Source organism: Micromonospora sp. II (genome assembly GCF_001709195.1).
Lineage (GTDB): Bacteria > Actinomycetota > Actinomycetes > Mycobacteriales > Micromonosporaceae > Micromonospora > Micromonospora chalcea.
This window is the reverse complement of sequence record NZ_LYXF01000014.1, coordinates 57,481-113,939: the sequence shown is the minus strand read 5'-3', so window position 1 is coordinate 113,939 and position 56,459 is coordinate 57,481. Positions and strand designations below refer to the sequence as shown.

The following is a 56,459-nucleotide window of genomic DNA, read 5'->3' as shown; positions in this document are numbered from 1 at the left end:
CTTACAACGCTATGTGTCCCAGCTGTTGACCCTGCGCACATTGCGTCCTAAGTTGCTCGTGGGGCTACCCAGCTTGGCGGCCGGGTCGTCCTGCCGTGGGTGCCCTGTCTCCGGGCACGGCTGATCGGGTGCCCACGGGACCGCAAGCGTCGGCGGGAGGCGTAGTGACCAGACCGAACGATGCAACTGGCGCGATCCCAGGTGTCGTGCAGGACGCCGGGTATCAGCAGAGGCGGGACGACGGTCGGCGGCGCGTTTCCTACGACGAGTACGTCCTGGCGGTGGCGCTCACCCTCGCCCGCCGTCATCGGCCCGTCTGGTCGTGGCGGCACTGGCGACACATCTGCCGCTGCGGAAGCAACCTGCCCTGCCGAAGCCGCCACCGCATCCCGATCAACCGCGGCCACTGGCCCAGTCAGGACGGCCCGCGATGACCACCCACCACCCGATCAAACCGGCCTGGTCCTGCGGCGGCTGTGCCGGGGAGTGGCCATGCCAGACCCGGCGGCGGGAACTGCGAGCGGAGTACGATCGCGCCCCGGTGTCGCTTGCCCTGTATCTGGCCGCCCAGCTCGTCGACGCCGCCCAGAACCTGGCCCACGTTCCCGCCGGCCACCTGCACCACCGATTCCTCGGCTGGACCCGATGAGCATCCTTCGACGCGGCGACGAGAAGTTCCACTACAGCGACGGCTCCCACAGGTGGACCCCGCCGGACCTGGACTACGACCAGGAGGTCTGGGAGGAGCAGGTCCGCCAGCACAAGCAAGGCCACCTCAGAAATGAGCGCCCGAAGGTCCGCATCCAGCGCCTGATCTGATGCCAGCAGTACAGCAGCGAAGTACAGCAACCGTGCCAGCCGAACCAGGCCGAGCCGCGCACCAGCAGGGCGCTTGACCTCGCATCGAGCCTGATCCGACCGGCTCGCCGACACTTCACACCGAAGTGCTCACGGCAGGCCGAACGTTGAGCCGACCGTCTTAGTCCTACTCCTGATCCGTCGGTCGGCGCCAGCACGAGGGGCGTCGGACAACGTGCCGCCGTGTTCGGGGTTATGAGGCCGAATGCAGGTCGGTAGCGTTGACGCCACGGCGGCCCAGTTGGCCGGTGGCGCATCCCGCGCTATGAGGAGGTTCGGGATGGATTCCTTGCCGGAGCTGACCTTCGGGCAGCGGTTGAAGGTCTACCGGGAGCGGTCCGGGAAGACTCGCGCGGTGCTGGGTGGACTGGTGGGGCGCAGCGCCGAGTGGGTCAAGGCGGTGGAGACCGATCGGATCCTGCCGCCGCGCATCCACATGCTGGATCGCATCGCGCGTGCGTTGAAGGTCGATGTGTCTGCTCTGGCCGGCGACCTGAGCGATCGGTCCGCTGTGGTGAACGGGCCTGAGCATCCGGCGCTGGCGTCGGTGCGGGACGCCGTGAACCGTGTCGTGCTCTCCGACGAGGTTGCGGTGGAGTCGCTGGCCGGCTTGAGGGAGCGGCTCGCGATGGCGTGGCGAGCGCGCCACCAGGCGTCCGATCACCGGACGGTGCTGGGTGGGCTGCTGCCGAGACTTCTGCACGACGTGCAGCGGGCCGCGCTTGTGTACGAGGGCGTCGAGCGTCGGCAGGCGCAGTCGCTGCTGGCGGAGACGTTCGGGTTGACGCAGATGTTCCTTGCGTACCAGCCTGCTGCCGAGTTGTTGTGGCGGGTAGCGGACCGGGCGATGGTGGCAGCGCAGGACTCCGGTGACCCGGAGGCGGTGGCCCTCGCGGCATGGTTCCTGTGCCAGGTGCATCGTGACGCCGGGGACTGGGACACCGCCCTGGCGGTGACCCAGGATGTCCTGTCGGCTCTGGAGCCGAGGGCGGCCGACGCGGGCGCGAATCTGCTGGCGTTGTGGGGTGCGCTCAACTTCGAGGCCGCGTACACCGCCGCTCGTGCCGGCGAGGAAGGCCGGGCCTGGCGGTACTGGGATCGGGCGGACCGGGTGGCGCAGCGTCTGCCGGAGGGCTTCTATCAGCCGCAGACGTCGTTCTCCCGGGTCATCATGGGCGCCCACGCGGTGACAGTGGCGGTGGAGTTGCAGAAGGCCGGTGAGGCGGTACGGCAGGCGCGCCGCCACGACTCGGCGGCCATTCCGTCGAGGCCGCGCCGGGCACGCCATCTCATCGAGGTGGCGCGGGCGCACTACGGCAAGGACGACAAGGAAGCGGCCGTGACGACGCTGCGGAAGGCGTACGAGTCGGCCCCGGAGACGATCCGCTTCAACGGGTACGCCCGCCAGATCACGTTGGACCTGCTCGACGGCCCGCGCTCCACCCGTGACGACGCCCGTGACCTCGCGGTCAAGGTCGGGCTGCTCTCGTGATCCAGGGGTAGGAACCCTACCCATTCCGCTCCGCAACCGACCGTAGCGTCCTGCTCACGGGATGCGGCGGGCGGTGCGGGTATCGCCTGGTCGCCGCGTCCCCCTCATAGTCGAGGGAGGGTCCGTGCGGCGCGTCTCGTATGACGAATACCTTTCTGCCACCGCGCTGACTCTTGCTCGCAGGCACCGGCCGGTGTGGTCGTGGCGGCTCTGGCGGCGCATCTGCCGCTGTGGGTCCGACCTTCCATGCCGCGCCCGGCACCGGATACCGATCAATCGTGGCCACTGGCCACAGGAGGGCGAGCAGTGACCGGCGGGCAGGAACAGGCGATCCTCGCGGTACACGTTCGAGGGCTCGACGGCATGTGTGCGGGCTGCCGACTGTGGTGGGCGCGGCTGACTCCGTACCCCTGTTGGCAGGTGGAATGGGCGACCAGCCGGCAGGCGCGGGCGGTCACCGCGCGGTTCCTGGAGGGTGTGCGGTGACCGCCCACGGCCCGGTCATGCCGGTCTGGAGCTGCGGCGGCTGCGACCTGCCCTGGCCGTGCCCCACCCGGAAGCGGGAGTTGCGGGCGGAGTTCATGGATGCGCCGGTGTCGCTGGCCCTCTACCTCGGTGCCTACCTCGTTCAGGCCACCGAGGACATGCCCTGGACGCCGGCCGGCGTGCTGCACCGCCGCTTCCTCGGCTGGACCAGGGAAACCGGCCACCTCATGCCGGTAGCGCAGCAGCGAAGTACCGCAACCGTGCCAGCCGAGCCCGGTCGGGACGAGTCGCACCAGGCCCTCTGACCTCGCATCGAGCCTGCCCCGGCCATCTCGCCGACGGCTCACACCGAAGCGGTCGGCGTTGGTTCTCCGCGACCCGAGCCTGCGGGCGCCGATCAGGTGCCGACGCGGCGTGTCTCGTAGGCCCACATCACGATCTCGACGCGGTTGCGGGCGTTGAGCTTGCGCATCAGGGCGGCGATGTGGGTCTTGACGGTGCTGAGGCTGATGGACAGCTCATCGCCGATCTCGCTGTTGGTCCGCCCGCGAGCGGCAGCAAGCAGAACCTGTTCTTCGCGAGGGGTCAGCGGCTCGACAGGCTCAGGTGGCACCGAGCGCGGGCGGCTGTTCGCGAAGGAGGACAGGAGCCTCGCGGTGATGTTCGGTGCGATCAGGGCGTCGCCCCGGGCCGCGGCATGGACGGCCTGGGTGAGCATCTCGGCGCCGGCGTCCTTGAGGAGGAAGCCGCGGGCGCCTGCCTTGAGCGCGCCGTAGACGTACTCATCGAGGTCGAAGGTGGTGATGACGACGACGGCCAGAGGATCGGCGACGTCGGCCCCGGCGAGCCGGCGGGTGGCTTCGATCCCGTCGACCTCGGGCATGCGGATGTCCAGCAGGCACACATCGGGACGCAGCGAACGGGCCATGGAGATCGCCCGGCGGCCGTCGGCGGCGTCGCCGACGACGGCGATGCCCGGTTGGGCGTTCAGGATCATGCAGAGCCCTGCCCTGACGATGTCCTGGTCGTCAGCGACCAGCACGCGGATGGTCATGACGCGCGCGCTGTCCGAGGCAGCGAGGCGTCGACGCTCCAGCCGCCGTCCGCGGCAGGTCCCGCCCGGAGGGTGCCGCCGAGGAGGCTCGCCCGCTCGGCCATGCCGCGCAGCCCGTAGCCGGCGTGCGAAGAGCTGGTCGTGGTCGCCTCGCCGTCATCGCGTACCCGCAGGTGCACCTGGTCGCGGGATGCGGTGACGTCGACGGTGACTCCGGTGGCGCCGCGGGCGTGGCGGGTCGCGTTGGTGACCGCCTCGGCGGCGATCAGGTAGAGCGCGGTGCCGACTGCCGGCTCAACGGCCTCGGCGTCACCGGAGACCTGCACGCGGACGCCCAGCACCTCGCCGCCGGGACGAGCGAGTCGCTCGATGTCCGCCACTCCTCGCCGAGGGGTGAGATCGGCGTCCGTACCGTCGCGCAGCACGCCCACGAGGGCTCGCATCTCCCTGAGCGTCCGGGACGCCTCTTCCTCGATGGTGACCAGGGTGGCCAGCGCGCGCTCCGGATCTGCGGCGGCCAGCGCGCGACCTGCCTGTGCCTGGACGGCGATGGCCGAGACGTGATGGCCGACCGTGTCGTGCAGCTCGCGGGCGAGTTCGTTGCGCTGGTGGAGCCGGACCTGCTCGACGTCGCGCTCGTGGCTTCTGGTGCGGTAGCGCACTGCCGCTCCGAGCGCGGCAGAGCACAGGAAGAAGCCGTAACCGGCGACCTTCTCCGCGGGCGAGGTCGACTCCGCGACGAGGGTGACGGGTAGCCAGATGAGGATGATGCCGAGTCCGAGGGCAGCCTCACGACCTGCTCCCCAGCGCAGCAGGGCGTAGGGCAACACGAGCAGCCCTGCGATGCCCAGCAGACCGGTGGCGTCGATGACCGCGATCCTCGCGATGTCGAAGAGGAGAACGGCTCCGAAGGCAACGCTTACCGCGGCCAGCGGTCGCGTGCGTCGATACAGCAGGCACGCCGCGACCACGACGCTGACACCGACCAGCAGCGGCGCCCATGCCCTGTCGTCGCGCAGCAGCATCTCGACGACCGAGATCACGACAAGAGCCGAGGACAGCGCCCAGTCCCGCCACAGACGCACCGGCGCACCTGTGGGGCGAGGCTCAGCCCAGATCCCAGCAAGCATGCTTCCCCCTTTTCCGAGAACGTAAGGGGGCCGCCCCTCGGGCGGATCAGCCGAAAGTACGGCGAGTTTCCCGCGCCCGGGGCCAGGACAGCCCGAGCCCGCAAGCGGATGTGACGCCCGCCGACGCTGGTCAGTGTGGAGACATCGAGTGAGCCGACCCGGCTGACGCCAGCAGACAGGAGACGTGATGACCAGAACCGACAGACGGGCCGGTGCGCTCCAGGAAGCGCACCTCCCGGTCCAGGCGAAGCTTGCCGCGGCCTGGGCCAGCTTCATGTTCCTCTACATCTACGTCGACTACCTCGCCCTGTACAAGCCCGGCTTCATCGACGACATCCTGGCCGGCGCCGTGCACGAGTTCGACACGGGCCCGACCTTCGTCGCCCTCGCGCTCACACTCATGGCCGTCCCGATCCTCATGATCCTGCTCTCCACGACGCTCCCCGCCCGTGTCAACCGCGCCACCAACCTCGTCGTGGCAACGCTCTACATCCCCGTCACGGCGTACAACGCGGACGGCGAGTCCTGGGCCTACCTCTACTTCTACGGCTTCTCCATCGGGCTCGAACTGCTGCTCCTGGCCTTCATCCTGCGCGCCGCATGGACCTGGCCCCGGGCCATTCGAGCCACCGCCGGCCGCGACCTCGCCGACGTGGCGGGGAATTCTGCCGTCACCGCCGGTTAGGCAGGGGGAACCAACGGGCAGGTCCAGGTCCCTTAATGAGGTATGGGCTTGCTTCGCAGAGCGGAACCCGCCGGCTACGAGGACTTCGTCGCCAGCCGGTACCGCGAGATCGTCCGCTTCGGCGCGCTGCTGACCGGTGACGGCCGGCTGGGCGAGGACCTCGCCCAGGAGGGTCTGATCGCGGCCTACCGGTCGTGGCACCGGTTGGGCGTGCCGGAGGGGCGGCCGGAGGCGTACGTCCGGCAGTGATGGTCCGGGCCACGATGCGGGCCAGGCGCCGGCGCTGGCGCGACGAGGCGCCGACCGGGGAGCTGCCGGACGCGTCCCGTGGTGGGTTCGCGGATCAGTCGGATCTCAGCGTGCAGGTGCTCGCCAGTCTGCGCCGGTTGCCTGCCGACCAGCGGGTGGTGCTGGTGCTGCGGTTCTGGGCCGACGCCTCCGAGGCCGAGGTGGCGCAGACCCTCGGCGTTGCGGTGGGAACGGTCAAGAGCCGCACGTCCCGTGCCCTGGCGGCGTTGCGCGCCAGCGGCCTGTTCGTCGAATCTGCCAAGGAGACGCCGTGAATACCACCCACGTCAGCGAGCTGCTCGACCGCGCGGCCGCCTCCGTGACGCCGGCCGAGACTGATCCCGCCACCCGGCTGGTCCGCCTCGGACGGCGTAGCGTGCAGCGCCGCCGCCGTGCCTGGGGATCCGCTGGGTCCGTCGCCGTCGCCGTCGCCGTCGCGGCCGCGGCCGTCGTGGCCCTGCCCCAGCTAGGTGCGCCCCCGAAGGGGGTCCGAGGCCGCCGGGGCCACGGTGAGCCTGGGTGGCCTGTCGGTCGCCGTCCCGGAGGGCTGGCGCACGAGCGAGGTCCGACCTTTGACCCCTGCACCGCCGAGCCGCGCATCGTCTACCTCGTGGCGGGGTGGGGTCCCCAGGCCACGAGACCGACGGCTGGCCCGCCCGGGGCCTGCAACTCTGAAGGCCAGGCGTGGATAGCTGTCGTGCACCAGGGCGTCGCTCCGCTCGTCAACCCGAACCGGCTGGTGGTCAAGGATGGGCAGCTGCTCCAAGTCGAGCAGTCCGACCAGCACGTGCTCCCGTCCGTCTGGACCTACCGTGCTTTCAGCAACGAGATTCAGGCGACGACGGCCTTCATCTCCGGGGACGACAAGAGCCGCGAGCAGCTGCTCAAGCGCGTCACCTGGCCCGCCGGCCCGCCGGCCCCGGCCTCCGGCGGGAGACCTCGCCCACGTCGCGGATCGCGCGACCGGAATCGAGCACCAGCGCTGCGGCCGGGCGGCACAACTCCTCGGGGTACGTGCGAGAGGCGTAGTGATTCGTGCGCCGACCATTCCTCGACGGTCGATGGTCAGCGGGTCCGTCCCAGTTTGACGCGCGCCTCGGTTGGGAAGTTTCGCGGACACCTCGATGAAGGAGGGTGTATGGAGACGTCCGCTAGCGTCGGACGCAGTTGTCAACAGCCGACAAGGCCATGCGTGGCGGCGCCTGCTGCAGCGCCGACGCCGAGGGGGCGAGCCTGATGGCCCGCGTCGGTCGCTACGGGATCCCAAGGTTCGTGTGGACCCTGATCTGGATCGTCGTCTGCATCTTGATCGTCATACTTCTGGCCCTGCTCATTCACAACTTCGGAGGCGCCTCTCTGTCGCTCAAGCTCGGCCACTTCTACCTGAACGTCGGCGTCAACTGACCTGACACCGCGTCGACACTCCGTCGTCGGTATCGCCCGGGCAGTGCTGGCCATCGCCTTCGGTGACGGCTAGCACTGCCTGACGTGCCACGCGGCATCGGCGCGGCCGATCGTTGTTTGTCGTCTACCGTGCTCGCTGGGGTCGGTTGCTGTGGCCGGCTGGATCTGTTCGGTTGTATCGATCATCTGTATATTGCTGGCGTGACCATGCGGGAACCCACCTTCCTGACCCTCGCCGCGTTGGCCGGTCCGCCGTTGCACGGATACGGCGTGATGCGCCAGGTGGCGATCCTGTCCAAGGGACGCGTGAAGCTGAGCGCCGGCACGCTGTACGCGGCGTTGGACCGCTTGACCGCCGAAGGGCTGATCGCCATCGACCGCGAGGAGACGGTCGATGGTCGGGCGCGGCGCTACTACCGGCTGACCGAACAGGGCGGTGCCGCACTGCGGCAGGAGACTGCCCGGCTACGCAGCAATGCAGAGATCGCCGTCAACCGTCTCGCCGGGTGGACATCGCGGCCCGGTCTCCTTCCGTCCTGATCCCTCTGATCAGCAGTGCTCACGTATCGGCAAGGAGTGCAGATGCCAGAACCAGGCGCTCGGGCGAGGCTCACCTGCCGCTACCGACGGTTGCTGCTGACGTACCCGCGGTCCTACCGACGCCGACGCGGCGCCGAGATCGTGACGACACTGCTGGACGCCGCTCCAGTCGACAGGACCTGGCCGACCCGCGCCGAGGTCGTCGACCTGCTCACCGGTGGTCTCCGATTCCGATTCCGGGTGTGGGGTGCAGCCGGAATAGTCGGCGTGATCTGCGCTGCCACAGTCACGGCCGTGGCGCTCGGCGCGCTCGGCGGCTATCTGGGTTGGCAGACCGCGCAACCCTTGCCGAGCAACTCCGACGCGCTGCGAATGGTTGAGCCGGCGTTACCGCCGGGGATGTCGGCTGTGCCGCAACGGTGGGACTTCATCTACGACGACAACCCCGACTACACCGATCCGCGATGGGTGTACCTGATAGGCGGAACCGACGAGTACCGGGCGGGGAAGGTCTTCTTCCAGTTCACCTACCCCAACGACAGGCCGGTGCGCCAGTTGGTTGACGGGGCAGAGCAACGCATGCGGGCGGCCGGTTGGCGGCCAGCCAAAACGGATCTGTCCGGTTGCTGCCCGGAGTCAGCGGTCTATCGGGATGGGTGGCTGGTGGAGGTTTTCTCTGAGGGCGCCCTCGACGAATCCCACTATGGGTTGCAAGTAGCCGTCAGCCGTACGACGCCCGTCGCCGTGCTCCCACTGACCACGGCTGGGCTACTCGCCGGCGCTGCCGCCGGTTGGTTGATGGCGGCCTGGGCGTTCCGGCGGATCAAGGAAGCCACTCCAACGCGGCGGGCCCTCACGGTAGTCGTAGCCGGCGCAGGACTGCTCGCCCTTCTCCCCGCTACTGCGCTGAGCGCCCTGGCGCTGGTCGCCAGCTACTTTGCCCCGCACCAGCCAGCAGGACCGGCCTGGATCGGGTATACGTTCATGCTCTTCCGGCCGCTGGCCTACCTCGGCGCGGCTGCCGTCGTCGGCGGGCTGCTGATCACCGCAGTGCCTGGCCACAGGCGCCGGCGAGGGCTGGCCGGCTGAGCGAAGCCGCGGCCACCCGCCAGGCACTGCCGTGATGCTCGCCCTCGCCCGGTCCGCCCCACCAGAAGGCCCGGCAGTCCAGACCCATGCGCGTTGCCCTCGGTGACCTGGTCCCGGGCGTCGGGAGCGAAGTGGGAGAGGAACGTGTCGATCTCGTCGCGGCCAGGGTGCTGGAAGGGGTAGTCGGTGGAGAAGATCCGACGGTCGACCCGGTCACGGTCAGCGCGTGCTGCAGGAGCGCCGGGTTCAGCATCCCCGACGTCGTGATCCAGATGTTCGTCCGGATGTAGTCGGAGACCGGCTGTCCCAGCCCCTCGGCCGCGGCGAAGAAGTCCTCGTACACCGGGTCGTCCAGCAACAGGTCGCCGGACCGTCCGTAGACCATCGTGCCGACGTGCCCCTCCGCCGCCGCGCGCTCCGGCTCGGGCACGACCCGGTCCGGAGCCGACATCGGCAGCTCGACATCGCGCGCAGCCGACGTGGGTGACGGCTCACGGCCTCGGCGGCCGTCTCGTTCGCTATCCGGCTGAGCCGTACCGCGTCGTCGGGTGCCAGCGACTGGGTGCCGGGCGGTGTCAGCGCGAGCACGAACGGGAGACTGTCGTCGCTGCCCTGAACAGCGGCGGTCAGCGCGGGCGTGATCCAGTGCTCTTCGATCGCGATCAAGTTGCCTATCACCACCCATCCTCCCTCTGCCCGGTACTGGTGCGTCGGCCTCCTCACCCGGCCGAGAAGGCATGACGTCGATGAACGTGATGACGAAGGCCTCCCGGTTGTGGAGTGGAGCTGTCCAGCAACCGCTCCGGCAACCGGGAGGCCTTCTCTCAGCTCGTGGGGCCGGACGCCGCCCCGCCGAGGGTCACCTTGAGGACTCTCTCGTTGCTGTTGTTCGGGGTGCTGTCCTTGTCCCCGCCGGTGCTCGTGGTCAGCCACAGATTGCCGTCGAGGGTCGGTTCGACGGTGCGCAGCCGGAAGTACGTCCCGACGAAGTACTGCTGGACGTTGGTGAGCGTGTCGCCGCTGATCTCCGCACGGTACATCCGGTTGCCACGCAGGCAGGCGATGTAGAGCACGTCCCGGACGATCGCGATGCCGCTGCACGAGGCCTCGGCCACCGGGTACGTCCGGATCGGGGCCCTGAAGCTCGGGTTGGCGCAGTCGCCGGAGGTGCCTTCGCAGGCGGGCCAGCCGTAGTTGCCGCCCTTGACGATGATGTTGGTCTCGTCCATGACGTTGTTGCCGAACTCCTGCTCGAAGAGCCGGCCCTGGGAGTCGAAGGCGAGGCCCTGCGGGTTGCGGTGGCCGTAGCTCCACACGTGGTTGCCGAAGGGGTTGTCCGCCGGCACCGTGCCGTCGGGGTTGAGCCGCAGCACCTTGCCGCCGAGATTGTTGGTGTCCTGGGCCACGTCGGGGTTCTGTCCGTCGCCGGTGGCGGCGTAGAGCTTGCCGTCGGGGCCGAAGCGCAGCCGGCCGCCGTTGTGGTACTTGTTGCGCGGGATCCCGGTGACGAGCACCTGCCTGGTGCCGGTCTGCAGCGTGCCGTCGTAGCGGATGCGCACGATCCGGTTGTCGGTCGTGGTGGTGTGGTAGATGTACAGCCAGCGGTCGGTGGTGAAGGTGGCCGAGACGGCCAGCCCGAGCACGCCGCCCTCGCCGCTGGTGCCGGCCACGTTCGGCACGGTGCCGATGCTGCGCTTGTCGGTGCCGTCCGGGTTCATGGCGACGATGTCGAACAGGTCGCGCCGGCCGTAGAGGACAGTGCCGTCGGGCAGTTGCACAAGGCCCCAGGGCAGGTCCTTCTCGGTGGTGACCACCGTGGCGCCGCACACCGGGTTCGTGCAGCCCGAGCCGGTGTGCGCGGTGACCGCGGCGCTCGTCCCCGAGACATTGCCCTGGGCGTCGCGGGCGGTCACCGTGTACCGGTAGTCGGTGTCGGGCGTCAGCCCGGTGTCGGTGAACGTGGTCGCCGGTGGGTTGCCGCCGGTGCCGGTGGTGGAGCCGACGGCCGTACCGTTGCGCAGGATCGTGTAGCCGGTGACCGCGACGTTGTCGGTGGAGGCCGACCAGGTGAGGGTCACGGCCGTGCCGTTCACCGTCGCGGCCAGGTTGGTCGGCGTGCTGGGCGGAGTCGTGTCCTGCTGGCAGAACGGCGGGGTGACCGAGAGCGTGGAGCTGGCCTGCGAGACGTTGCCGGCGGCGTCGCGGGCGTTGACGTACCAGCCCCAGGTGACACCCTGCACGACGCTGAGCGTGGCGGTCAGCGTCCGTCCCGAGACCGAGGTGACGAGCTGGCCGTCGTGGTAGATGTCGTAGAAGGCGACGCCGACGTTGTCCCGGGACGCGTACCAGGAAAGCGTGACGGACTGGCAGGTCAGCCGGCTGCTGCGCAGGCCGGTCGGCCGGGTGGGCGGGCTGGTGTCGGCGGCGAGCCGGGCCGCCGGCCGGCTGCCGGCCGCCGGCGCGGCCGCCGCGGCGTTTGCGGGTACGCCGGCCAGGACGGTGCCGGCGCAGATCAGCAGGGCGAGCGGTACGCGGTGTCGGAGCTGGTGAGGATGGGTCCGCACGGGTGCTTTCCTTCCCGGGGTTCTTGGTCAGTACGGGTAGCCGGGGACGTTGAGCCGGATGCTGTACAGGCCGGAGTCGTTCGTCCGGCCGGAGGTGATGTAGAGGGTCTGCCGGTCGGGTCCGCCGAACGCCACGTTCGTGGTGCCGGCGCCGCCGGAGCGGATCGTGCCGAGCTGCGCGCCTGAGGGCGAGTAGACGTGGATCAGCCCGTCCGAGCCGGAGGCCCAGTACACGTTGCCGGCGCAGTCGACGGTGACGCCGTCGGGACCGCCGAGGTAGTTGACGAAGACGCTGCGGGCGCCGGTGCTGCCGTCGGGCTGGACGACGTACTTGTAGATCTTGTTCTCGGAGTAGGCACCCACGTAGAGGGTGCCGCCGTCCGGGGAGAGCGCGATGCCGTTGGGTTGCCGCAGCCGGTCGTCCACCAGCGAGACCTGGCCGCCGGAGACGCGGAAGACACTGGTACGTCCGCTCATCTGGTCGGGTCGGTTGCCGCGCTGGAAGTTGGGGTCGGTGAAGTAGACGACGCCGTCGGAGCGGACCGTGACGTCGTTCGGTGAGTTGAACGCCCGGCCCTGGTAGTCGGCGGCGACGGTGCTGCGGGTCCGGTCGCTCAGCCGGTACGCGGAGACGTTCCGCTGGTCGTGGGTGGCGGCGATGATCTGCTGGGCGTCGGGGCTGAGTGCCAGGCCGTTGCTGCCGGAGTCGGCGATGAAGGTGTCGAAGGTTGAAGGCGGGGTGAATCGGCGGATCGTGGAGGGCTGCACGTTGTACGGCCCGGTGCCCGCGGCCATGTCGGACATCAGCAGGTAGCCGCCCTCGGCGATCCAGACCGGTCCTTCGAGGAACGAGAACCCGCCCTGGATCTTCGTCGCGAACACGGAGCCGGCCGGCAGCGGCGGGCCGTACCCGGTGCCGCCCGGGCAGACCCCGGGGGGCGCGCCGGGCGGCCCGGCGAGCGGGTAGGTGTGAACGTTCACATGAGCGGCGCGCCGAGGTGCCGGGGGCGCGGCGCCGGCGGGGCCTGGTGCGGTGGTGAGCGCGAGGCACAGGCCGGTGAGTGCGGCGATGGTTGGACGCCAGGTCATCGGGTACTCCAATCGGGGTCGGTGAATGCGAGGCCCGTGGCTGCCTGGACCGGCCCCGGCCGCCGACACCTGCTATCGATTAGTATCGATGTATTCGGATGCAGCTTAGGCGAGGAAGCGGCGCCCCGCATCAGTTCCCCACGATCGCCTTCGGCGCATGCCCCGAAAGGTGCCCGATGACGTGACCGGGTTGAGCGCGGACACCCCGTACACCTTCTGCCGATGTTCGACATGACCCGCGCGTCTACTCACGATTCCGTCCCGGTGTCGTACTGCTCCCGCCGCCGGGCTCCTACCCGAGCTTGCTGTCCGCGCGGGCGGCGGCGAGAGCGGCTGCCATCCGGGTCAGGCGTGCGCCCTGGAAGCAGGCCGTCTCGAGGACAGCTCTGGCGTACTCGGGATCCCGGCTGGCGCGGCTCTCCACCTGGCTGACGCCGTACGGGTTTCCGCCGGCGACGTGAGCGGTGTCGTAGTTCAGGTAGCCCGTAGGCAGGATGATCGACCCCCAGTGGTGGAAGGTCTGGTAGAGGCTGAGCAGAGTCGCCTCCTGGCCGCCGTGCTCCTCGTAGCTGGCGGTGAAACCGGTCGCCGGCTTGTCGGCCAGTTCCTCCGCCTGCCATGGTCCGGTCGTGGTGTCGAGAAACTGGCGCAGCTGAGAGCAGATGTTCCCGAAACGGGTCGGCGTGCCAAAGGCGTACCCGTTGGCCCACCGGAGGTCGTCCAGGGTGGCGACCGGAATGTCGCCAGTGGCGTCGAGGTGGGCTCGCCACTGCGGCTTGGCATCAATGACGTGCTCCGGCGCCAACTCTGCCACCCGGCGCAGGCGGACCTCCGCGCCGGCGTCCGCGGCTCCGTCGACAAATGCCTGCGCGAGCCGGTGCACGGTGCCGGTGGCGGAGTAGTAGATGACGGCGATCCTGGCATCGGTATGCATGCTGCCTCCTGGGTCGGCTCGGTACTCGGTCAACCGTGCCGAGCAGGCTTACCGTTCGCTGACCACCCCCTTACCGACGCCGCTGAACGGCTGTTCGTCGAGGTCGAGCTGTGCGCCGCGGCTCATCTCGGCAGCGAGTTCGTCGCTGCCGAGCGCCTCCCGGAGGCGGGCGGTGATGCGCTGGACGTCGTGTTGCTCGCTGGGAGGCAGCGGCGCGCCGGCGGCCTCGCGCAGCGTCCGTGCCGCGGCGAGCAGCCGCGCGGCGGGCCGACTGTCACCGCCGAGGCTGATGGCCCCGGCCAGGCCCTCGAGAGCCAGGGCGACCGCCCGTTGATCACCGGTGGCGCGCGCCGCGTCGAGCGACTCACGGTGGTGGCGCTCGGCGAGGACAGCATCACCGCGGTGCTCCGCGATGAACCCCAACTCGGCCAGCGCGAGCGCGCAGCCCGGCAGGAAGCCGGCACGGCGGTTCCAGTCGAGCAGGTCCCGCTGCCGGGTCTCGGCGGCGTCGAGGTCGCCCCGCCGTCGCGCGATCATTGCCAGGCCCGTGCCGGCGAAGGCGACGGCGGAGGAGCTCGACTGTTCCTGGGCCACCTGTAGCGCGCGGTCGTGACTGACGACGGCCTCGTCGAGGTCGCCTCTCAAAATGGCGAGCCGGCCGATGCATGCCAGCTGCCGGGACACCGACGTCCACAGCCGCAGGTGTTCGGCGATGCGCAACGCCTCCCGGTAGCGCGTGGCGGCGCGATCGTAGTCGCCGTGGATCTCGGCCAGGGTTCCCAACAGGCTCGTCGGATGTACTTGGCCCCAGCGGTCGCCCAGTTGCTCGAACAGCGCCCGGCTGGTCTCGCAGTCACGCTGCGCCGCGGGCAGGTCGCTGCGGAGTACGAGCGCGAGGTCCGCTCGGATGGCGCAGGCGGCAGCGATGCCCCACCGGTCCCCGCCGGCGCGGAACGCCGCCAGCGCCGCGTCGACCAGGACGGCCGCCGCGCCCGGATCTCCGGAGCCGAGCATCATGGAAGCGAACAACCACTGCGCGAACGCCTTCTCCGGCCCCTCGTGGTCCTGGTAGCTCTCCAGGATCCGCTGCCGGGGAGCGGTCGGATCGCCGTCCCGGGTGGCGAGAGCGGTCAGCCACATCTCCGCATGCCGCCGCAGGCCGTCCGGTGCGACGTCGACCTCGCTCCTCGGGACGATGTCCAGCGCCGTTCGCAGTGACCGGCTCACCTCTCCGAACCGACCCCGGAGCAGCCGGTACCAGGACAACGAGGTGGCGAGCGCCAGGCCCACGCGGGCCTGACCGTCAGTGGCGGCGACGTCGAGCGCCGCCCGGAGGTTCGCGTTCTCGGCGTCCAGCTCGCGTAGCGCGCGGCTCTGATCGTGACCACGTAGCCGCCCGGCGGCCTGCTCGGCGAGACGGGCGAAACACGTGACGTAACGGCGACGAGTTGCGGGCAGCTCGGCGGCGCTGTCGAGCTGTTCCAGACCGTAGGCAGCCACCGTCTCCGGCAGCCGAAAGCGTCGCGGACTCTCACCGTGCCGCACCATGACCAGCGACCGGTCGATCAGGCGTGCCAGCACATCGAGGACCTCGTCCGCTGCCACCTGGCCGCCAGCGCACACCTGCTCGGCGGCGGCCAGGGTGGCGCCGTCGGCGAAGACCGCGAGCCGGCGCAGCACCGCGCGTTCGGGAGGCGCCAGCAACTCCCAACTCCAGTCGATCACGGCGCGAAGTCCCTGCTGACGCGGGGGCGCGGTGCGCCGGCCGGATGACAGCAGCCGGAAGCGATCGTCGAGCCGTGCCGCCAGCTCGTCCGGGTCGAGAACGGCCAGACGGGACGCGGCCAGTTCCAGCGCCAGCGGTACGCCGTCGAGCCGCCGGCAGATGACGGCGACCGCGTCCGTGTTCCGCTGATCGACGGTGAACCCCGGCTCCGTGGCGCGGGCGCGGGCTACGAAGAGCCGAACCGCCGGAGCCTCGGCGACCTGCCGCGCGCCGGCTCCGGGCTCCGGCAGGGCCAGCGGCGGCACCGGAATGACGACTTCGCCGGGGATCCCGAGCGGTTCGCGGCTCGTCGCCAGGATGCGCAGGTCGGCCGCGGCGCCGAGAAGTTCCTCGGTCAGTTGAGCGACTGACGCCACCACGTGTTCGCAGTTGTCGAGCAGCAACAGCATCCGCCGACCTCGCAGCGCGGCGACCAGCCGGTCCATCGGCTCGCGGGGTGGTCGATCACCGGGCAGGCCGGGCGGACTGTCGTCTCGGATCTCGAGCGTCGCCGCCACCATGTCGACGATCTCGGTGCGGGTCGCGTGGTCGCCGCTGTACGGCCGGCCGGCCAGCTCGACGAGCCACACTCCAGCGGGGAACGTGTCACCCAGCACCCGAGCGGCCTCGATCGCCAACCTGCTCTTTCCCACCCCACCCAGACCGGTCAGGGTCACCAGCCGCTCGTTCGTCAGCCGCTCCCGTACCGCCTCGACAGCCGCGTCGCGCCCGATCAGTCCGCCGTACGGACCCGGCGACAGAGGCGCCGGCAGGTTGGTTCGGGCCGGAGCCGACGCCGGTGCCGGCGGCTGGAGGGCGGGATCCTGGCGCAGGATCGCCCCGTGCAGCTCGACCAACTCTCTGCCGGGATCGACACCGAGTTCGTCGCGCGCCTGCCGACGGAACTGCTCGTAGGCGAACAGCGCCTCATGCTGCCGTCCCGAGCCGTACAGGGCGCGCAGGTGCGCGGCCCGTAGTCGCTCACGCCACGGGTGGCCTGCGACCAGGTCGGTCAGTTCCCCGGCGAGCAGGTGGTGCTGCCCAAGATCGAGCCGGGCCTCGGCCAGTTCCTCCAGCGCGGTCAGGCGCTGGTCGTTGAGCCGATCGACCGCCTGGCGGACGAATCGCTCGTCACTGAAGTCGGCGTACGGGGAACCGCGCCACAGCGACAGAGCCTCCGTCAGCGTCGCCGCCCGCACAGCGGGCTCCCGCTGCGCGCCCGAACGTAGCAACAGAGCGGCGAAGCGACCGGCGTCGACCGATTCCGACGACGTCCGCAGCCGGTAGCCGGCCTCACCGGACTCGACCAGCGCACGGCCACCCGCCTCGCCCGCCTCCAGGGCACGCCGCAACTGCGACACCTTGGTCTGGAGCGCCCCGAGCGCGTTGCCCGGCGCCTCGTCACCCCAGAGATCCTCGATCAGCCGGTCGGCGGTCACCGGGCGCCCCTCGTGAACCAGCAGGTCAGCCAGCAGACCACGCACTTTGAGGCCGGGCACGGCGACAGGTGTGCCGTCCGACGTCCACACCGCAACGTCGCCCAGCACTCCGAACCTCATCGCTTCACACTAGCCAGCCGGCTGTCCCGCCCCGCGAAGGTCCGCCGGCCGTCGGTCTGCTGGGCGGGAAGCGACGCGGGGTCACCGACGCGTACGTCAGCCGGCCATCAGCCGACGGTAAGGAGTCCCGGGAAGGCTGAACCGAGCCGACACCGGAGGAACGACATGGATCAGCTACAGCGGCGCCGAGCCGCTCACCGCGACAGGCAACTCGCACCGGGGCGGGTGGCCACACCCTGGCTCGCCCTGCTGGCCGGTCCGCTGTCGTTCGGGATTGCCGCACCGGCACTGCTGCTCGACGACCTGGCGCGCGCGACGGGTGGTGGGGAACAGGCCGCGGCCGCCGGTGTGACCGCCTTCGGCTGGGGGATCGCGTTGGGGACGCCGCTGTTGGCGGCGCTGCTCGCCCGTCGCGGCGTACGAGCGGCCCTGACCGTCGCGTCCGCGCTGGTGGCAGCGGGGACGCTCATCCTCGTGCTGATCCCGAGCGTGTCGGCGATGGTGGCCGGTGCGGCGGTGCAGGGACTGGGGTCTGCCGGCCTCACCGTGACCGCGATGAAACTGGCCGACTCGGCCCGGCAGATGGGCGTGGTCGCCGCGTCGCTGGCGGTCGTCGGGGCCACCGGTCCGCTGACCGGCGCACTGATCGCCGACCTCTCCTCGTGGCAGGCGGCGCTGGCGTTGCCGCTGCTGGCGGTGCTCGCCGTGCCCGCGACTCGCCGCGGCACCACCGCACCGGACGCGGCGCCGGCGCCGTTCGACTTCTTCGGGATGACCATCCTGGCCATGCTGGTCACCGCAGCCGTCCTCATTCCGCACCGGCCGCTGGTGGCCGGCCCGGCCACCGTCGTGCTGCTGCCTCTGCTGGTGGCCTGGACCAAGGTCCGCCCGGACGGCTTCCTGCCTGCTGCGGTGGCACGGAACGGCCGGTTCCTCGCGGCGTGCGCGCTGGCCTTCGCGCTGGGAGCGGGGAACTTCGCCCTGCTCTACGCCGCGCCGGACCTGCTGCGACAGCACGCGGGATGGGCAGGCACCCAGAGCGGGCTCGTGCTGCTGGCGCCGTACCTGATCGGCGGCATCTGCTCCGGGTTCCTGGTCGCGGCATCCGTGCGAGTGCCACGCCGCGTCGCGGTCGCCGTGTTGCTCCTCACCGGCGCCGCCGCGCTGCTGCTGGCGACGGTCACCACCGCTGTACCGCTGCTGCTTGCGGCGATGACGCTCGGCTCCTTGGCCGCCGCGACCGGCCAAGGCGTACTCGCCCTGCACGCGGCCGGCGTCGTATCCGGCTCCCACCGGGCCGAAGCACTGGGTCTGTTCAACCTCGCCTACCTGCTCAGCGTCGCGATCGGACCAGCCATCGCCGTGGCGCTCTCCCATCCGACCGCCTGATCACCCCACGTCACGTCGCGGTCGGCACTATCGTGACATTCAGGTCCGGCGGGCCGCGCCGTACGATCCGGTCCTCCACGGAGGGAAGTCCACGTGCCTTCAGACGTACATCCGGCCCGGGATGTGTTGATGCCCGCGGCGTTCCTGGGCCACGGCAACCCGATGAACGCCCTCGAGGTCAACCGGTACACCTCCGCGTGGAGAGCCTTCGGCGCCGCGGTGCCGCGTCCCCGCGCGATCCTGGTGGTCAGCGCCCATTGGTACATCAACGCCACGGCCGTCACCGCGATGCCCCGGCCGAGGACCATCCACGACTTCTACGGGTTTCCGCAGGAGCTGTTCGAGGTGCAGTACCCGGCGCCGGGGCTGCCCGAGTTGGCTGAGGAGGTCAGTGACGTCGTCCATCCGACCTGGGTCGGGGCGGACGTCGACAGCTGGGGCATCGACCATGGCACCTGGTCGGTGCTGATGCACGCCTTTCCGGACGCGACGATTCCCGTCGTCCAGCTCAGCATCAACGCCGACAAGCCGATGGAGTACCACCTTCAACTCGGCGCCCGGCTCGCTCCACTGCGTCGGCGTGGCGTGCTGATCGTGGCGAGCGGCAACGTCGTGCACAACCTGCGCGGCATGGACTGGGCGCTGACCGACGACGGCTTCGACTGGGCGCGACGCTTCGACGAGGACGCCAAGGCCCGGATGTTGACCGATCCGGGCGAGTACGCKACCCTCGACGCCCACGGGGACTTCCGCCGTGCGGTACCGACACCGGATCACTTCATCCCGGCGTTGTATCTCGCCGGTCTGGCCGCCGCCATGGACACCCCCGACACCGAGGTCCTCGTCGACGGCTACGCCTACGGCTCGTTGTCCATGACGGCCTACACCCTGGGCATGTCCTGTCCACCGGCTGCCGGCCGGGGCGGATCCCCGCAGCCACCGCCCGGGCTGCCGCCGGACGGCTCCAACATCTGAGCACCGGCTGTGTTCGATGGTTCCCCATGTTTGTGCCCGGGTGACCTGGGGCGCGGTCGCCCGGGCACCGCGGGCTACACCGTCGGCCTGGCTTCGTGCAGGATCCGGGCCAGCTCGGCCGGTCGGCTGAGCATCGGCCAGTGCCATGTCGGCAGTTCCTCGTACCGCCACGAATCGCCGGCCATGTGCCGGCACAGCGGCACGGTGGCGGCCATCTCGCGTGCCTGCTCGGCGGTGAAGCTCGACAGCACGCCGAGGCGGGGCAGCTTCTCCCACGCGCCGGTGAGCCGCACCGGGGTGGTGGCAGTCGCCCACGGCTGGGCCACCGACCGCTCATCGAGCAACGCGACGACCGATTCATCCACGTCTGCTGCGCTCGCCGCCAGCCCGGCCCACGGCGGGGGTGGCAGCCGCCAGCCGTCGCCGTGTTCGGCCACCATCGCCGCGTTGCGGTCACGCTCCGGGGGCGGGCTGAAGTCCTCGTTCGCCGCCCCGTCGGGCAGCGGGCCGGTGTCGACGAAGACCAGTTGGGCGATGCGGTCGGTCATGCGGTCGGCAACGGCGGTCGTCACGACCGCGCCGGCGTAGCTGTGCCCGACGAGCACCACGTCGTGCAGGTCCTCGTAGCGCAGCAGGTTGACCACGTCGGTGACGTGGACGTCGAGGTCGGTGTCCGGGCGGGCCAGGTGGGCGCGCTCGCCCAGGCCGGTCAGGCTCAGCGGGTACACCTCGTGGCCGTGCCCGCGCAGGGCGGCGGTGACCGGGCGCCAGGCCCATGCGCCGAGCCAGAACCCGGGAACCAGTACGAAGGTCGTCATGCCTGACACGCTACGATCAATACCGGACAGGTTCCGCCCGGATTGGAAGTGGGGATTCGTGACCCGGCCGACCGCGCGCGTACTGGCGTTGCTGGAGATCCTCCAGGCCGGCGGCGGCTTCACCGTCGCCGAACTGGCCGGTCGGCTGGGCGTCGACGAGCGCACGGTCCGCCGCTACGCCGCGCACCTCGCCGACCTGGGCATCCCGGTCGAGGCCCGGCGCGGCCGCTACGGCGGATACCGGCTCGCGCCCGGATACAAGCTGCCGCCACTCATGCTCACCGACGAGGAGGCGGTCGCCGTCATGCTCGGGCTCGTCGCCGCCCGCCGGGCCGGGCTGGTCACCGCCGAAGGCGCGGCCGCCGAGAGCGCGACCGCGAAGATCCGCCGGGTGCTGCCAGCGGTTCTCGCCCGGCGGATCGATTCGCTGCTGGAGACCGTGGACTTCACCGCACGGGTCCGGAAGTCCGCCCCGCCCGGCATCGAGGTGCTGCTGGTGCTCGCGGAAGCGGCCCGGCATCAGCAACCGGTGGACATCACCTACACCACCTGGCGTGGCGAGGCCGGCGAGCGCCGACTCGACCCGTACGGGCTGGTCTTCCACGCCGGCCGGTGGTACGTCACCGGCCACGACCACAACCGCCGGGCCGTACGGACGTTCCGGCTCGACCGCATCGCGACCGCCCGCCCCACCCCGGGCAGGTTCGACATCCCGGCCGGCTTCGATCCCACCACACAGGTACTCACCGGGCTGGCAGCAGTGCCGTACGCGCACGACATCTCCGTGGTGCTGCACACCAGCCCGGAGCAGGCGCAGCGACGGATCCCGCCCTCGGTCGGCACGCTCACCGAGGTTCCCGGCGGAGTGCGCCTCACCGCCCGAGCGGAACGGCTCGACGGCGCGGCACAGATGCTCGCCGGGCTCGGCTGGTCGTTCACGATCGAGCGCCCGGACGAACTCAAGGACGAGATACGCGCCCTGGCCGCCCGGCTGCTCACCGACACCGACGCCTGATCGGGCACTCACCCCGCGTACCGGCCGGATCGCTTCGGGCGCGCTGTCCCTGGCGGCGAGGCAATCGGCGGGGAATGATCGGGGTACACCGCGGGCTGCCCGCAGCAGTCCACGGCGCAGCAGAAGGGCGGGTCGACGCCGATGACCCCGACGCAGCTACGGGCCTACGTCGCTGTCGTCCGGCTGGGATCCGTCAAGCAGGCCGCCGCGCAACTGGAGGTCTCCGAGTCGGCGGTCTCGCTGCTCATCGGCCAGCTCCGGCGGGAGTTCGGAGACCAGTTGTTCACCCGGACGGCGGCGGGGCTGGCCTTCACCCCCGGCGGGCTGCGGCTCGCCAGCCGCGCGGCCGAGATGCTGGGCCTGCAGGACCGTACGGTCCTGGAGGTCAGTTCGGCGGCACACGGCCGCCGGATGCTGCGGGTCGCCGCCTCCAGCGAGTTCGCCGAGTTCGCCGCGCCGAGACTGATCGAGCTGTTCGCCAGACGCGCCGCCGACCTCGACATCGAGCTGAGCGTCTGCGACCCCGGCTCCTTCGAGTCGCTGCTGCTGACCCGGGCCGCGGACGTCGCGATGGGGCCGCTGCCGCCGGTGGCTGATCCGGCGATCTCCGGCCGGCCGATGATGAACTACCGGCTGGTGACTGTCCTCGGCCCGGATCATCCGCTGGCCGGTGTGCCGGCCTCGCCGGGGCAGCTGCGTGACCAGACCTGGCTGCTCGGCCCTTCGGCCACCGACACCGTGGGCGCTGTCCCGGCGATGCTGCGCCGGCTCGGCGTACCCGAGGAGCGGCAGCAGATCTTCCAGAGCCACGCGGCGGCGCTGGGTGAGGCGCAGCGCGGCCGGGGGATCGCGCCCGCGCTGTCGTTCACCGTCGCGCCGGATCTCCGCAGCGGCCAGCTCGTGGCGTTGTCCGGGCCGCACGCCAAGGCCGAGGCGGTGTGGCACTCGCTGGTGCTCGTCACACCCGGCACACCGTCCGTGGCAGCGGAACTGTGCCGCTTCGCGTCGACGCCCCGGGCGATTCAGGCGATGATGCGCGGCGTGGGCGTCGCGGTGAACCGCTTCCGGCCCTCGGTGCACGTGACGCTCTGGAGCTGACCGGCGGCGTCCAGCAGGTCCCGGAACGTCGCGGCCGGCAGCAGCCGGTCACAGTAGGGCAGGGCCGCGGCCATGCCCGCCACCAGGGGAGCGAAGCCGGGGGCGCCGGCCCGTGGGTTCAGCCAGACGATCCGGTGGGCGCGGCGGCTCAGCCGTGCCATCACGGCGGCGAGTTCGTCCGAGGGGTCGCTGTCCCAGCCGTCCGAGCCGATCAGCACCACCGCCCCGCGAACCGCGTCGCCGTGCGGGGACGCGAGCAGTGCCCGCAGGTTCGTCGCGATGCGCGTACCCCCGAACCGGTCGGTCACGGCGGCGCCGGCGTGCGCGATCGCCGCGGACGCCGACGTGTGCCGCAGCACGACGGTGAGCCGGGTGAGCGTCGTGGCGAAGGCGAACACCTCCGCGTCGGTGGTCACCGCGAAGGCCCGCAGCAGGTGCAGGTACGCGTGGGCCTGGGCCCGCATCGACTCGCTGAGGTCGCACAGCAGCACCACCCGGCGCGGTCGGCGTACCTGTCGCTCGCGGACGACCTCGACGGGCTCCCACGCGGTGCGACGGGCCCGGGCGATAGTCGGACGCAGCGCGACCCGCCGCCCGGCCGGACCGACGGCGTGCCGCCTGGTGCGCCGGGACGGCCAGCGGGCGACGGCCTCGCGCAAGGCGTCGCCGAGCAGCGCGAGCTGGGCGGCGTCGAGGTCCTCGAACGGCCGGTCGGCGAGCCCGGCGAGGGCGCTGGGCCGTCGCTCGGGCAGCCGCACCCCGGCGTCGGAGGGCTCCGCCTCGGCGACGGGCGCCGGCAACGTCGCCCACGGCAGCCCACCACCGTCGCCGGTGGCGTCGGTGTCGGCGGGCACCGGCAGGTGCACGTCGTCCCGGGTCCCCGGCGGGGCCGCGGACCGGGTGAGCGGCAGCGGCGGCGCGTCGGCGAAGACAGCGGCGAAGACGCGGTCGAAGGCGGCGAGGTCGGCGTGCCGCCGCACGAAGCTGATCCGGGCGGCCCAGTAGAGCGCGGTCGTCTCACCGGGCGTCCACACGCCGAGCGCCCGGACGAAATCACCGGCCTCGGTGAGCCCGGCGGGTACGCCGGCCCGCCGCAACCGGTCGGCGAACGCCGTCGCGAACGCCGCGCGGTCGACGCCGCGCAGCACACCGCCGCTCACCGGCGGGCGACCCACCAGGCGATCATCCCACCGACGACGACGATCCCGACGAGCACCGGCACGAGGCGCTTGACGACGGCCCCACCGGCGATGTCGAGCAGGTCCAGCGTCTCCGGTTCGGCGTCGGCGTCGGCATCCGGTCGACCGGTGGGCGCCGAGACGGCCACGGGGGTGCCGGCCACGATGGTCCCGGACGGGGTGGCGTCCGCGTCGGCCGCGAGGGTACGGGGCAGGGCCGTGGAGGCGTCGGGCCCGGTCGCGGCGGACGTGGCGCGGTCGGGCGTGGCGGCGACGGCCGGCGCGGGCTCGGACGCGTCAGGCGCGGTGGCCGCGTGCGGGTCGCCGGTCTCCTCTGCCGCCAGCCTCGCTTCGAGGTTGGCGACGAACTGGGCGAGCAGCTTGCCGGACACCTCCTTGATCATGCCGCTGCCGAACTGGGCCAGCCGCCCCGAGATCTTCAGATCGGTGTCCACGTTGACGACTGTGCGCTGACCGTCCGGCCGCAGCTCGGCGGTGACCAGGGCGGACGCGTTCGCCGCCGACCGCCGGTCGCGGCCCTTCGCCTCGATCACCCCCCGGTACCGCTCCTCGTCCTTCTCGACGAAACGTGCGGTGCCGGCGAACTCGGAGACGACCGGGCCGACCTTGACCTTCACCGTGCCCTGGTGGACGTCGCCGTCGACGCCGGTCAACTGGGCGCCCGGCAGGCACGGCGCGACGCCCTCCAGGTCGGTGAGGATCGCCCACGCCTGCGCGATCGGAATGTCGACGGTGAACTCGTTGGTGATCTTCATGCCGGCCTCTCCTGGTGTGCGCCGAGCGCGGCGGCGACGGCGGCGCGGTCGTCGGGGGTCTTGGCGATGGTGCCGATGGTCCGGACGACGTCGTCGGCGGAGAGGTCGGCGGCGCCGAGCACTGACAGCGCGGCGACCCAGTCGATGGCCTCGGCCATGCCGGGCGCCTTGTCCAGGCCGAGGGCACGTACGTCGCCGACGAAGGCGGTCGCCGTGCGGATCAGCCCTTCGGTGGCGCCCGGCACGGCCCGCCGGACGATCTCGGTGGCCCGGTCCATCTGCGGAAAGTCGATCCAGTGGTACAGGCAGCGGCGGCGCAGCGCGTCGTGCAGGTCGCGGCTGCGGTTGGAGGTGAGCACCACGATCGGCGGCGTGGTCGCGGTGAACGTGCCCAGCTCGGGGATGGTGATCCCGGACTCGCCGAGGAACTCGAACAGCAGCGCCTCGAACTCGTCGTCGGCCCGGTCGATCTCGTCGATCAGCAGCACCGGCGGGACCGGCCCCGGGTGGCGTACCGCCCGCAGGATCGGCCGTTCCTGCAGGAACTCCGCGGCGAACAGGTCGGCGTCGGTGAGCGAGGCGTGCCGGGCCTCGGCCAGCCGGATGGCGAGCAACTGCCGCTGGTAGTTCCATTCGTACAGCGCCTCGCCGGGCGTCAGGCCCTCGTAGCACTGCAGCCGGATCAGTGTCGTGTCCAGCGCCCGCGCCAGCGCCTTGGCCGCCGCGGTCTTGCCGACGCCGGGCTCACCCTCGAGCAGCAGCGGCTTGCCCAGCTCCAGCGCGAGGAAGACGGCCATCGCCATGCCGTCGTCGGCCAGGTAGTCGACGGCGTCGAGCCGGCGCCGCACGGCCAGGGGGTCCTTCACCGCGCCTCGCCCGAGAGCAACCGCCGGTAGTCCGCGCGGGTGTCCACGTCGATCGGCACCGGCCCGTCCACAGGTATCTCCGTGACCGGGTGCCGGCCGGAGTGCAGCAGCTTCCACACCGCCTTGTCGCCGTGCAGGACACGCAGCTCCGGCAGGACGTCACGGGCGAACCAGAACGGGTGCCCCAGGCCGTCGGCGTACCGGCACACCGCGAGCGGGGTGGTCGCCGCCGCGACCCGGCGTACGTCGGCGGCCCGTACGCCTGGTTGGTCGCCGAGCAGGAGCACGAGCCCGTCGGCGCGCGGGTCCACCGCCTGCGCCGCGGCGCGGACCGACGATCCGCAACCAGTGCTGAACTCGGCGTTCTCGACGACCCGGACCCCGGTCAGGTCCACCCGTTCGCGGACCAGGTCGGCGGCGCCACCGAGGGTCACCAGCAACTGGTCGAAGGCGCACGAACGGGCCAGGTCGAGGGTGGCGTCGAGCAGCGTCCGCCCGCGGTACGGCAGCAGCTGCTTGGCCTCGCCGAGGCGTACCGAGGCCCCGGCGGCCAGAACCAGGCCGGTCACGAACACGGCTACGCCGCCACGTGCCGGTCGAGGCAGCCGGGGCAGCAGAACCAGTGGTCGGTGCCGTCGATCCGCACGTGCGGGGTGTCCGGTCCGATCAGGACCGTCATCCCGCACACCGGGTCGACTGCTTGCTGGGGGAGCGCCGCGGGTGGTGCGGGGGAGGAAGCGAGGCCGTCCACCCGCAGCGCCCGCACCACCTCGGCCATGATCGACAGTGCGATCTCCTGTGGTGAGCGCGCCCCGATCTCCAGCCCGGCCGGGGTCCGGACCCGGGCGCGCTCCGCGTCGGACAGCGCCAGTTCGTCGAGCACCGCCGCCCCGCGCCTTCGGCTGGCGACCAGCGCGATGTGCCCCACGCCGGCGTCCAGGGCGGCGCGGATGGCGTCCTGCTCGCCCTTGCCGAGGCCGGCCACCACGACCGCTGTCGCGCCGGCGTAGTCGCCGGACGTGGCCACCTCGAAGTCGAGGAAGGCCGCCAGGGTGGCCACCGCCGCGCTGATCGGCGTGTCGCCCACCAGACCCAGCACGGGTACCGGTAGCACCGGGCGCAGGAAGATCTCCAGCGCCCCGCCCGAGTGGCACGGGTTGACCACGACCCGTGCCCCCGGCGTGTCGGGAAATGCGGGCGTGCCGTCCGGCAGGACCCGCAGCAGCAGCGCCTTGCCGTCGCGGAGGGTGTCCAGGGCGGCCGCCCGCACCGAGTTCTCGGCGCACACCCCGCCGACGAAACCCTCGATGGTGCCGTCGGGCAGGATCACCGCGTCGTCGCCGGGCCGGGCCGACGTCGGGTCCTGCGCCCGGACCACCGTGGCGTGCACGAACGGCGCGCGCGAGACGGTCAGATCCTGCGTACGGCGGGCGATAGTCGTCATGGCCACCTCCCCTAGATCGGCGGGCGGGCGTTGCCGCGCATCGCGTCCCAGACGCGCGACGGCGTCAACGGCATGTCGGCATGCCGTACGCCGAAGGGTTCGAGCGCGTCGACGATCGCGTTGACGATCGCGGGCGGGGAGCCGACGGTGGCGGACTCGCCCACACCCTTCGCGCCGATCGGGTGGTGCGGGGACGGGGTGACGGTGAAGCCGGTCTCCCAGTCGGGCACCTCCAGCGCGGTGGGCAGCAGGTAGTCCATCAGCGACGCGCCGAGGCAGTTGCCGTCCTCGTCGAACGCGATCATCTCCATCAGGGCCATGCCGACCCCGTCGGCCAGCCCGCCGTGCACCTGCCCCTCGATGATCATGGGGTTGATCCGGGTGCCGCAGTCGTCGACGGCGATGAACCGCCGCACCTTGACCTGCGCGGTGCCGGGGTCGATGTCCACCACGCAGATGTACGCCCCGTGCGGATACGTCAGGTTCGACGGGTTGTAGCAGATCTGCGCCTCCAACCCGCCCTCGACGCCCTCGGGCAGGTCACCGGCGCCGTGGGCCCGCATCGCGATGTCCTGGATCGTCACGCTCTTACCCGGATCGCCCTTGACCCGGAAGGAACCCTTGTCCCACTCCAGGTCGGCGACCGAGACCTCCAGCATGCCGGAGGCGATGATCCGGGCCTTGTCGCGGACCTTGCGGGCGACCAGGGCCGCCGCGGCGCCGGAGACCGGGGTGGATCGGCTGCCGTACGTGCCGAGGCCGAACGGCGTGTTGTCGGTGTCGCCGTGCAGCACGTCGATGTCGTCCGGCGGAATGCCGATCTCCTCCGCGACGATCTGCGCGAACGTCGTCTCGTGCCCCTGACCCTGGGACTGCACGCTGAGCCGGACCACCGCCTTGCCGGTCGGGTGCACGCGCAACTCGCAACCGTCGGCCATGCCCAGGCCGAGGATGTCCATGTTCTTGCGCGGCCCGGCGCCGACGGCCTCGGTGAAGAACGCGACCCCGATGCCCATCAGCTCGCCCCGGGCCCGCTTCTCCTGCTGCTCGCGCCGCAGGTCGGCGTAGCCGGCCATCTCCATCGCCAGCCGCATCGTCGGCTCGTAGTCGCCGGAGTCGTACACCCAGCCCGTCTTCGTCGTGTACGGGAACTGCTCCGGCCGGATGAAGTTCTTCAGCCGCAGCTCGGCCGGGTCCATGCCCAGCTCGTCGGCGAGGCAGTCGACGATCCGCTCGACGAGGTAGACGGCCTCGGTGATGCGGAACGAACAGGCGTACGCCACGCCGCCGGGCGCCTTGTTCGTGAAGACCGCCGTCATCTTGCAGTACGCGGCCTCGATGTCGTAGCTGCCGGTGAAGACGCCGAAGAAACCGGCCGGGTACTTCACCGGCGCGGCGGTGCCGTTGAAGGCGCCGTGGTCGGCGAGGACGTTGGTGCGGATGGCCAGGATCCGGCCGTCACGGGTCGCCGCGATCTCACCACGCATGATGTAGTCGCGGGCGAAGCCGGTGCTGATCAGGTTCTCGAAGCGGTCCTCCATCCACTTCACCGGCTTCCCGGTGACGATCGAGGCGACGATCGCGCAGACGTACCCCGGATAGATCGGCACCTTGTTGCCGAAGCCACCGCCGATGTCCGGCGAGATCACCTGGATCTTGTGCTCGGGGATGCCCGCCACCAGGGCGTAGAGGGTGCGGTGCGCGTGCGGCGCCTGCGTGGTGGACCAGAGACGCAGCTTGCCCTCGACGGCGTCGAAGTCGGCGACCGCGCCGCACGTCTCCATCGGCGCCGGGTGCACCCGCGGATAGACCAGGTCCTGGCTGACCACGACGTCCGCCCGGGCGAACACCGCCGCGGTGGCCGCCTCGTCGCCGGTCTCCCAGTCGAAGCAGTGGTTGTCGGTCTTGCCCTCCAGGTCGTCGCGGATCACCGGGGCGTCCGGCTCCAGCGCGCGGCGGGCGTCGACGACCGGGTCGAGGACGTCGTACTCGACGTCGATCAGCTCCAGCGCGTCCCGCGCCGCGTACGGGTCCTCGGCGACGACGAACGCCACCTCCTGACCCTGGAAGCGCACCTTGTCGGTGGCGAGCACGGCCTGTACGTCGTTGGAGAGCGTCGGCATCCAGGCCAGACCCTGCTCGGCCAGCATCGCCCCGGTCACTACCGCCTTGACGCCGGGGGATGCCTCGGCGGCGCTCGTGTCGATGCTCAGGATCCGCGCGTGGGCCACCGGCGAGCGGAGGATGGCCAGGTGCAGCAGCCCGGGCAGCCGGACGTCGTCGACGAACCGGCCCCGGCCGCGCACGAAGCGCGGATCCTCCTTCCGCAGCATCCGGCCGTAGCCCACCGGCTTCTGGTCGTTGTCGTGGAAGGTGTCCACGCGCTCGTGCACAGTCGTCATACGACGCTCCCGGCGGGCCGGCCGGCGTTGTCGATCTCGCCGGCTTCGGGTGATTCGGTGGTCTCGGTGACCGCGGCGGCCGCGTTCGCCTCGTGCACGGCGGCCCAGCGCACCGAGCGCACGATGGTGGCGTAGCCGGTGCAGCGGCAGATCTGGCCGGAGATCGCTTCGCGGATCTCCGCCTCGGTCGGGTCCGGGTTGCGGTTGAGCAGCGCCCGAGCGGTCATCATCATGCCGGGCGTGCAGAAGCCGCACTGCAGGCCGTGGCACTGCATGAAGCCCTGCTGGACCGGGTCGAGCTCCGCGCCCTTGGCCAGGCCCTCGACGGTACGCACCTGGTGGCCGCCGGCCATCGCGGCCAGCACGGTGCACGACTTCACCGGTTCGCCGTCGAGCCAGACGACGCAGGTGCCGCAGTTGCTGGTGTCGCAGCCCGAGTGCGTGCCGGTCAGGCCCAGCACGTCGCGCAGGAAGTGCACAAGCAGCAGCCGGCCCTCGATCTCCCGGGTGACCTCGACGTCGTTGACGGTCATGGTGACCTGCATGCTCAGCTCCTCGCCCGTTCCACGGCCCGGCGCAGGGTCCGTCTGGTCAGCTCGTCGGCCAGGTGCCGCTTGTAGTCCGCGCTGCCCCGCTGATCGGTGGCCGGATCGCAGCTGCGCGCGGCGATCGCGCCGGCCTGCTCGAAGAGGCTCTCGCTGGGTGTCTGCCCACGCAGCGCCGCCGAGACCTCCGGGATACCTGTGGTGTTCGGGCCTACGGCGGCCAGCCCGACCCGGGCGTCGGAGATCACGTCGCCGTCGAGCCAGACCGCGGCGCCGGCCGAGACCACCGCCCAGTCGCCGGCCCGGCGTTCCACCTTCTCGTAGGCGCTGCCGCAGCCGGGCCGCACCGGCAGCCGGACCTCGACCAGGATCTCCCCGTCTCCGACGGCCGTCTCGTACGGCCCGACGTGGAACTCCTCCATGGACACCACCCGTTCGGCGCCGCCCGGCCCGCGGATCACGCAGCTCGCGCCCAGGGCGGTGCAGACCGCGGACAGGTCCTCCGACGGGTCCGCCTGGCACAGGGAGCCGCCCAGTGTGCCCCGGTTGCGCACGATCGGATCGGCGATCACCCGTTCGGCGTCGGCGAAGATCGGGAAGGCCGCCGTCAGGGTGGCGGACTCCAGCAGCTCCCGATGCCGGGTCAGCGCACCGATGCGTAGCTCGTCCGGGCCCGCCTCGATGTAGCCGAGCTCGTCATGGAGATCGTTGATGTCGATGAGATAGTCGAAACTGGCCAGCCGCAGCTTCATCATCGGCAGCAGGCTGTGCCCGCCGGCGATCAGCCGTGACGTGCTGCCCAGCCGTTCCATCAGGCTGATGGCGTGGTCCACACTGGTTGCTCGTTCGTACTCGAACGGGGCCGGCACCTGCATATCGCACCTCCGGAAGTCGTCAATGTGGTGCCGGTGCCCGCGGAAGTCAACGCCGACCTAAGCAAGTCCTTAGGTCGGCGTTGACGGTGCCGCGGCTGCTCACGGATCGTGCGGCAATGCGAGACATCGTCGACGGGTTGAGCGCGTGGCGTGCCGTTGGCGTCCGGTTCGCCGTCGCGACGGTGGTGCGGACCTGGAAGTCGGCGCCCAGACCGCCGGGCGCGGCCATGGCGGTCTGCGCCGACGGTGAGGTCGTCGGCAGCATCTCCGGAGGGTGCGTCGAGGGCGCTGTGTACGAGCTGTGCCGGGAGGCCATACGCACCGGCCAGGTGCGCACCGAGACGTACGGCGTCGGCGACGACGACGCCTTCGAGGTGGGCCTGACCTGCGGCGGCACCATCGAGGTCCTGGTGCAGCCGGACGTCGTGCTGACCGAGCCCGACGCGGTGCTCGCCGCGATCCGCGCGGGTACGCCGGTGGCGACGGCGTCCGCCGGAATGGCCCAGATGGTGGTCTGGCCCGACCGGGTGGCCGGCACCCTCGGCGACGCCGACCTGGACCGCGCGGTGACGCAGCAGGCCGAGGGGATGCTGGCCCTCGGCACCACCGGAACCGTGCGACTCGGTACGCGCGGGCAGCAGCGGCACGACGAGGTGTCCGTGTTCGTGCAGTCGTACCTGCCGCCACCACGGATGATCGTGTTCGGCGCGATCGACTTCGCCGTCGCGGTGGCCCGGATCGGCCGCTTCCTCGGCTACCACGTCACGGTGTGCGACGCCCGGCCGGTGTTCGCCACCCGCAAGCGCTTCCCCGACGCCGACGACCTCGTCGTGCAGTGGCCGCACAGATACCTGGAGTCGACGGCCGTCGACGAGCGCACAGTGCTCTGCGTCCTCACCCACGACCCGAAGTTCGACGTCCCGCTGCTGGAGGTCGCCCTGCGCACCCGGGCCCGCTACATCGGCGCGATGGGCAGCCGCCGCACCCATACCGACCGGCTGCGCCGCCTGCGCGAGGCGGGCGTGGACGAGGCCGCCCTCGCCCGGCTCTCCTCACCGATCGGACTCGACCTGGGGGCGCGGACGCCGGAGGAGACCGCCGTGGCGATCGCCGCCGAGTTCGTCGCCCTGGCCGCCGGAGGGTCCGGCCGGCGGCTGACGGACCTCGACACCCCGATCCATCAGCACTGAGCGGACCAGCGGCGAACGTGTCACCCCCGGCTCAGGCCGAGCGCCTCGTCCACCCGGTCCAGCACCGTCACGTCGTCGTGGCCGACACCGCGCAGCAGGTCGATGGCGGTCGCCCGGATCTGCCCGACGATCATGGTGACCGGCAGCGGCGGATCGGTCCGCAGCAGGCCCGCGGCGATCCGGACCGCCTCCAGCGCCGCCGCGTCGGCCCGCTGCGCGTGCCGGTCGGCGTCGGCGCCGGTGAGGTCGTGGGCCATGGCCTCACCAGCCGACCGTACGGCGGAGGTCAGCGCGCCGATCGCGGCGGCCAGCTCCGGCGGCGTGGCGGTGTGCCGGCGGGTCAGGGTCACGCCGGCCCGGGCCAGCACCCGGATGTTGCGGGCGGCGTAGTCGAGCTGCCGCAGCGTGGCCTCCACCTCGACGAGCTTGCCCAGGTGCCGGCGGCGCAGTCCCAGCCGCAGCGTCTCGCCGGTGGCGAGCACGGCGGCCTGCATCTCGGCGACGCAGTCGTCCACCTGCCGCGCCCGGTCCAGCGCGGCGCGGGCGGCGTCCTCGTCGCAGCCACGCAGCGCCGCGTTGACCTGGTCGAGCAGGTCGGCCAGGTCGGTGTAGCTGCGCCGGGCCTGGGCCACCAGTGGTGCCAGCGGGTCACGGGCGGCCATCAGCTGGCTGGCGGCGAGCGCCACGGCGCCGCCGATGAGCGCGTCGACGAAGCGGAACGGCATCAGCGTCCCGTTCGGCGCGGAGACCACGACCAGGTACATCGCCGAGACGGTGGCCTGCACGACCAGGGCACGGCGGGCCCCGATCACCACGAGCGTCGTGGTGGTCAGCAGCAGCACCAGCAGGACCGTCTCGGTGCCCGGGCCCAGCGCGTACACCAGCAGTTCGGCGACGAGCACGGCGGCTGCCACGGCGAGCAGGATCTCGACGGTCTGCCGCAGCCGTCGCCCGCGGGACTCGCCGAGCACGACGAGCGCGGCGGTCGGCGCGAAGAACGGATCCGGGTGACGGATCACCACCGCCGCCACGATCCACGCGACCACAGCGGCGGCGGTCAGCTCGACCACTGTCATCCCGTCGCCGCGTAACCGCGCGACGGCGTCGCGTACCCAGCTCCGCACCGGTCGTACCCCTCTCGCCGGACAGGCCGGGACCCGGCCGCCGATTGATCTTCCGCGAGGAGGCCCACTACCCCGGCTGTGACCTGCTCAATCGCTGACGCCGGCAGCCGGCGCGGCCGACGACCCGCACCTGCCCGGGGTCAGCGGCGGATGAGGCCGAGTTCGGTGGCGGTGGCGACGGCGGCGGTACGCGACTCGACGCCGAGCTTGGCGTAGATGCGGGCCAGGTGGGACTTGACGGTGCCCTCGGTCAGGTGCAGGCGGGTGCCGATGCTGTGGTTCGACAGACCGTCGGCGACCAGGGCGAGGACCTCGGTCTCGCGCCGGGTCAGGGCGGTGCCCGGCGTACGCAGGCGGTTCATCAGCCGGTTCGCGACGGTGGGTGCCAGCGTGGTGCGTCCGGCGGCGGCGGTGCGGACGGCGGCGGCCAGGTCGTCGGGTGGGGCGTCCTTGAGGAGGTAGCCGGTGGCGCCGGCCTCGATGGCGGGCAGGGTGTCGGCGTCGGAGTCGTACGTGGTGACGATCAGCACGCGCGGCGCTTCCGGTTCGGCGGTGATCCGTGCGGTCGCCTCGGCGCCGCCCATGCCCTTGCCGAACTGCAGGTCCATCAGCACGACGTCGATGTCGCCCGCGGCGGCGCGGGTGACGGCCTCCTCGGCGGTGGCGGCTTCGGCCACGACGACCAGGTCGGGTTCGGTTTCCAGCACGGCGCGCAGTCCGGCCCGTACGACCGGGTGGTCGTCGGCCAGGAGGAGGCGGATGGGAACGTCGTCGGTCACGGTCGGCCCTCGGGCTCGGTCCTGGTGGTCGGGGCGAGGGGAAGCTCGGCGGTCAGGGCGGTGCCCCGGCCGGGCGCGGACGCGACGGCCAGGGTGCCGCCGAGGGCGGCCATGCGGGCGCGCATGGCCGCCAGGCCGAAGCCGCCGCCGTCGACGTCGGGAGCGGGCAGCTGTTCCGGGTCGAAGCCGCGCCCGTCGTCGACGACGTGCAGGGCGATGCGGTCGCCGAGATAGCTGAGGGTGACCTCGGCCGTCGTGGCCCGGGCGTGGCGGACCGTGTTCGCGACTGTGGACTGGGCGATACGCAGGAGCGCCACCTCGTGGGCGGTCGGCAGCGACACGGGGTCGCCGGTGAGGTGGAAGCGGGCGGTGAGGCGGTGGCGGGCGCTGGTGGTGCTGCACAGGCGTTCCAGGGCCCCGGCCAGGGTGGTGCCTTCCAGGGTGGGCGGGGTGAGCGCGGCGACGAAGCGGCGGGCCTCGGCGAGGTTGTCCACGGCGACCTGACGGGCCGCGTCGACGTGACCGGAGGCGGCGTCGGGCCGGCCGGGCAGGGCGCGCTCGGCGGCGCGCAGCAGCAGCTGGATGCTGGACAGGCCCTGGGCGAGGGTGTCGTGGATCTCGCGGGCCAGGCGCTCGCGCTCGGCGAGTACGCCGGCGGTGTGCTCGGCCCGGGCCAGGTCGGCCCGGGTGGCGGTGAGTTCCTCGATCAGCTGCCGGCGCTGTTCGCTCTCCCGGTACAGGGCCTGGTATCCCCACACCACCCCGACGGCGACGGCGGCGCCGAGCGCGGGACCGATCACCGTGGCCGGGGTGAAGGAGCCGGTGTGGGCGCCGAAACCGGCGACGGCCGCCACGGCGGTGACGATCACGGCGGCCAGGCCGGCGCGGCGCGGCAACAGGTGGAGCTGGAGGAAGTACAGCGGGAACGCCACCCAGATCGCGTCGGGGGACAGGCCCAGCAACACCAGCCACACGGCGCCGACGGCGGCCAGCCACCACGCGGCGGCCCGCCGCGAGCGCCGGATGCGGGGGAGGAGCGGCCCGACGGCGTACGCCAGACCGCACGCCACCGCCACCGCCACGATCGATCCGGCGTGCGGCCGGTCGTCGGCCACCGCCCGGCCGGCGGCCAGGACGAGCAGGCCGATGATCAGCAGGTGCAGGCACCAGGCCAGGGCTCGGGTGGTCGGGGTCAGGGCAGGGGCAGCGGTGCTCACAGTGCGTCCCACGTTACCGACGCCGGCGCCCCGGGGGCCTCTATCGAAAGTTAGAACCCGGGCGTCGCCTTTCGGCCCGCGAAGTGCTGTCCCACGCCGGACGCGCACGCCGGCGCCGGCCGCGATCGTGGATGCATACCGTTCCACCGCCCGAAAGGACAGGCCACTGCCGTGTTCGTCGCCTGGAGAGACCTGAAGTTCGCCAAGGGGCGCTTCGCCCTGATGGGGACCGTCATCGTGCTGATCACCCTGCTGGTCGGGCTGCTGTCCGGGCTGACGGCCGGACTGGGCCGGCAGAACGTCTCCGCCATCACCGACCTGCCCGCCGACAGGATCGCCTTCCAGGCGCCCGGCGACGGCCAGGACGTGTCCTACTCCAACTCCACTGTCACCGAGCGGCAGTGGCAGCAGTGGGCCGAGGCCCCCGGCGTGACCGGCGCCGAACCGCTGGGCATCACCACGACCAGGGCCACCGCCGGAAACCGGAGCGTCGGGGTCTCCGCCTTCGGCGTCCGGCCCGGCTCCCGCCTGGCCCCCGACAGCGGCCGGATCGACGACCGCTCGGCGGTGCTGTCCACCAAGGCCGCCGCCGACCTCGGTGTGCGGGCCGGCGACTCCGTCACCCTGGCCGGGCAGCAACTGACAGTGGCGGCCGTACGCGGCGACGCCTCCTTCAGCCACACCCCCGTGGTGTGGATCAGCCTGGACGTGTGGCAGAAGAGCGCGCCTCCCACCGGCACCGGCGACGGCAGCCAGACGGCTACCGTCGTCGCCCTCACCACCACCGCGGACGCCGACCTGGGAGCCACCGACCGGCAGGCGGGCACCAGGACGGTCTCCGTGGCCGACTCGCTGTCCGCGATCGGCTCCTACACCTCCGAGAACGGCTCCCTGCAGCTGATGCGCGGCTTCCTGTTCGCCATCTCCGCCCTCGTCATCGGTGCCTTCTTCACCGTCTGGACCATCCAGCGCAGCGGCGACGTCGCAGTGCTCAAGGCACTCGGCGCCCCCACCGCCAACCTCCTCAAGGACGCCCTCGGACAAGCCGTCGTCCTGCTCACCGGCGGCACCCTGCTCGGCACCGGCATCGCCGCCGCGCTCGGCGCCCTCGTCGCCGGGTCCACGGTGCCGTTCCTCCTCACCCCGGTGACCGTCCTCCTTCCCGCGGCCGTGATCGTCGTCCTCGGCGCCCTCGGCGCCGCTCTGGCCATCCGCCGCATCACCTCCGTCGACCCGCTGACCGCCCTGGGGAGCGCCCGATGAGCCTGAACCTGACCGACGTCACCCTCACCTACCCCGACGGCGAGGGCCGCCTGACCGCCCTCGACCGCGTCACCCTGGACGTACCCAAGGGCAGCCTGACCGCCGTGATCGGCCCCTCCGGCTCCGGCAAGTCCAGCCTCCTCGCGGTCGCCGCGACCCTCATCACCCCCGACTCCGGCACCGTCACCATCGACGGCACCCCCACCACCGGAATGACGCGGGGCGAACTCGCCGACCTGCGCCGCCACAAGATCGGCATCGTCTTCCAGCAGCCCAACCTGCTGCCCTCCCTCACCGCCGCCGAGCAGCTCCAGGTGATGGCCCAGATCGACGGCCGTCCACCGGCCGGAGCCCGTACCCGCGCCGTGGAACTCCTCGACGCGGTCGGCCTCGCCGGTCAGGCCGACCGCCGGCCGCACCAGCTCTCCGGCGGCCAGCGCCAGCGTGTCAACATCGCCCGCGCCCTGATGAACGACCCCACAGTCCTGCTCGTCGACGAACCCACCAGCGCGCTCGACCACGAACGCGGCGCCGCCGTCATCGAGCTGATCACCCGCCTCACCCACCAGCAGACCACCGCCACCGTCCTGGTCACCCACGACCGCACGCACCTCACCGCCGTCGACCAGATCGCCGAGGTCCACGACGGCCGCCTCCACCTTCCGGCGCCGGCCCGCTGAGATACGGGTCGGAGGTGGTGCCTGCTGTACCCGGACTGGGCAGCCCGCTGGATGGTCGCTGTTCCCCCAGCTCAATAGCGTTTCTGGTGCGCGCAGTTGCTGCCGATGACACGGAGAGAGGCCACCAGAATGGGACAGACCGTCGAGCCGGCGGTACGCGTCGAACAACTCACCCGCGTGTACGGCGCCGGCCGCAACCAGGTGACCGCGCTCGCGGGCGTCGACGTCAGCTTCGGCCGGGGAACCTTCACCGCGGTGATGGGACCGTCGGGCTCCGGCAAGAGCACGCTGCTGCAGATCGCGGCCGGGCTCGACCGCCCCACGAACGGCCGGGTGGTCCTCGGCGGCACCGACCTGTCTGGGCTGTCCGAGACGCGCCTGACCGAGCTGCGGCGTACCCGGATCGGGTTCGTCTTCCAGGCGTTCAACCTGATCGGCGCGCTCACCGTCGAGGAGAACATCGTGCTGCCCCTGCGTCTGGCCGGCGTCCGTCCGGACCGGGCCTGGCTGACCCACGTGGTCGAGCGGGTCGGCCTCGCCGACCGGCTGCACCACCGGCCGGCGGCGCTGTCCGGCGGTCAGCAGCAGCGGGTGGCGATCGCCCGGGCGCTGGCCACCCGCCCCGAGGTCATCTTCTCGGACGAGCCCACCGGCGCCCTCGACTCGCGGACCGCGACGGAGGTGCTGACGCTGTTGCGCGCGGTCGTGGACGAACACGGGCAGACGGTGGTGATGGTGACCCACGATCCGATCGCCGCGTCGTACGCGGACCGGGTCCTCGTGCTGGCCGACGGCGCGATGGTCGCCGACCTCCCGCAGCTCGGCGCCGTCCGGATCGCCGAGCACCTGGCGTCGCTGGACGGGCGGGTCCTCCGATGACCGGCCTCGCCGCCCGCCTGCTGCGGCACCGCACCGGCCCCGCCGCCGCGACCCTGCTGGCCCTGATCGTCGGCGTGCTGATCCTGGTGGCGATGGGCACGCTCGTCGAATCGGGGCTGCGGTTCCGCCCGGAGCCGCGGCTCTGGGCGAGTGCCGACGTGGTCGTCGCCAACCGCACGATCAGCCACACGTTCCGGGAGTTCGACGGTGACACCACCACGAGCACCGTGGCGCTGCCCGAGGGCGGCACCGTGGACGCCGACCTGGTGGACCGGATCCGCCGGGTGCCGAGCGTCGTGGCCGTCACCGGCGACGACCGGGTGCCGATCGGCTCACCCGCAGCCGTGGGACACGGCTGGGACACGTACGTCTTCACCGGTCGTCGCCTCGCCGCGGGCGCCGCGCCCCGGACCGACGACGAGGTGGTGGCCGACACCCGGCTCGGGGTGTCGCCCGGCGACCCCATCGAGCTGGTCGTCGGCGGAATCAACCGGTCGTACCGGGTGAGCGGAACCGCCGAGACCGGTACGGCGGCGGTGTTCTTCACCGACGCGCAGGCCGCGCGCCTGTCCGCCCACCCGGGCCGGGTGGACGCGATCGGCGTACGGATGGCGCCCGGCGCCGACCTCGGCGCGGTGCGCGAGATCGCGTCGGCGGCCGGCGCCACGACGTACCCCGGAAAGGACCGCGGGAAAGCCGAGCAGTCGGAGAACCTGGCCGCCCAGAGCCTGCTGGTCGGGGCCGGGGCGGCCTTCGGCGGGTACGTCGTCCTGCTGATCGTGTTCGTGGTGGCCGGCACCATCGGGCTGTCCGTCCGGCACCGTCGCCGTGACCTGGCGTTGCTGCGCGCGGTCGCCGCCACGCCGGGGCAGGTGCGCCGCATGCTGGTCGCCGAGGCCGCGCTGCTCGCCCTGGCCGGCTCCGCGATCGGCGGCCCGGTCGGCCTGCTGGCGGCCCGCTGGGTGCACGGCGAACTGGTCGGGCGCGGGTTCGTGCCGGCCGGCTTCCCGATGGCGGGCGGTCTGTTCGCGGTGCCGGCCGCCATCGGTACGGCCGTCCTGGTGGCGGTGGTCGCCGCGCTGATCGCCGCGCGCCGGGTCACCGCCATCAAGCCGATCGAGGCCCTCGGCGAGATCGCCGTCGAGCCTCGGCGCAGCGGCCCGGCACGGATGATCGCCGGCGTGCTGACGCTGATGGCGGCCGGCAGCGCCGGGGCGTTCACGCTCGGCGGCGCCGGGTCGGCCGGGGCGTTGGCCGGCGCGGTCGGCATGCTCTACCTGTTCGTCATCGCGGTGGCGCTGCTCGCACCGATGATCAACGCCTACGCGGCACGCCTGCTCACCCCGGTGCTGCCGCGCATCTGGCGGGCCGGCGGCTACCTGGCCGCAGCCAACCTGCGGGCCAACGCGCAGGGCATGGCCACCGTCCTGACCGCCCTCGTGCTGTCCGTCGGGTTCGGCGGCTCGGTCTGGTTCCTGCAGGACAACCTGGAACGGCAGACCGCCACGCAGAGCAGCGCCGGAACGCTCGCCGAGCGGGTGCTCACCGCTCCGGGCGGACTGCCGGCGGACGCGGCCCGGGAGATCCGCGAGCTGGCCGGGGTGCAGGCTGCCACCGGGGTACGCCGCACCCAGGTCGTGGTGCGGGCGCTCGGCGGCATCGAGCCGGTCGGCGCGCAAGCGGTCGACCCGGAGGGCCTCACGTCGACGATGGACCTCACCGTGCGCAAGGGCGCCCTGGCCGAGCTGCGCGCCGGTACCGTCGCACTGTCCACGACGCAGGCTTCCTCGTCCGGCTGGGACGTCGGCGACAAGGCGGAACTCTGGCTGGGCGACGGCACCCCGGTCACGTTGGACGTGATCGCGATCTACGACCGTGGCCTCGGCTTCGGCGACGTCACGGTGGCCGCCGAGACGGTCGCCGGGCACACCGCGGCGAACACCGTCGACGAGGTGCTGGTCCGCGGCGGCCCGGACGCCGGCACCGCGTTGGCCACGTGGGCGGCGGCGCGGCCCGGCGCCGAGATTCTCGACGCCGCCACCCGTACGCGCCTGCTCAGCACCGATCTGGCGCTCGGCGCCTGGCTGAACCGGCTGCTGATCGGCGTGATGGTCGGGTACGCGGCGCTGGCGGCGGCCACCACGATGGTGATGGCGGCGCTGGCCCGCCGCCGCGAGCTGGCGTTGCTGCAACTCGTCGGGGTCACCCGCCGACAGATCCGCGGGATGGTCCGGGCCGAACAGGCCGGGTTGCTCGGCACCGCGGTGCTGATCGGCGCGACGATCGCGGTGCTGACGCTAGCCGCGATCGTCAACGGACTGACCGGCAGCCCGATCCCGTACGTGCCGCCGCTCGGGTGGGCGGCGGTGCTCGGCGGTACGGCACTGCTGGCGCTGGTGAGCACGGTGTGGCCCGTCCGGCGGCTGCTCGGCGCTCCGCCGATCGACAACATCGGCCTGAAGGAGTAGGTCCATCGGGACGTGCGGCAGCCTGATCGTCAGGGCGTCGAACTGCAGGTGTCCGCCGGATGCTTCCGCCTTGCGTTCCTCGGCCAGGACGGTGGCGCTGACCTCGTGCACGAACGCCCGGACCTCGTCGAACCGGCCGGGATCGCTGTCGTGGCCGGAGTCGTACCACCAGTCGCGCGCCCAGACGATCAGGTCCGCCCATCGCGGCAGGTCGCCGGCGGTCTGCTGGGCGGCCTGCCGCTTGGACAGTTGCCGCCCGTCGCACAGGCGCTGGTAGGCGCGGCAGAGCGTGAGTACCGCGTACGACTGGGCTCCGGGTGGGGTCATGTCGAGCACCCAGTCCGGCCAGTCGCGCACGTGGTCCCGCAGGGCGGCGCGCACGAGGCCGGGTTCGACGGCGGGCAGCAGCTCGCCGGCCGGCGGTCCCAGCAGCGTACGGCCGTAGTCGTGCACGGCGGCCCAGGTCACGACGCGGTGGGTGGTGGCGGGCAGCAGGTGCAACGACTCCCCGGGACTGATCCGGGCGATCACGTGGTCCCGGCCGGGAACGAGGCGTACCGCGTCCAGTGACACGTATTCCACCTCGATCCGGCCGGCCCACAGCGGGTGCCGCCGGTCGAGGTCCGCGTGCAGTTCGGCGAGGACGCCGAGGAGCTTCCCGTCCGGGTCCCTCGCGAGCACCGCGAGCAGGTCGAGGTCGCTGCGGTTCATGTCGAAGTCGCCTGCCACGAGCGACCCGTGCAGGTACAGGCCGAGAAGGTCGTCCGTCAGCGTGCGGCGCCACGCCTCGCGGAGGTCGGAGAGAACCGTGTCGGGTGGGACCACCGAGTGATCCTGCACGGTGGGTCGCCGCGGGGCCACCGATAAAACCGGCCCGCACCGCCGGTCGTGCCTACGTGCTCGGCGGGTTGCGGTGCCGCTCGGCGAGGCCCGACGCGATCTGCCGCTGCGCGTCGTGCCGGTGCTGGTCGGCGCCGGCCTGGCGAACCGCGGCCGGATCCTCGTCCGACGGGCGCCTCGTCCGGTCGCGGCGGGCGACGAAGACGACGAGCGCGAGCACCACCACCACGATCACCGCGAGCGACACCAGCATCGTTCTCATGCCGTCGACGCTACGGCGTACGCGCCAGCCCCGCCGTGGTGACGGTCGGAGGGCTGCTGCGTTCGCCGCAGGACGGCAGGCTCACGTGTCGTGATCGATGACGTCGCGCAGCGAAGCCGGGCCGTTCCGCCGATGACCGACTCCCGGCCCGGCGAATGAACGCCCGGTCTCCCGGGGCGTCATTCGCCGGCTCGTTCGGTCCCTTTTGGCCGCCCCAGCACTGCCTCACCGATGACGGCGCCGGTTCGGATGCCCTCTCCCAGTCCCGCGGTCGTCGCGAAACCGCCACCCATCGGGCAGAAGGACAGCCCTCGATCGGCGCTCACCAGGGCCATGGCCTGGAGCGCGGCACCTACCTCTTTCAACGCGGTCGCATAGACTATGGAGTCGTAGGAACGGGCGGGGCGGGCGTAGTCGAGCACGAACAGCACCATCGCCTGAATCGACGTGTGCGGGATGCCCGTCAATCGATGGGCGAGGCCCAGCCACCGGTCGATCGCCGGCGCGGGTCCTGACGCCGGCGCGAGTTCGTGGCTCACGGCGTCGTACTCATATGCCCCGCGTTCCAGGTCATGGGCCGAAGCCGCGATGACGACGGCGGACAGCCCCGACAGCGCCCCGCCGGTCGGCATCGAACGCCACGCTCGCTCGCTCGCGACGGTACGCTCCAAGCGGCGAATCCGAAGTGACGCATCGAGGACGGCGCTGATCTCCGCGCTCCCGATGGGCGGACCGCCATGGTCGCGCAGCGATGACCTGGCGGAAATCGCCTCCTGGAGCGTCATGCCCTCCTGTGAGCGGTCGTCGTGGCCGAGAGCGATGCGCTCCGCTGTCATCGGGCGCCTGACCGGGTTGTCGATCTCCCAGTGAGTTGTTCCGATCTTGGCACCGTACAGCCCGAAGCTTGTGTCCAGGCGCGTCGCCCCGTGGAAGAGCGAATCGTGAAACTCCCACTCCTCCGAATGCTGGTTTCGCCCGGTGACCAACAGGCCGGCCCGGCTCAGCAGGTCGAGCAGTTCACTCTCCGGGGCAGAGTCGACCTCGACATCCGCCCGTGCGATCAGACGTGCGGCGAACTCGACGGCCCATGTCGAGGTCAGGACGACGCGATCTGCCGAGTTCCCGCCGGCCAGTTCCGGCCCGTCGGGACCGAAGCGCATGTGGGCCGACGGAAGGGCGCGAACCGGCCGCACGTACGGCGACGGCGGGGAGTGGCGGACCCGGCGGGCGCCCGGTTCATGTCGCGCGAGTACGTGCTGTTCATGGACGACTTCTACGCCGAGGACGCCGCGGGCGTCGAGTTTGGCCAGCTCCTCGCCACCTCGCGAGGTGAGCTCCCGGGCGGACGACAGCCCGCCGACGGCCGCGACGATCTCCCTGCCGACCTCGGGCGGCATGCGGACGATCATCCGGCGGCCGCTGTGGGTCAACGCGAGGCCGTCGGCGTCCGGTTCGATGCTCCACCCCGCTGCCGGGGCCCAGCGCCTCATGAGGTCGAACCGATGGGCGGAAGGACTGTGCCCGGAGCGGAGGACACCGCCATTCCGTGTAGCCGCGACAGTGTGTCCAGGCGAACGAGACGCCCGGCCTGGATCACGGCTTCGACCTCTCTGCACGCGGATATGTCGACGAACGGATTCGCGCGGAGCAGAACGACGTCTGCCACCGTGCCGTCGCTCAGGGAGCCCAGATCCGGACGACGGAGAGCCTCGGCTGCCCTGCACGTCGCCGCCGCGAGCGCTTCGTGCGGGGAGGCGCCCCAGTCAACCATGGCCTCCAGCTCGGACGGCAGGGAGTCGAAACCCACCCCGGCGGCTCCGGCGTCCGTCCCCGCGATGAGTGTGACGCCGGCCGCCAGAGCTCGCTCGAAGCTGCGTCGTGCCTCCGGGAGTTGACTGACGGCCATCTCCACCAGACTTTTGCCTCCCTGCCGGATCCAGAGCTGCGGCCGCCTCACTATCGATTGGAGCGCTACAGCGGTGGAGCAGAGGGCGGTGCCTTGTTTCGACATCGCACCGGCAGCGGCCTCCGATATCGCGAAGCCGTGCTCCAAGGTGTCGCAGCCGGCTTCCACGGCCGCGTCGATCGAACGCTCCGAGAAGTTCGCGTGTACGGCTACGGGGATGTCCAGCCAACGGGCCTCGGCGACCGCCTCCCTCAGTTCCTCCGGCCGGAGTTCCATCCGGCGCGCCGCGCTGCGCATCACCAGCTTGATCACATCCGCGCCGTCGGCGGCGTTTCGACGCACGAGCGCGCCGATGGATCCGGCTCCTTCGGACTCGACACCGAGCCAGCTTCCGTGCCCGCCGACTGCGGTGATGACCGGACCGGCGACGAACGGCCTGGCCCCGACGAACAAGTCCCGGGCCCAGGCGTTGCGGATGGAGTACCCGAGGTCACGCGGAGCACCCAGGTCGCGGACCGTCGTGATCCCACTGCGCAGCGCAGTCGCCAGATTCGCGACAGCCGTCAGTGTCATGGTGGTGGCCGAGATGTCCGACCAGCTCGACGCGGTCCGGCCATGAGGATCGCTGGTCGCGTGGACGTGCATGTCGATGAGCCCGGGAACGGCGAACAAACCGGTGCCGTCGAGGTGTGGGAGGTCGGCATCTGCGGTGGTGCGTGTGCTGACTGAACCGGAGATGATCGACAACGAGCCGAGGGTGGTGGTGCCGGAATCCGGATCGATGACGGTGCAGCCGGCAATGGTGAAATCCGCGGTCGGCGTGGCCGTCACGACGATCCTTCGGAGACGCGGGCAGCGCGCACTGCCTCCCCGTGCCATCCCCGCGCGCGCGACAGATTCACGGCCAAGTCCACCAGTTCGTCCGCCTCCCGGCCGCGGCCGGCCATGTGGTGCCAGCGCGCCAGCTCTGCCAGCGCGAGGATCCGGGCGCCCAGGTAGGCGTGCCGGCCGGTGCCCGTATCAACAGGCGACGTCATGGCGTCGGTCGCCTGACGGACGGCAGCGAGCAGCCATGACTCCGGGTCTGGAGCGATGCCCACCAGCGCCTCGAGCGCGTTCGCTTCGTCCTCGGGCACCTCGCGGGAAGCGGCTAGGGCGATTCCCGGCGCGAGGTAGGCGTAGACCGGCTCACGGTGGGCGCCGGTAAGCCGGACGTGGTCGAAGTATCGTCCTGTCGCTTGAAGGGCGGCGCGGGCCGAGTCGTGACGTGCGGCAGCGAACGCCTGGTGCGACAGGATGAAACCGAACTGGCGGAACGCCTTCGAGGCGAGTTCGGTGTCGCCGCCGTCGCGAACCTGACGGAGGAGATCTGTCGCGTGCTCGTACGAGGACCAGGCGCCCGCGACGTCACCGGATGCCAACTGGACGTATCCCATGTTGTGCCACGACTGGGCGGCAGCCATCAGATCTCCGGTGCCGAGGCGCACCTGGATCGCCTCGCGGAAGTCGTTCACGGGCGGATCGTCGTCGAAGTGGTGAAACCGCCATACGCCGATGGAGTGGCAACATTCGGCGAGAGCCGACAGGGCCTCCGAATCACGGAGAAGATGTCTCGCTGTCTCCGCCAGCTTGATTGCCTCCGCCCCTCTGCCCTGCTTCTCCACCGCCCACGCCGTGTTGAGCAGTGCTCGCCCCTCTCCGGCGGCATTCGCGGAAGCGGCGCATTCCGAAGCGGTCCGGGAAAACCGTTCCTCTGCCTCGACGTAGCGAGCGGGATCGTCCAGACCTAGCTGAGCTGGCGTGAACAAGGGCGGTCACCTCGACGTCGTCGACTGATTGCTGAGATTGACGCCGATCGTAGCGTTCGGGTGGCTTGTTCACGAGGGTGTGCGACCTGTCGGCAGTTGATGCGCGCCGTGCCTGTGAGGCACGTTCACCACCCACTTTCGCGTCCGTCATCCTCCTTGCCGCCGCCATCGGCCGAACGGCGCGATGGGCTACACTGGCCCGGAAAGGCGTCGATAGGGACGAGTACCACTGCACGCAGCCAGCAGAGACCCGGGGATGGTGGAAGCCCGGGGGTGTGCGCAGCGGGAAGATCACCCTGGAGCCGTCGGAAGAAAGGCGTCACGCCGAGTAGACCCGACCACAACTTAACGAGAGGGCCGCGCGCTGTGGCCAAGGAGGGTGGTACCGCGGGGCCCGGGCCTCGTCCCTCCACCGAAGTTCGGTAACCGCTTCGTTGGAGGATCCATGTACCGCGCTGTGCCCGCGCAGGCGAGCTTTCCCGATATCGATCACGGCATCCTCAAATTCTGGAGTGATCGTAAGGTCTTCGCCCTCAGCCTGGAAAGATCGCAGGGGCGGCCGGAATGGGTCTTCTACGAGGGGCCCCCAACGGCGAACGGTATGCCAGGGGCGCACCACATCGAAGCCAGAGTGTTCAAGGACGTCTTTCCCCGGTACAAGACGATGAAGGGCTTCCATGTCGCGCGGAAGGCCGGCTGGGACTGCCACGGACTTCCGGTGGAACTGGCTGTCGAGCGCGAACTCGGCTTTTCCGGTAAGCGCGACATCGAGGCCTTCGGTATCGCGGAGTTCAACGCCCGGTGCCGCGAGTCGGTGACCCGGCATACCGACGAGTTCGCCCGGCTGACCGAACGCATGGGCTACTGGGTCGATATGGACGACGCCTACCGGACGATGGATCCGGAATACATCGAGTCGGTGTGGTGGTCGCTGAAGCAGATCTTCGAAAAAGGGCTGCTCGTCGAGGACTTCCGCGTGGCGCCCTGGTGTCCTCGTTGCGGGACGGGGCTGTCCGATCACGAGCTCGCCCAGGGGTACGAGGTGGTCACCGACCCGTCGGTGTTCGTGCGGTTCCCACTCACCTCGGGCCCCCTGGCGGGCCAGGCTTCCCTGCTCGTGTGGACCACGACCCCATGGACGCTGGTCTCCAACGTCGCGGTCGCGGTCAATCCCGACGTCACCTACGTCGTAATGACCGACGGCCAGGAGCAGCTCGTTGTCGCGGAGGCGCTGGCGGGCAGCGCACTCGGTGAGGGATGGACCGTCGTCGGCGACTCCTTCAGTGGCAAGGACATGGAACGCTGGACCTACCGGCGGCCATTCGACCTGGTCCAGGTCGAGGACGCGAACTTCGTCATCCTCGGGACGTACGTGACGACCGAGGACGGCACCGGCCTGGTGCACCAGGCGCCGGCATTCGGCGCTGACGACCTCGCCGCGTGCCGTGCGTATGGTCTTCCGATGGTCAACCCCGTCCGTCCGGACGGCACGTTCCAGTCCGACCTCGCGCTCGTCGGCGGCACGTTCTTCAAGAGTGCCGACGCGGTCCTGGTGGCGGATCTCGCCGAGCGGGGACTGCTCTTCCGCGAGGAGGCCTACGAGCACAGCTACCCGCACTGCTGGCGTTGTCACACGGCGCTGTTGTACTACGCGCAGCCGTCCTGGTACATCCGCACCACTGCCATCCGGGAAGCGCTGCTGCGCGAGAACGAGGCGACGACCTGGCAGCCGCAGAACATCAAGTACGGCCGCTACGGGGACTGGCTGAACAACAACGTCGACTGGGCGTTGTCCCGCAGTCGGTACTGGGGCACGCCGTTGCCTATCTGGCGCTGCCCGGACAACCACCTGACCTGCGTCGGCTCGCTGGCCGAGCTGAGCGAGCTGGCCGGGACTGACCTGTCCGAGCTGGATCCCCACCGTCCCTATATCGATGACGTCACCTTCGACTGCCGATGCGGCGCCACCGCGCGCCGGGTGCCCGAAGTCATCGACGCGTGGTACGACTCGGGCTCGATGCCTTTCGCGCAATTCGGGTATCCGCACAAGAACGTCGAACTCTTCGAGAAGCGGTACCCGGCGAACTTCATCTCGGAGGCGATCGACCAGACCAGGGGATGGTTCTACACCCTCATGGCGGTGGGCACCCTCATCTTCGACAAGTCGGCCTACGAAACGGTCGTCTGCCTGGGCCACATCCTCGCCGAGGACGGCCGCAAGATGTCGAAACACCTGGGGAACATCCTCGAACCCATCCCGCTGATGGACGAGCACGGTGCCGACGCGGTGCGCTGGTTCATGGCCGCTGTCGGTTCCCCGTGGTCGGCCCGGCGCGTCGGGCACAACACGCTTCAGGAGGTCGTCCGCAAGACTCTTCTGACCTACTGGAACACCGTGTCCTTCGGGGCGCTGTACGGCCGTGCCGCCGGCTGGTCGCCGTCGGCGGCAGATCCCGCGCCCCGTAGCCGCCCGCTGCTGGACCGATGGCTGTTGTCGGAGCTCAACAGCCTGGTACGCGACGTGGACGCCGCGATGGAGCGCTTCGACACCCACGAGGCCGGCCGGCTGCTGTCCACGTTCATCGACGATCTTTCCAACTGGTACGTTCGCCGCAGCCGCCGGCGTTTCTGGCACGGCGACCCGGCCGCCCTGGCCACGCTCCACGAGACGTTGTCCACCCTGACGCTCCTCCTCGCGCCGATCACACCGTTTGTGACCGAGCGGGTATGGCAGGACCTGGTGGTTCCGGTCACGCCCGGTGCGGCGGAGTCCGTGCACCTCGCCGCATACCCCACCGGCGACCTGTCCCTGATCGACCCGGAACTGTCGGCGCAGATGCTTCTCGTGCGTCGGCTCGTCGAACTCGGCCGCTCCGCCCGCGCCGACTCCGGCATCAGGACGCGCCAGCCGCTGTCCCGCGCGGTCGTGTCCGCGGCAGGTTTCGCCGACCTGCCGGCGGAACTCCTCGCCGAGATCGCGTCGGAGCTCAATGTCGTCTCGGTGGCACCCATCACGGCCACCAGCGGTTCACTCGTGGACACGACGGTGAAGGCGAACTTCCGCCCCCTGGGCAAGAGGTTCGGCAAGGCGGTCCAAGGCGTCGCCGCGGCGATTATGGCGGCCGAGCCGACCGCCCTCGCCAACGCCCTCCGTACGAGAGGTGAGGCGACCGTCGACGTGGACGGTGAGGCGGTGGTCGTCACGGTGGACGAGGTCGTCATCACCGAGACTCCACGCGCCGGATGGGCGGTCGCCAACGACGCAGGTGCGACGGTGGCGCTGGATCTGGACATCACGCCGGAACTCCGCCTCGCCGGGATCGCGCGGGACGTGATCCGCCAGATCCAGGAGGCCCGCAAGGCCACCGGCCTGGAGGTCGCCGATCGCATCGAACTCCGCTACGAGGCGACCGCTGACACCCTGACGGCGTTGACGGAGCATCAGAAGCTGGTGGCCGACGAGGTGCTCGCGACGGACTTCACCCTCGGGCGGCCGACGTGGGCAGACGCGACGTCCTTCACCGACGAGACGCTCGGCCTGACGTTCTGGCTGCGTAAGGCATGAGGAGCGCCGGGGCCACGAGCACGCCGCCCGTTCGGCCGTGCGTCGTGGCCCCGGCCCTTCGTATCGGCCGGCGGTGGGCCGAGCGGCGGGTCAGCGAACCCCGTGGACGTCCGTGGCCAGAACACTGAACCGCCCGGTGTGGAACACCAGTGCGTCGGTGCGGTCGCCGTGGCCGATGTCCAGCACCGAGCCGAGGAATATGGAGTGGTCACCGCCCTCGTACACGGCGGCGAGCTCGCACTCCACCCAGCCGAGGTTGCCCTCGATGATGGGGGAGCCGGTGTGCTCGCCGGGCCGGAAATCGACGGTACGGAACTCCCGCTCGTCGCGCGGCCGGCTGGGACTGGCGAAGTAGCGCGCCAGTTCTTCCTGTCCTGCGGCGAGGATCGACACCGCGAACATCCCGTTCGCCAGAATTGTGCTGTGCATCGCGGCGGACTGCTTCACGCACACCAACACCATCGCCGGGTCGAGCGAGACCGACGTGAACGCGTTGGCGGTCATGCCGTGCGGGAGTTCCCGCCCGGACGTCACCACCGTGACGCCCGTGGCGAACGCACCCATCACCGCCCGCATGTCGACGTGACGGTCACCGCCGCAGCGGTCGCGGGACACGGGCTTCTGCTTCGCGGCTGTCACCGTTCACCTCTTCCGTCAGCCACCGGGGCCGTCAGCACGTCGCGCATCATCCACAGCGCTCCCTTCCCCGTCAGGTGAGTGGTCGGCGGCATGCGCGCACCGGCCTCGGCTCAGTCGCCGGAGCCGGCATCGATCGCCGACCGGGTGGAACTCCTCGCCACTATCTGCTCGGCGGTCGCTCGTATCGTCAGCCAGCCGACGTTCGCGGGGTCGTCGAAGCCGGCGTCGGGGAAGGTTCCTTCCAGCCGCGCCAACAGCTCCACTGCGAGGAGGGAGTCTCCACCCGCCGCGATGAAATCGTGGTCGACGTCCACCGCATCCGTCTCCAGCAGTTCCCGCCAGAATCCGCTAACTGTTTCGAGTACCTCAGACGAATCCACGTCGCTCTCCTCAGCGAAGCTCCGAAAGCGTGCCCTCGCCGCGCGCAATCGAATTCTTTAAATCGTTCTTCAGGATCTTGCCGTTCTCGGTCACGGGCATCGATCCGACAGCGAACACGCGGCGCGGTATCTGCTTCGGTGGCAGACGCTCGAGCAGGTGCACGCGAATGTCGTTCAGGCTCGTCCGGCCCGGCCGGAGCACCACGACCGCGGCGACGTACTCACCCAGCCGGGGATGCGGGAGTCCGAGCACGGCCGCGGCCTCGACCATCGGGTGCGAGAGGAGGGCGATCTCGACCGGGCGTGCCGAGAGCTTCTCCCCGCCGACGTTGAGGACGTCAGAGACGCGGTCGCTCAGATGCAGGTTGCCCTCCTCGTCGAGATGACCGATGTCTCCGGTCGCCGTCCAACCGTCCGGAAGGAAGGTTTTCGAGGGCACTGAATCGTGCAGGTAGGAGCGGCGTCCGCGGAACCGCGGACAGGACATCTCCACGCGGCCGTGGACGCCCGGGCCGACGACGAGCCCCGTCTCCAGGCTCCTGATGCGGATCCGGGTGCCTCGTGCCGGTCTCCCGACGACATCGGGATCCGCGCCCGCTGACGGCATCTCCACCATCGCGGGCCAAGCCTCGGTGGTTCCGTACGCGTTGACCACCCGAACGGACGGCAGCATCCGGCGGATTCGTTCCACATGAGCCGGATTCAGYGGCGCCGAACCGCAGTGGATTACCTCCAGAGACGCGAGCATCTCACGTTGCGACGAGGTGAGCGTCGTGAGATGTGCCAGCATGGCAGGCGTCAGGAACAACAGGGTGACCTGACAGTCGGCGACCGCCTTGCACACGTCATTGGTGTTGAACTCCGGCAGCGCCGCGACCGCCCTGGTGATGGGATGCGTGAGCCCGGGCCCGTCGATGCCCTGGAACGGGGCGTACAACATCATGAGCGCGGCCGCCGTACCGATCGGGAAGGCGTGCAGGATCGGTGGGCCGATGCCGCCGTGAGCGGACGGCGGGCGGGCGTAGACCTCCGTGAAGAGCGCGTGCGGCGTCACGACCGCCTTGGGCAGGCCGGTCGTGCCGGACGTGTAGAGAATGTCGGCCGTCTGCTCGGGGCGGGTCGTCGCCGGCGGGGGAACCCGGTCCCCACAGCCCGGAGGCTCGACCGGAAGAACCTGATACGGATCGCCGCCCGGGCCGTTCCCCACCGGCGACGGGTCCGCAGCGATCCATGCGGAGATGCCGGCGTCCTGGGTGATGAAGTCGCGGACGGACGCCGGAGCTCCCGCCGAGACGGTGACAGTGACCGCGCCCAGCCGTTGCACCGCGAAGTAGGCGACGCACAGATCGATCCAGTTCCTGCGGTCGAACAGCAGACCGACACGCATGCCACTGGTGATCCCTGCCTCGGAAAGGCGCGCGGCCAGCGCCACCGAGTCGTGCAACCACTCCGCGAAGGTGAGACCACGCACGAACGGTTCGACCAGCGCGAGGCGGTCGGGAACCTCCCCGGCGACGCGCTCGAGCAGCCCGAACGTCCCCGTGCAACGGTCCGTCGCGCCACCTGCCCCTCTCGTCGTCACGGTGCCACCCGGGTCGCGACGTATCGGTGGCCGGCGCCCTCCTCGTCCGCGACGTAGGCGGCCGCGAGGTGATGGACGAACGGCTGGAGGCCGAGCGCTGACAGAAGAGCGGGGTCGGTGAAGCCCGTGCGGGTGGTCGAGCTGACGCCCTTCGCCCGAAGAGCGCGAGCGACTTCCGCGCTCAGCCGTCCGCCGTCGACGAGGAAGCCGCGGAACGCCTTTTCGTGGCGATAGCGTCTCCGGTAGGCGGCGAGATCGCCGAAGACCCCGATGGCGAGGGGAGCCAGGACGTCAAGTCGCGGATCCGCCGCGGCGTCCATGGACGCCAGGCGGACTCCTGAACCGTACGAGGCGGGGTCGGCCACAGTGACCAGGACGCGACCGTCCACGCGCGACACGATCAGTAGCCCGTGGGCCGCTCCGTAGCTGTAGAGCAGCTCGGCCGGGTGCACCGCCTCGCGCAACCGCCGGCGATTGGCGCGCACCCGGGTGAGAGCGGTCCAGACCACCGCCGCCCACGGTTCGGGAATCTGCTCCCGGCGACCCTGGGGGGCAGCCGGCTCGCGCAGGGCATCGAGGTCGTCTTGCGAGAACAGCCGCAGCGCCGATGCCCGGAGGCCACCAGTCGAATCCGCTCCGTCGCGAAAATGATCGATTCCGCTCCAGGCGTGGTAGCGGCGCACCGGCCCCCACGACGTGCCGTCGGCACCTTCGCGTTCGACCAGGAGACCGAGGCGGATCAACTGCTGTACGGCCGGGTCCTCGAACTCCTCGGCGACGACCTGGTGCAGAAGCCGCTCGACGCGGCCCGCGTCCAGGCGCCACGACCGGCCCAGCGCCGGTGCGCTGATCCGGATGGTGTCGGAGCCCTCGTTCTCCATGGTCGTTCCCGCAGCCCACGTGTACGCGGCTCCCATGTCACAGCCCTGCCCAGCAGACAGCACCGACAGCCAACTGTCTGCCGGAGTCCAGCCCGACGACGTCATGGAATCCGGCGAGCACCGCATAGTTGCCGCGCGTCGCCCATCCCAGGTCCGAGCCGTACCCTTCGAGCTCGCCTATCGCGAGTCCTCCGATCCAGAGTTGCTCCATGTACTCGTCGGCAGCGTCCCGCTCGGCGTCGACGGACACTGATACGACGACCGATGCGCCGACGTCGAACTCCGCCCGGCCGTACGCGACCGGAAGAAGGGAGGACAACTCCTCGCCGAGGTCGTGCCGGCTTCTCGGGATCAGCAGGGTCCCGTCCGGGCTGTACCACCCGGGACCCAGTTCGCCGGCGTCGACAACCGCGACGTGGAACCCGACCCCCTTCGCCGCATACCGCCGGCGGCACCGACCCACCGCGCCGAAGAGTTCTGCGGGCGACAGACGTGCCCCGCTCACGACGGGCGGGTAGTGCTCGACCACCGCTCCCATGTTCGACGGGTCGGGAAGCGCCTCGGGCATCGACAGCGTGCGCGGCGACGAGCCGTTCCTCATCGCGTCGCTGACGAGGTCGAAGGCGGCGCCCCATCCGTGCTGCTGCCACGGTGCCCGATCACTGCCGGACGTGGGATATGACCGCCACCCACCCGACTCGAAGACGACGACGGCCTGATCGGTCGGCAGCACCGGCGGGCCTCCGCCATGCCGCGACGCGCCAGGCACCCCGCCGCGGGTGAACGGCGCGTCGGCGATCTGGCGCTCCTCGACGACCGGGGGCACCGGTTCCGCCGGAGTTCCTGGACTAGACAAACGGATGGTCATTGTTCACCCCGCCACCCGAGCGACGGAGGAACGCCTCTACCTCGGAAGGGAAGCGCGGAGCGTAAAGCAGCGGGAACGGATTGATCTGGAGATGGAGCAGGGCAGGGACCACCGCGCGAGCGACCACGGCGCCGGCGGCCCATGCCGGGGTGATGTCGCTGTACGCCCAGCGGAACCCCTCTGCGGAGATGGCATCGCCGATCTCGGTCCAGGTACGTCCGCCCGAGGTCGTGCCCTGGGCTTCGGCCACCTGGTCGACGAAGTAGTCGCCCAGGTGGGCGCGCCCGTGCCTCGCCCACCACAGCGCCCGGGTGTTGATGCCCACCGGCCGCTCCTCGGGGTCTCCCCGGCGGTGCAGACGCCAGCCGAGGTGAAAGATGTGCACCGCTTCGATCGCCGCTGAGCGGATCGCATCCGCCGCGTCCGCATGGGCGGCCGACCCGAAGGCCACCTCCGGCAGTCCGTCGCGGGTGCCGACGATGGCGGCCAGCGCGACCTGCAATCCGAAATGGCTGCCGGGCAGCAGCCCGACGACCACGTCAGCCGCACCGCCGAGAATTTCCGCGATGTCGTGAACGGAGTACCGGTCGTCGCCGGGACGGACTCGGGCCGCGCGGCGCCCGGAGTAGACGGCCGCCGCAACGGCGTGCCGTTCCACGACCTCAGTGAGCGCGCGGGTGAGGGCCGTGTCCCAGTCGACCCCGCACGCGGCGCCGATCGAGGTCATCGGTTTGACGCGGGTCGGATCCGAGTCGTGGACCCGCATCCGCTCGACGTCGGCGGGTACGAACACCTCGCCGTCCGGAGACTGCATCGTCACCCAGGTGTTCTGGGAGTGCGCGTTCCATGCGAACGGGCGGAGCAGCGGCTCTTGCGAGCACTGTTCCGGGCTGAAGGTCGCCCGGTCGTCGAGACGGATGGCCTTCGAGCCGAGCTCGTTCGCGGACGCACGCACAGGTGCGAGGGCTGGCTCGTGCAGCGCGGCGCGCTCGACAGCCTCACCCAGTGCTCTCTCGTCCGCCCGTGCGGGGTCAAGATCCCACGCGACGCCGAGCACGTCGTCGTCCGCCTCGACGACAGAGCCGAAGAGCCCGTCGAAAGGGCTCGTGAATCGGACGCATTTCCAATCATCGCGGACGACCGCAGCGGTGAGTGCCATTTTTTGTGGGTCAGCCTTTCCTGCTGGTCTTCCGACCGAAGGTGATGGTGTAGACCGGTGCCTCGTCATCCGAGAGCCCGAGCAACTCCGCCAGCACGTTGTCGTTTGTCGCCGGGGTGATCAGCGCGCCGCAGTCGTACGACTCCGCCGCGATGATGAATTTCTGCGCGACTCGACCTACCTCGACGTACAGTTCGCGCAAGGCCCTCTCGTAGGGGAACATTTCCTGGCGGCGGGGGAAGTCGACGATCAGCACGATCGTGGCACTTGCCGTCATGGGTGCCTGCATGCCGCACATCAGATCGGCCATCTCCTGGCGGAAGCTGCCGGAGGTCAGCTGATCGGCTCGCTCGCCGGCGAGGTCGAGAGCCCAGATGCCCGAATCGACGCCGTTGATCGCGTACACGACGGCGGCCATACGCACGCCTGCCAGCGAGCCGGACGGCTCGAAGGGTGCCATGAGCGCGGAGAAGCAGCGGAAGATGGCGGCGACGGTCTCCCGCGACAAGGGCTCCGGCTCGAATTGGCGGGCCGTGCGTCGTCGTACCAGCAGTTCACCGACGCTGACCCCGCCGGTGCCGGCCGTAGTGCCTTCTTCTGCCCAGTTCCACTGCGGCGTCGACGTCGCTGGACGCGTCGGCTGAGCCTGACTGCCGCGGGCCGGATACCGGGCCTCCCGCCTGCTCTCCGAGATCTGCTCGGACCAGTTGAAGTAGTCGAGGCTCGGACGCCACCCGTTCGTGACCCAATCGGTCGAGATCGAATCGAGGTCGTCCGACGGAGACAGTTCGCGGGCCCCGACCTCGGGAGCGTCCGACACGATTTTCCGGGCGAGTTCGGCGGCGTCGAAGCGGACCGACTGCGCCGACTGGGAGTCTTCGAGAACGGCGGCGTCACGGTCGGGTCGKATGACGAGGAGTGGCGACCATGTCGTGGACATCAATCTCGGCTTTCTGCAGGCTGATCGGCTGCGTGTACGAGAGTCGCTGCGATTGTCGCCTCGACGCGGTGGTCGGTGCCGAGCGCGTCCGCGACCTTTTTGCCGTCGAGGTGCTGGGCATGCCGGACCGCCCAACCGTTCGCGCGGCTCAGGTACTCGGCAGTACCCATGAGGTGGCCCACATCCATGTGCACCGTCCGGAAGGTCCTTGGTTCCCGGTAGCGGTAGCGGTTCCGGGCGAAATAGGAGTTGAAGAATATGAGTGCGTAGGGGCGGTTGTCGTCGGCGATACCCGACAGGTCCGCCAGGTCGCGTGACGAGGCGTCGAGGTGATCCATGCGGTCCAGCGCACCGTCGACGGTCGCGACTTGGTAGACACCGTCGTCGATCCCGTCGACGGCATGCGTGACGACGGAGAACTCCGTCGGATGGCGACTACCGCCGGAAGGGCTCGTCTTCCGCAGCAGGTTGGCCGATTCCGCGAACGGCATCCTGGCCTGACGAATCGGTCGGGTCAGCAGGGAGAGCAGCGACGCAAGGCGGTCGTAGTCCAGCGGCTGCGCCGCTACCGCAAGGTTCGTCGCCGCCGAAGCGGTCGCGGGGAACAACTCCGGGGCGGGGTCCGGCAGTGCGTACACCTTCTCCTGGTCGTGCAGCCGGGGCCGGGCCCGATCGACGTCGGGTTGCTGCGCGTTGTACGCGACCATCCGGCGTACGTCCTCCGCGGAGTTGCCGTCAGCCTCGTAGAACTCGAAGGGGTATCCGTAAGTACGCGCGTGATAGCGGGAGGCGGCCCGCCATCCATTCTCGGCCCACGATTCCAGCCACCGCCGCGTCTTGATCGCCTCGGCGTCGTCATCGCGCACCAGGTACTCGTGGGCGACCAGCCACTCGGCGATCAGCTCGGCCCTGCGCACGGAGCCGATCGCCGCCATGATCGGCTCCGACAGGGAATAGATGGTTCCCGGAGCGAAGGCGGCAACGAGCAGACCCGCAGCCGACGCGGGAACCTTGTGTCCGTTCAACCTGTCGTCTCGGCTGATGAGCCACAGGTCACTGGCCGCCGGCTCGATGCRCACAAGAGGGTGCGCGCGATACGTTGCGGAACGGGCGTCGGTGCCGTTTTCTGCGGCAGCCTCAGCTAGCGTCTCCAAAGCAGGGTCCTATCTCTTGTACGCTCCGACCGGTTGACTTTCTGGACAACCTGAATGATTGACATCCTGTCGGCGTTCCCGGATACGGCTGCCCGATGACAGGAAAGCGCGTGCTAACCGGCCGAAAGACGGCCGGTTAGCACGCGACAGTTGGATCACAGGGACGTGAAGCCGCCGGTGCAGCCGCCCTGGATGAGGGCCGTCGAGAAGAGGTCGACCTCCTCGAAGAGACCCTCGATGTTGTCGATGGACGATTCCTCGGCGGTCTCGTTGAGGGAGACCTCTGCGTTTTGCGCGGACATTTCCTGCGCGGTGGTTGTCATCATGCAAAAAGCATTACAGGGCTATTTAGCTATGTCAATGAGTGCAGCTGCGGCGGGCGCAGTCCTGGCTCTTCCGGACATATTTGCGCCTCGACGTCGACGCGACGAGCGAGCGTCCGGCCACCGCCCGGCGCCGGGCAGTGGCCGAAGAAGTGCCAAGGCTGAGGTGCGGTGGGGCGGACGATCGCAGCGTGTGGACGGTCGGCGGGTTTGGCCGCTCAACCCACCTCGGTC

General features: G+C 70.8%; 54 protein-coding genes and 1 pseudogene (1 of these 55 running past the window's edge). 21 read left to right on the top strand and 34 right to left on the bottom strand.

Features of this window, described 5'->3' with window-relative positions; translation table 11 throughout:
• Positions 1-430 precede the first annotated feature (430 nt).
• The 5 genes from A8711_RS33140 to A8711_RS08725 all read left to right on the top strand — a co-directional run bounded on the left by A8711_RS33140 (position 431) and on the right by A8711_RS08725 (position 3,141).
• Positions 431-649, top strand: coding sequence for a flavin reductase (locus tag A8711_RS33140; protein ID WP_069087919.1), 219 nt, complete (start codon positions 431-433; stop codon positions 647-649).
• Positions 646-819 carry a hypothetical protein gene (locus A8711_RS32415; RefSeq protein ID WP_176722773.1) on the top strand — a complete coding sequence of 58 codons (174 nt, stop codon included), beginning with the start codon at positions 646-648 and terminating at the stop codon, positions 817-819. Before A8711_RS33140 ends, A8711_RS32415 begins: the two co-directional genes overlap by 4 nt.
• A 319-nt stretch (positions 820-1,138) precedes the next feature.
• A complete protein-coding gene (locus A8711_RS08735) occupies positions 1,139-2,350 on the top strand; it encodes a helix-turn-helix transcriptional regulator (RefSeq protein ID WP_069087929.1) in 1,212 nt (403 codons plus the stop codon).
• A 147-nt stretch (positions 2,351-2,497) separates the two neighbouring features.
• Positions 2,498-2,836 (top strand): hypothetical protein, encoded by a 339-nt coding sequence (locus A8711_RS33135; RefSeq protein WP_338104072.1) that lies wholly within the window; start codon positions 2,498-2,500, stop codon positions 2,834-2,836.
• Positions 2,833-3,141: a hypothetical protein gene (locus A8711_RS08725; protein ID WP_069087917.1), complete on the top strand. Its 309-nt coding sequence runs from the start codon at positions 2,833-2,835 to the stop codon at positions 3,139-3,141. Before A8711_RS33135 ends, A8711_RS08725 begins: the two co-directional genes overlap by 4 nt.
• Before the next feature lie 92 nt (positions 3,142-3,233).
• Here the strand turns inward: A8711_RS08725 and A8711_RS08720 are convergent, their stop codons facing one another.
• Entirely contained in the window at positions 3,234-3,890 is a 657-nt protein-coding gene (locus tag A8711_RS08720) for a response regulator transcription factor (RefSeq protein WP_069087916.1), read from the bottom strand.
• The gene (locus A8711_RS08715; protein WP_233607699.1) at positions 3,887-4,915 is read right to left on the bottom strand and encodes a sensor histidine kinase; all 1,029 of its coding nucleotides are present in this window, start codon (positions 4,913-4,915) and stop codon (positions 3,887-3,889) included. Before A8711_RS08715 ends, A8711_RS08720 begins: the two co-directional genes overlap by 4 nt.
• Positions 4,916-5,207: 292 nt before the next feature.
• Here A8711_RS08715 and A8711_RS08710 point away from each other — a divergent pair, with 292 nt between their 5' ends.
• The 6 genes from A8711_RS08710 to A8711_RS31960 all read left to right on the top strand — a co-directional run bounded on the left by A8711_RS08710 (position 5,208) and on the right by A8711_RS31960 (position 9,026).
• Complete coding sequence (locus A8711_RS08710) at positions 5,208-5,705, top strand: DUF6326 family protein (RefSeq protein ID WP_051611129.1); 498 nt, start codon at positions 5,208-5,210, stop codon at positions 5,703-5,705.
• A gap of 48 nt (positions 5,706-5,753) precedes the next feature.
• The gene (locus A8711_RS31400; RefSeq protein ID WP_158629855.1) at positions 5,754-5,954 is read left to right on the top strand and encodes a sigma factor; all 201 of its coding nucleotides are present in this window, start codon (positions 5,754-5,756) and stop codon (positions 5,952-5,954) included.
• Positions 5,955-5,968: 14 nt separating this feature from the next.
• A complete protein-coding gene (locus tag A8711_RS31395) occupies positions 5,969-6,268 on the top strand; it encodes a sigma factor-like helix-turn-helix DNA-binding protein (RefSeq protein ID WP_158629854.1) in 300 nt (99 codons plus the stop codon).
• Positions 6,269-7,160: 892 nt separating this feature from the next.
• Positions 7,161-7,397 (top strand): hypothetical protein, encoded by a 237-nt coding sequence (locus tag A8711_RS08700; protein ID WP_124778790.1) that lies wholly within the window; start codon positions 7,161-7,163, stop codon positions 7,395-7,397.
• A gap of 207 nt (positions 7,398-7,604) precedes the next feature.
• On the top strand, positions 7,605-7,937 hold the full coding sequence (locus A8711_RS08695) for a PadR family transcriptional regulator (protein WP_043330437.1): 333 nt from the start codon (positions 7,605-7,607) through the stop codon (positions 7,935-7,937).
• A 141-nt stretch (positions 7,938-8,078) separates the two neighbouring features.
• On the top strand, positions 8,079-9,026 hold the full coding sequence (locus tag A8711_RS31960; protein ID WP_043325384.1) for a hypothetical protein: 948 nt from the start codon (positions 8,079-8,081) through the stop codon (positions 9,024-9,026).
• Here the strand turns inward: A8711_RS31960 and A8711_RS32605 are convergent.
• The 5 genes from A8711_RS32605 to A8711_RS08665 form a co-directional block, all read right to left on the bottom strand.
• Complete coding sequence (locus tag A8711_RS32605; RefSeq protein ID WP_199744082.1) at positions 8,980-9,456, bottom strand: hypothetical protein; 477 nt, start codon at positions 9,454-9,456, stop codon at positions 8,980-8,982. The two genes, A8711_RS31960 and A8711_RS32605, sit on opposite strands and share 47 nt — an antisense overlap.
• Positions 9,457-9,850: 394 nt before the next feature.
• Complete coding sequence (locus A8711_RS08680; RefSeq protein WP_124778789.1) at positions 9,851-11,590, bottom strand: PQQ-dependent sugar dehydrogenase; 1,740 nt, start codon at positions 11,588-11,590, stop codon at positions 9,851-9,853.
• Positions 11,591-11,617: 27 nt separating this feature from the next.
• A complete protein-coding gene (locus tag A8711_RS08675) occupies positions 11,618-12,679 on the bottom strand; it encodes an SMP-30/gluconolactonase/LRE family protein (RefSeq protein WP_064447313.1) in 1,062 nt (353 codons plus the stop codon).
• Between the two features lie 292 nt (positions 12,680-12,971).
• A complete protein-coding gene (gene wrbA / locus A8711_RS08670) occupies positions 12,972-13,613 on the bottom strand; it encodes an NAD(P)H:quinone oxidoreductase (protein WP_064447314.1) in 642 nt (213 codons plus the stop codon).
• Between the two features lie 48 nt (positions 13,614-13,661).
• On the bottom strand, positions 13,662-16,937 hold the full coding sequence (locus A8711_RS08665; RefSeq protein WP_233607698.1) for a BTAD domain-containing putative transcriptional regulator: 3,276 nt from the start codon (positions 16,935-16,937) through the stop codon (positions 13,662-13,664).
• Positions 16,938-17,102: 165 nt separating this feature from the next.
• On the opposite strand from A8711_RS08665, the gene A8711_RS08660 reads away from it, so the two are divergent.
• The gene (locus A8711_RS08660) at positions 17,103-18,326 is read left to right on the top strand and encodes an MFS transporter (protein WP_069087914.1); all 1,224 of its coding nucleotides are present in this window, start codon (positions 17,103-17,105) and stop codon (positions 18,324-18,326) included.
• A gap of 129 nt (positions 18,327-18,455) precedes the next feature.
• Positions 18,456-19,301 carry a 4,5-DOPA dioxygenase extradiol gene (gene ygiD / locus A8711_RS08655; protein ID WP_069087913.1) on the top strand — a complete coding sequence of 282 codons (846 nt, stop codon included), beginning with the start codon at positions 18,456-18,458 and terminating at the stop codon, positions 19,299-19,301.
• A 74-nt stretch (positions 19,302-19,375) separates the two neighbouring features.
• Here ygiD and A8711_RS08650 read toward each other — a convergent pair whose 3' ends face one another.
• Positions 19,376-20,119 (bottom strand): alpha/beta fold hydrolase, encoded by a 744-nt coding sequence (locus A8711_RS08650; RefSeq protein ID WP_064447317.1) that lies wholly within the window; start codon positions 20,117-20,119, stop codon positions 19,376-19,378.
• Between the two features lie 58 nt (positions 20,120-20,177).
• Here A8711_RS08650 and A8711_RS08645 point away from each other — a divergent pair, with 58 nt between their 5' ends.
• Complete coding sequence (locus A8711_RS08645; protein WP_069087912.1) at positions 20,178-21,134, top strand: YafY family protein; 957 nt, start codon at positions 20,178-20,180, stop codon at positions 21,132-21,134.
• A gap of 141 nt (positions 21,135-21,275) precedes the next feature.
• Positions 21,276-22,232, top strand: a complete 957-nt coding sequence (locus A8711_RS08640; RefSeq protein WP_064447319.1) for a LysR family transcriptional regulator — start codon at positions 21,276-21,278, stop codon at positions 22,230-22,232.
• On the opposite strand, the gene A8711_RS08635 is transcribed toward A8711_RS08640, so the two are convergent.
• Genes A8711_RS08635 through A8711_RS08600 form a run of 8 tightly spaced genes read right to left on the bottom strand, consistent with a single transcriptional unit; the run spans position 22,157 to position 30,318 of the window.
• On the bottom strand, positions 22,157-23,407 hold the full coding sequence (locus A8711_RS08635; RefSeq protein WP_231915552.1) for a VWA domain-containing protein: 1,251 nt from the start codon (positions 23,405-23,407) through the stop codon (positions 22,157-22,159). The genes A8711_RS08640 and A8711_RS08635 overlap by 76 nt on opposite strands.
• Positions 23,389-24,186, bottom strand: coding sequence for an SRPBCC family protein (locus A8711_RS08630; protein WP_064447320.1), 798 nt, complete (start codon positions 24,184-24,186; stop codon positions 23,389-23,391). Before A8711_RS08630 ends, A8711_RS08635 begins: the two co-directional genes overlap by 19 nt.
• Positions 24,183-25,052, bottom strand: a complete 870-nt coding sequence (locus A8711_RS08625; protein WP_069087911.1) for a MoxR family ATPase — start codon at positions 25,050-25,052, stop codon at positions 24,183-24,185. The genes A8711_RS08630 and A8711_RS08625 overlap by 4 nt, the downstream gene beginning before the upstream one ends.
• Positions 25,049-25,621 (bottom strand): NTP transferase domain-containing protein, encoded by a 573-nt coding sequence (locus A8711_RS08620; protein WP_233607697.1) that lies wholly within the window; start codon positions 25,619-25,621, stop codon positions 25,049-25,051. The genes A8711_RS08625 and A8711_RS08620 overlap by 4 nt, the downstream gene beginning before the upstream one ends.
• A gap of 8 nt (positions 25,622-25,629) precedes the next feature.
• Complete coding sequence (locus A8711_RS08615; protein WP_069087909.1) at positions 25,630-26,496, bottom strand: XdhC family protein; 867 nt, start codon at positions 26,494-26,496, stop codon at positions 25,630-25,632.
• Between the two features lie 11 nt (positions 26,497-26,507).
• Positions 26,508-28,898: an aerobic carbon-monoxide dehydrogenase large subunit gene (locus tag A8711_RS08610; protein WP_064447324.1), complete on the bottom strand. Its 2,391-nt coding sequence runs from the start codon at positions 28,896-28,898 to the stop codon at positions 26,508-26,510.
• The gene (locus A8711_RS08605; protein ID WP_043325358.1) at positions 28,895-29,443 is read right to left on the bottom strand and encodes a (2Fe-2S)-binding protein; all 549 of its coding nucleotides are present in this window, start codon (positions 29,441-29,443) and stop codon (positions 28,895-28,897) included. The genes A8711_RS08610 and A8711_RS08605 overlap by 4 nt, the downstream gene beginning before the upstream one ends.
• Before the next feature lie 2 nt (positions 29,444-29,445).
• Positions 29,446-30,318 (bottom strand): xanthine dehydrogenase family protein subunit M, encoded by an 873-nt coding sequence (locus A8711_RS08600; protein WP_069087908.1) that lies wholly within the window; start codon positions 30,316-30,318, stop codon positions 29,446-29,448.
• Between the two features lie 116 nt (positions 30,319-30,434).
• Here A8711_RS08600 and A8711_RS08595 point away from each other — a divergent pair, with 116 nt between their 5' ends.
• The gene (locus A8711_RS08595; RefSeq protein WP_069087907.1) at positions 30,435-31,508 is read left to right on the top strand and encodes an XdhC family protein; all 1,074 of its coding nucleotides are present in this window, start codon (positions 30,435-30,437) and stop codon (positions 31,506-31,508) included.
• A 20-nt stretch (positions 31,509-31,528) separates the two neighbouring features.
• Here A8711_RS08595 and A8711_RS08590 read toward each other — a convergent pair whose 3' ends face one another.
• From A8711_RS08590 to A8711_RS08580, 3 genes are all read right to left on the bottom strand, one after another.
• Positions 31,529-32,632, bottom strand: coding sequence for an FUSC family protein (locus A8711_RS08590; RefSeq protein WP_043325352.1), 1,104 nt, complete (start codon positions 32,630-32,632; stop codon positions 31,529-31,531).
• A 140-nt stretch (positions 32,633-32,772) separates the two neighbouring features.
• Entirely contained in the window at positions 32,773-33,411 is a 639-nt protein-coding gene (locus tag A8711_RS08585) for a response regulator transcription factor (RefSeq protein ID WP_069087906.1), read from the bottom strand.
• Positions 33,408-34,628, bottom strand: a complete 1,221-nt coding sequence (locus tag A8711_RS08580) for a sensor histidine kinase (RefSeq protein ID WP_069087905.1) — start codon at positions 34,626-34,628, stop codon at positions 33,408-33,410. Before A8711_RS08580 ends, A8711_RS08585 begins: the two co-directional genes overlap by 4 nt.
• A 171-nt stretch (positions 34,629-34,799) precedes the next feature.
• Between A8711_RS08580 and A8711_RS08575 the strand changes: the two genes are divergently transcribed.
• From A8711_RS08575 to A8711_RS08560, 4 genes are all read left to right on the top strand, one after another.
• Complete coding sequence (locus A8711_RS08575) at positions 34,800-35,891, top strand: FtsX-like permease family protein (RefSeq protein ID WP_069087904.1); 1,092 nt, start codon at positions 34,800-34,802, stop codon at positions 35,889-35,891.
• On the top strand, positions 35,888-36,571 hold the full coding sequence (locus A8711_RS08570) for an ABC transporter ATP-binding protein (protein WP_069087903.1): 684 nt from the start codon (positions 35,888-35,890) through the stop codon (positions 36,569-36,571). Before A8711_RS08575 ends, A8711_RS08570 begins: the two co-directional genes overlap by 4 nt.
• A 129-nt stretch (positions 36,572-36,700) precedes the next feature.
• Positions 36,701-37,450 (top strand): ABC transporter ATP-binding protein, encoded by a 750-nt coding sequence (locus A8711_RS08565; protein ID WP_064447331.1) that lies wholly within the window; start codon positions 36,701-36,703, stop codon positions 37,448-37,450.
• Positions 37,447-39,918 (top strand): FtsX-like permease family protein, encoded by a 2,472-nt coding sequence (locus tag A8711_RS08560; protein ID WP_069087902.1) that lies wholly within the window; start codon positions 37,447-37,449, stop codon positions 39,916-39,918. Before A8711_RS08565 ends, A8711_RS08560 begins: the two co-directional genes overlap by 4 nt.
• A 108-nt stretch (positions 39,919-40,026) precedes the next feature.
• Here A8711_RS08560 and A8711_RS31385 read toward each other — a convergent pair.
• The 5 genes and pseudogenes from A8711_RS31385 to A8711_RS08540 form a co-directional block, all read right to left on the bottom strand.
• A pseudogene (locus A8711_RS31385) lies at positions 40,027-40,629 on the bottom strand (aminoglycoside adenylyltransferase domain-containing protein); the annotation flags it as partial.
• A 181-nt stretch (positions 40,630-40,810) separates the two neighbouring features.
• The gene (locus A8711_RS08555; RefSeq protein ID WP_043325343.1) at positions 40,811-41,020 is read right to left on the bottom strand and encodes a hypothetical protein; all 210 of its coding nucleotides are present in this window, start codon (positions 41,018-41,020) and stop codon (positions 40,811-40,813) included.
• Between the two features lie 179 nt (positions 41,021-41,199).
• Positions 41,200-42,510 carry a nitroreductase family protein gene (locus tag A8711_RS08550; RefSeq protein WP_069087901.1) on the bottom strand — a complete coding sequence of 437 codons (1,311 nt, stop codon included), beginning with the start codon at positions 42,508-42,510 and terminating at the stop codon, positions 41,200-41,202.
• Positions 42,507-43,757, bottom strand: coding sequence for an amidohydrolase family protein (locus A8711_RS08545; protein ID WP_069087900.1), 1,251 nt, complete (start codon positions 43,755-43,757; stop codon positions 42,507-42,509). The genes A8711_RS08550 and A8711_RS08545 overlap by 4 nt, the downstream gene beginning before the upstream one ends.
• Complete coding sequence (locus A8711_RS08540) at positions 43,754-44,734, bottom strand: hypothetical protein (protein ID WP_124778788.1); 981 nt, start codon at positions 44,732-44,734, stop codon at positions 43,754-43,756. The genes A8711_RS08545 and A8711_RS08540 overlap by 4 nt, the downstream gene beginning before the upstream one ends.
• 445 nt (positions 44,735-45,179) lie before the next feature.
• Here A8711_RS08540 and ileS point away from each other — a divergent pair, with 445 nt between their 5' ends.
• Positions 45,180-48,299: an isoleucine--tRNA ligase gene (gene ileS / locus A8711_RS08535; protein ID WP_043325338.1), complete on the top strand. Its 3,120-nt coding sequence runs from the start codon at positions 45,180-45,182 to the stop codon at positions 48,297-48,299.
• 90 nt (positions 48,300-48,389) lie between these two features.
• Here the strand turns inward: ileS and A8711_RS08530 are convergent, their stop codons facing one another.
• The 10 genes from A8711_RS08530 to A8711_RS08490 all read right to left on the bottom strand — a co-directional run.
• On the bottom strand, positions 48,390-48,875 hold the full coding sequence (locus tag A8711_RS08530; RefSeq protein ID WP_043330434.1) for a flavin reductase family protein: 486 nt from the start codon (positions 48,873-48,875) through the stop codon (positions 48,390-48,392).
• 173 nt (positions 48,876-49,048) lie between these two features.
• Positions 49,049-49,318, bottom strand: a complete 270-nt coding sequence (locus A8711_RS08525) for a phosphopantetheine-binding protein (protein WP_069087898.1) — start codon at positions 49,316-49,318, stop codon at positions 49,049-49,051.
• Positions 49,319-49,328: 10 nt separating this feature from the next.
• On the bottom strand, positions 49,329-50,900 hold the full coding sequence (locus A8711_RS08520) for a class I adenylate-forming enzyme family protein (RefSeq protein ID WP_069087897.1): 1,572 nt from the start codon (positions 50,898-50,900) through the stop codon (positions 49,329-49,331).
• Positions 50,897-51,781, bottom strand: coding sequence for a hypothetical protein (locus A8711_RS08515; RefSeq protein WP_124778787.1), 885 nt, complete (start codon positions 51,779-51,781; stop codon positions 50,897-50,899). Before A8711_RS08515 ends, A8711_RS08520 begins: the two co-directional genes overlap by 4 nt.
• 37 nt (positions 51,782-51,818) lie before the next feature.
• Positions 51,819-52,649: a hypothetical protein gene (locus A8711_RS08510; protein ID WP_124778786.1), complete on the bottom strand. Its 831-nt coding sequence runs from the start codon at positions 52,647-52,649 to the stop codon at positions 51,819-51,821.
• The gene (locus A8711_RS08505; protein ID WP_043325328.1) at positions 52,630-53,808 is read right to left on the bottom strand and encodes a YcaO-like family protein; all 1,179 of its coding nucleotides are present in this window, start codon (positions 53,806-53,808) and stop codon (positions 52,630-52,632) included. Before A8711_RS08505 ends, A8711_RS08510 begins: the two co-directional genes overlap by 20 nt.
• Before the next feature lie 10 nt (positions 53,809-53,818).
• Positions 53,819-54,748: a nitroreductase family protein gene (locus A8711_RS08500; RefSeq protein WP_069087895.1), complete on the bottom strand. Its 930-nt coding sequence runs from the start codon at positions 54,746-54,748 to the stop codon at positions 53,819-53,821.
• Positions 54,748-55,902, bottom strand: a complete 1,155-nt coding sequence (locus A8711_RS08495) for a hypothetical protein (RefSeq protein WP_141707652.1) — start codon at positions 55,900-55,902, stop codon at positions 54,748-54,750. Before A8711_RS08495 ends, A8711_RS08500 begins: the two co-directional genes overlap by 1 nt.
• 155 nt (positions 55,903-56,057) lie before the next feature.
• Positions 56,058-56,228 (bottom strand): hypothetical protein, encoded by a 171-nt coding sequence (locus A8711_RS32410; protein WP_157539106.1) that lies wholly within the window; start codon positions 56,226-56,228, stop codon positions 56,058-56,060.
• A 215-nt stretch (positions 56,229-56,443) separates the two neighbouring features.
• Positions 56,444-56,459, bottom strand: partial view of a ParB/RepB/Spo0J family partition protein gene (locus A8711_RS08490; RefSeq protein WP_083296958.1) — the 3' portion only. It continues 956 nt past the right edge of the window; 16 of the gene's 972 nt are visible here — the last part of the coding sequence; its start codon lies beyond the right edge, outside the window — the gene reads right to left on this strand; the stop codon is at positions 56,444-56,446.

Coding starts and splice junctions, on each gene's coding strand:
- A8711_RS33140 (WP_069087919.1), top strand. CDS start 431: ATGACCACCCACCACCCGATCAAACCGGCCTGGTCCTGCGGCGGCTGT.
- A8711_RS32415 (WP_176722773.1), top strand. CDS start 646: ATGAGCATCCTTCGACGCGGCGACGAGAAGTTCCACTACAGCGACGGC.
- A8711_RS08735 (WP_069087929.1), top strand. CDS start 1,139: ATGGATTCCTTGCCGGAGCTGACCTTCGGGCAGCGGTTGAAGGTCTAC.
- A8711_RS08720 (WP_069087916.1), bottom strand. CDS start 3,890: ATGACCATCCGCGTGCTGGTCGCTGACGACCAGGACATCGTCAGGGCA.
- A8711_RS08715 (WP_233607699.1), bottom strand. CDS start 4,915: ATGCTGCTGCGCGACGACAGGGCATGGGCGCCGCTGCTGGTCGGTGTC.
- A8711_RS08710 (WP_051611129.1), top strand. CDS start 5,208: ATGACCAGAACCGACAGACGGGCCGGTGCGCTCCAGGAAGCGCACCTC.
- A8711_RS31395 (WP_158629854.1), top strand. CDS start 5,969: ATGCGGGCCAGGCGCCGGCGCTGGCGCGACGAGGCGCCGACCGGGGAG.
- A8711_RS08695 (WP_043330437.1), top strand. CDS start 7,605: ATGCGGGAACCCACCTTCCTGACCCTCGCCGCGTTGGCCGGTCCGCCG.
- A8711_RS08675 (WP_064447313.1), bottom strand. CDS start 12,679: ATGACCTGGCGTCCAACCATCGCCGCACTCACCGGCCTGTGCCTCGCG.
- wrbA (WP_064447314.1), bottom strand. CDS start 13,613: ATGCATACCGATGCCAGGATCGCCGTCATCTACTACTCCGCCACCGGC.
- A8711_RS08665 (WP_233607698.1), bottom strand. CDS start 16,937: ATGAGGTTCGGAGTGCTGGGCGACGTTGCGGTGTGGACGTCGGACGGC.
- A8711_RS08660 (WP_069087914.1), top strand. CDS start 17,103: ATGGATCAGCTACAGCGGCGCCGAGCCGCTCACCGCGACAGGCAACTC.
- A8711_RS08650 (WP_064447317.1), bottom strand. CDS start 20,119: ATGACGACCTTCGTACTGGTTCCCGGGTTCTGGCTCGGCGCATGGGCC.
- A8711_RS08640 (WP_064447319.1), top strand. CDS start 21,276: ATGACCCCGACGCAGCTACGGGCCTACGTCGCTGTCGTCCGGCTGGGA.
- A8711_RS08630 (WP_064447320.1), bottom strand. CDS start 24,186: ATGAAGATCACCAACGAGTTCACCGTCGACATTCCGATCGCGCAGGCG.
- A8711_RS08615 (WP_069087909.1), bottom strand. CDS start 26,496: ATGACGACTATCGCCCGCCGTACGCAGGATCTGACCGTCTCGCGCGCG.
- A8711_RS08610 (WP_064447324.1), bottom strand. CDS start 28,898: ATGACGACTGTGCACGAGCGCGTGGACACCTTCCACGACAACGACCAG.
- A8711_RS08605 (WP_043325358.1), bottom strand. CDS start 29,443: ATGCAGGTCACCATGACCGTCAACGACGTCGAGGTCACCCGGGAGATC.
- A8711_RS08600 (WP_069087908.1), bottom strand. CDS start 30,318: ATGCAGGTGCCGGCCCCGTTCGAGTACGAACGAGCAACCAGTGTGGAC.
- A8711_RS08595 (WP_069087907.1), top strand. CDS start 30,435: ATGCGAGACATCGTCGACGGGTTGAGCGCGTGGCGTGCCGTTGGCGTC.
- A8711_RS08570 (WP_069087903.1), top strand. CDS start 35,888: ATGAGCCTGAACCTGACCGACGTCACCCTCACCTACCCCGACGGCGAG.
- A8711_RS08565 (WP_064447331.1), top strand. CDS start 36,701: ATGGGACAGACCGTCGAGCCGGCGGTACGCGTCGAACAACTCACCCGC.
- A8711_RS08560 (WP_069087902.1), top strand. CDS start 37,447: ATGACCGGCCTCGCCGCCCGCCTGCTGCGGCACCGCACCGGCCCCGCC.
- A8711_RS08555 (WP_043325343.1), bottom strand. CDS start 41,020: ATGAGAACGATGCTGGTGTCGCTCGCGGTGATCGTGGTGGTGGTGCTC.
- A8711_RS08550 (WP_069087901.1), bottom strand. CDS start 42,510: ATGAGGCGCTGGGCCCCGGCAGCGGGGTGGAGCATCGAACCGGACGCC.
- ileS (WP_043325338.1), top strand. CDS start 45,180: ATGTACCGCGCTGTGCCCGCGCAGGCGAGCTTTCCCGATATCGATCAC.
- A8711_RS08530 (WP_043330434.1), bottom strand. CDS start 48,875: ATGCGGGCGGTGATGGGTGCGTTCGCCACGGGCGTCACGGTGGTGACG.
- A8711_RS08515 (WP_124778787.1), bottom strand. CDS start 51,781: ATGGAGAACGAGGGCTCCGACACCATCCGGATCAGCGCACCGGCGCTG.
- A8711_RS08510 (WP_124778786.1), bottom strand. CDS start 52,649: ATGACCATCCGTTTGTCTAGTCCAGGAACTCCGGCGGAACCGGTGCCC.
- A8711_RS08505 (WP_043325328.1), bottom strand. CDS start 53,808: ATGGCACTCACCGCTGCGGTCGTCCGCGATGATTGGAAATGCGTCCGA.
- A8711_RS32410 (WP_157539106.1), bottom strand. CDS start 56,228: ATGATGACAACCACCGCGCAGGAAATGTCCGCGCAAAACGCAGAGGTC.